General features: G+C 71.9%; 53 protein-coding genes, 1 pseudogene and 1 riboswitch (2 of these 55 running past the window's edge). Of the genes and pseudogenes, 28 read left to right on the plus strand and 26 right to left on the minus strand.

Translation table 11 applies throughout. The annotated features are described in order from the left end of the window. The 4 genes in view from ACZ7L7_RS10080 to ACZ7L7_RS10095 are tightly spaced (at most 1 nt apart) and all read left to right on the plus strand, a layout consistent with a single transcriptional unit that may run on beyond the window. Positions 1-1,099, plus strand: the 3' portion of a protein-coding gene (locus ACZ7L7_RS10080; RefSeq protein ID WP_285510527.1) for a GMC family oxidoreductase. Its footprint begins 431 nt before the window's first position; only the last 1,099 of its 1,530 coding nucleotides appear in the window; the start codon falls outside the window, past its left edge; it ends in the stop codon at positions 1,097-1,099. Next, complete coding sequence (locus ACZ7L7_RS10085; RefSeq protein WP_471593362.1) at positions 1,099-2,277, plus strand: quaternary amine ABC transporter ATP-binding protein; 1,179 nt, start codon at positions 1,099-1,101, stop codon at positions 2,275-2,277. Before ACZ7L7_RS10080 ends, ACZ7L7_RS10085 begins: the two co-directional genes overlap by 1 nt. After that, the gene (locus ACZ7L7_RS10090; RefSeq protein ID WP_453601067.1) at positions 2,277-4,211 is read left to right on the plus strand and encodes an ABC transporter permease; all 1,935 of its coding nucleotides are present in this window, start codon (positions 2,277-2,279) and stop codon (positions 4,209-4,211) included. The genes ACZ7L7_RS10085 and ACZ7L7_RS10090 overlap by 1 nt, the downstream gene beginning before the upstream one ends. A gap of 1 nt (position 4,212) precedes the next feature. After that, entirely contained in the window at positions 4,213-5,166 is a 954-nt protein-coding gene (locus ACZ7L7_RS10095; protein ID WP_472075502.1) for an ABC transporter substrate-binding protein, read from the plus strand. 9 nt (positions 5,167-5,175) lie between these two features. Here ACZ7L7_RS10095 and ACZ7L7_RS10100 read toward each other — a convergent pair whose 3' ends face one another. After that, complete coding sequence (locus ACZ7L7_RS10100) at positions 5,176-5,883, minus strand: isocitrate lyase/PEP mutase family protein (protein WP_471428624.1); 708 nt, start codon at positions 5,881-5,883, stop codon at positions 5,176-5,178. After that, positions 5,880-6,380 (minus strand): carboxymuconolactone decarboxylase family protein, encoded by a 501-nt coding sequence (locus ACZ7L7_RS10105; protein WP_472075608.1) that lies wholly within the window; start codon positions 6,378-6,380, stop codon positions 5,880-5,882. Before ACZ7L7_RS10105 ends, ACZ7L7_RS10100 begins: the two co-directional genes overlap by 4 nt. A 53-nt stretch (positions 6,381-6,433) precedes the next feature. On the opposite strand from ACZ7L7_RS10105, the gene pdxR reads away from it, so the two are divergent. The 3 genes from pdxR to ACZ7L7_RS10120 are packed head-to-tail and all read left to right on the plus strand — an operon-like array spanning position 6,434 to position 9,445. Further along, positions 6,434-7,831 carry a MocR-like pyridoxine biosynthesis transcription factor PdxR gene (gene pdxR, locus ACZ7L7_RS10110; RefSeq protein ID WP_285510522.1) on the plus strand — a complete coding sequence of 466 codons (1,398 nt, stop codon included), beginning with the start codon at positions 6,434-6,436 and terminating at the stop codon, positions 7,829-7,831. Between the two features lie 40 nt (positions 7,832-7,871). After that, positions 7,872-8,228, plus strand: a complete 357-nt coding sequence (locus tag ACZ7L7_RS10115) for a hypothetical protein (protein ID WP_285510521.1) — start codon at positions 7,872-7,874, stop codon at positions 8,226-8,228. A gap of 32 nt (positions 8,229-8,260) precedes the next feature. Beyond that, entirely contained in the window at positions 8,261-9,445 is a 1,185-nt protein-coding gene (locus tag ACZ7L7_RS10120) for a glutathionylspermidine synthase family protein (RefSeq protein WP_453601057.1), read from the plus strand. A gap of 12 nt (positions 9,446-9,457) precedes the next feature. Here the strand turns inward: ACZ7L7_RS10120 and rocD are convergent, their stop codons facing one another. Then, positions 9,458-10,663: an ornithine--oxo-acid transaminase gene (gene rocD, locus ACZ7L7_RS10125; protein ID WP_285510519.1), complete on the minus strand. Its 1,206-nt coding sequence runs from the start codon at positions 10,661-10,663 to the stop codon at positions 9,458-9,460. A 102-nt stretch (positions 10,664-10,765) separates the two neighbouring features. Continuing rightward, positions 10,766-10,855, plus strand: a riboswitch (ZMP/ZTP riboswitch). 34 nt (positions 10,856-10,889) lie between these two features. Here rocD and ACZ7L7_RS10130 point away from each other — a divergent pair. Further along, positions 10,890-12,338, plus strand: a complete 1,449-nt coding sequence (locus tag ACZ7L7_RS10130) for a glycine hydroxymethyltransferase (RefSeq protein WP_285510518.1) — start codon at positions 10,890-10,892, stop codon at positions 12,336-12,338. Positions 12,339-12,373: 35 nt separating this feature from the next. Here the strand turns inward: ACZ7L7_RS10130 and ACZ7L7_RS10135 are convergent, their stop codons facing one another. The 4 genes from ACZ7L7_RS10135 to ACZ7L7_RS10150 all read right to left on the minus strand — a co-directional run bounded on the left by ACZ7L7_RS10135 (position 12,374) and on the right by ACZ7L7_RS10150 (position 15,458). Then, positions 12,374-13,075: a hypothetical protein gene (locus ACZ7L7_RS10135; RefSeq protein ID WP_453601053.1), complete on the minus strand. Its 702-nt coding sequence runs from the start codon at positions 13,073-13,075 to the stop codon at positions 12,374-12,376. Positions 13,076-13,152: 77 nt separating this feature from the next. Further along, positions 13,153-13,827 (minus strand): hypothetical protein, encoded by a 675-nt coding sequence (locus ACZ7L7_RS10140; RefSeq protein WP_472075506.1) that lies wholly within the window; start codon positions 13,825-13,827, stop codon positions 13,153-13,155. Positions 13,828-13,995: 168 nt separating this feature from the next. Then, entirely contained in the window at positions 13,996-14,862 is an 867-nt protein-coding gene (locus ACZ7L7_RS10145) for a hypothetical protein (RefSeq protein WP_285510515.1), read from the minus strand. Beyond that, the gene (locus tag ACZ7L7_RS10150; RefSeq protein WP_453601049.1) at positions 14,859-15,458 is read right to left on the minus strand and encodes an RNA polymerase sigma factor; all 600 of its coding nucleotides are present in this window, start codon (positions 15,456-15,458) and stop codon (positions 14,859-14,861) included. Before ACZ7L7_RS10150 ends, ACZ7L7_RS10145 begins: the two co-directional genes overlap by 4 nt. Before the next feature lie 100 nt (positions 15,459-15,558). Between ACZ7L7_RS10150 and trpS the strand changes: the two genes are divergently transcribed. After that, positions 15,559-16,572: a tryptophan--tRNA ligase gene (gene trpS / locus ACZ7L7_RS10155; RefSeq protein ID WP_285510513.1), complete on the plus strand. Its 1,014-nt coding sequence runs from the start codon at positions 15,559-15,561 to the stop codon at positions 16,570-16,572. A gap of 139 nt (positions 16,573-16,711) precedes the next feature. Continuing rightward, a complete protein-coding gene (locus ACZ7L7_RS10160) occupies positions 16,712-17,290 on the plus strand; it encodes a 2'-5' RNA ligase family protein (protein WP_285510512.1) in 579 nt (192 codons plus the stop codon). Between the two features lie 87 nt (positions 17,291-17,377). Here the strand turns inward: ACZ7L7_RS10160 and ACZ7L7_RS10165 are convergent, their stop codons facing one another. Both ACZ7L7_RS10165 and ACZ7L7_RS10170 read right to left on the minus strand, forming a co-directional pair. Next, positions 17,378-18,133 carry a decaprenylphospho-beta-D-erythro-pentofuranosid-2-ulose 2-reductase gene (locus ACZ7L7_RS10165; protein WP_285510511.1) on the minus strand — a complete coding sequence of 252 codons (756 nt, stop codon included), beginning with the start codon at positions 18,131-18,133 and terminating at the stop codon, positions 17,378-17,380. Positions 18,134-18,159: 26 nt separating this feature from the next. Further along, positions 18,160-19,515, minus strand: coding sequence for an FAD-binding oxidoreductase (locus ACZ7L7_RS10170; protein ID WP_285510510.1), 1,356 nt, complete (start codon positions 19,513-19,515; stop codon positions 18,160-18,162). Positions 19,516-19,648: 133 nt separating this feature from the next. Between ACZ7L7_RS10170 and ACZ7L7_RS10175 the strand changes: the two genes are divergently transcribed. The 4 genes from ACZ7L7_RS10175 to ACZ7L7_RS10190 are packed head-to-tail and all read left to right on the plus strand — an operon-like array spanning position 19,649 to position 22,539. Continuing rightward, complete coding sequence (locus ACZ7L7_RS10175) at positions 19,649-20,191, plus strand: phosphatase PAP2 family protein (RefSeq protein WP_285510509.1); 543 nt, start codon at positions 19,649-19,651, stop codon at positions 20,189-20,191. Continuing rightward, positions 20,184-21,173 (plus strand): decaprenyl-phosphate phosphoribosyltransferase, encoded by a 990-nt coding sequence (locus ACZ7L7_RS10180; RefSeq protein WP_472075510.1) that lies wholly within the window; start codon positions 20,184-20,186, stop codon positions 21,171-21,173. Before ACZ7L7_RS10175 ends, ACZ7L7_RS10180 begins: the two co-directional genes overlap by 8 nt. Beyond that, on the plus strand, positions 21,167-21,637 hold the full coding sequence (locus ACZ7L7_RS10185; RefSeq protein WP_453601040.1) for a GtrA family protein: 471 nt from the start codon (positions 21,167-21,169) through the stop codon (positions 21,635-21,637). Before ACZ7L7_RS10180 ends, ACZ7L7_RS10185 begins: the two co-directional genes overlap by 7 nt. Then, positions 21,625-22,539, plus strand: coding sequence for a YihY/virulence factor BrkB family protein (locus ACZ7L7_RS10190; protein WP_285510506.1), 915 nt, complete (start codon positions 21,625-21,627; stop codon positions 22,537-22,539). The genes ACZ7L7_RS10185 and ACZ7L7_RS10190 overlap by 13 nt, the downstream gene beginning before the upstream one ends. Here the strand turns inward: ACZ7L7_RS10190 and ACZ7L7_RS10195 are convergent. Beyond that, positions 22,493-23,782 carry a D-alanyl-D-alanine carboxypeptidase family protein gene (locus tag ACZ7L7_RS10195; RefSeq protein WP_352230186.1) on the minus strand — a complete coding sequence of 430 codons (1,290 nt, stop codon included), beginning with the start codon at positions 23,780-23,782 and terminating at the stop codon, positions 22,493-22,495. The genes ACZ7L7_RS10190 and ACZ7L7_RS10195 overlap by 47 nt on opposite strands. 91 nt (positions 23,783-23,873) lie before the next feature. Between ACZ7L7_RS10195 and ACZ7L7_RS10200 the strand changes: the two genes are divergently transcribed. Both ACZ7L7_RS10200 and ACZ7L7_RS10205 read left to right on the plus strand, forming a co-directional pair. After that, positions 23,874-24,116: an SCO4848 family membrane protein gene (locus tag ACZ7L7_RS10200; protein WP_285510504.1), complete on the plus strand. Its 243-nt coding sequence runs from the start codon at positions 23,874-23,876 to the stop codon at positions 24,114-24,116. Between the two features lie 96 nt (positions 24,117-24,212). Next, positions 24,213-25,451 (plus strand): metallophosphoesterase, encoded by a 1,239-nt coding sequence (locus ACZ7L7_RS10205; protein ID WP_453601035.1) that lies wholly within the window; start codon positions 24,213-24,215, stop codon positions 25,449-25,451. A gap of 582 nt (positions 25,452-26,033) precedes the next feature. Here the strand turns inward: ACZ7L7_RS10205 and ACZ7L7_RS10210 are convergent. Together ACZ7L7_RS10210 and ACZ7L7_RS10215 are read right to left on the minus strand one after the other, a co-directional pair. After that, on the minus strand, positions 26,034-27,485 hold the full coding sequence (locus tag ACZ7L7_RS10210) for a sensor histidine kinase (RefSeq protein ID WP_285510502.1): 1,452 nt from the start codon (positions 27,483-27,485) through the stop codon (positions 26,034-26,036). Then, positions 27,482-28,171, minus strand: a complete 690-nt coding sequence (locus ACZ7L7_RS10215; protein WP_285510501.1) for a response regulator transcription factor — start codon at positions 28,169-28,171, stop codon at positions 27,482-27,484. Before ACZ7L7_RS10215 ends, ACZ7L7_RS10210 begins: the two co-directional genes overlap by 4 nt. Before the next feature lie 167 nt (positions 28,172-28,338). On the opposite strand from ACZ7L7_RS10215, the gene ACZ7L7_RS10220 reads away from it, so the two are divergent. After that, a complete protein-coding gene (locus tag ACZ7L7_RS10220; protein ID WP_472075610.1) occupies positions 28,339-30,723 on the plus strand; it encodes an MMPL family transporter in 2,385 nt (794 codons plus the stop codon). Between the two features lie 104 nt (positions 30,724-30,827). Here the strand turns inward: ACZ7L7_RS10220 and ACZ7L7_RS10225 are convergent, their stop codons facing one another. The 10 genes and pseudogenes from ACZ7L7_RS10225 to ACZ7L7_RS10270 form a co-directional block, all read right to left on the minus strand. Then, the gene (locus ACZ7L7_RS10225) at positions 30,828-31,550 is read right to left on the minus strand and encodes a TetR/AcrR family transcriptional regulator (protein ID WP_472075513.1); all 723 of its coding nucleotides are present in this window, start codon (positions 31,548-31,550) and stop codon (positions 30,828-30,830) included. A gap of 201 nt (positions 31,551-31,751) precedes the next feature. After that, complete coding sequence (locus tag ACZ7L7_RS10230) at positions 31,752-33,020, minus strand: RNA-guided endonuclease InsQ/TnpB family protein (protein ID WP_285510499.1); 1,269 nt, start codon at positions 33,018-33,020, stop codon at positions 31,752-31,754. 115 nt (positions 33,021-33,135) lie between these two features. Then, positions 33,136-33,296: pseudogene (locus tag ACZ7L7_RS10235) on the minus strand (VOC family protein); the annotation flags it as partial. A 166-nt stretch (positions 33,297-33,462) separates the two neighbouring features. Then, a complete protein-coding gene (locus ACZ7L7_RS10240; protein WP_285510744.1) occupies positions 33,463-33,591 on the minus strand; it encodes a hypothetical protein in 129 nt (42 codons plus the stop codon). 94 nt (positions 33,592-33,685) lie between these two features. Beyond that, on the minus strand, positions 33,686-34,291 hold the full coding sequence (locus ACZ7L7_RS10245) for a Uma2 family endonuclease (protein ID WP_472075515.1): 606 nt from the start codon (positions 34,289-34,291) through the stop codon (positions 33,686-33,688). A gap of 156 nt (positions 34,292-34,447) precedes the next feature. After that, a complete protein-coding gene (locus tag ACZ7L7_RS10250; RefSeq protein WP_453601025.1) occupies positions 34,448-35,209 on the minus strand; it encodes a succinate dehydrogenase iron-sulfur subunit in 762 nt (253 codons plus the stop codon). Continuing rightward, complete coding sequence (gene sdhA, locus ACZ7L7_RS10255; protein ID WP_285510496.1) at positions 35,209-36,963, minus strand: succinate dehydrogenase flavoprotein subunit; 1,755 nt, start codon at positions 36,961-36,963, stop codon at positions 35,209-35,211. The genes ACZ7L7_RS10250 and sdhA overlap by 1 nt, the downstream gene beginning before the upstream one ends. 19 nt (positions 36,964-36,982) lie before the next feature. Next, on the minus strand, positions 36,983-37,465 hold the full coding sequence (locus ACZ7L7_RS10260) for a succinate dehydrogenase hydrophobic membrane anchor subunit (protein ID WP_093721535.1): 483 nt from the start codon (positions 37,463-37,465) through the stop codon (positions 36,983-36,985). A 5-nt stretch (positions 37,466-37,470) separates the two neighbouring features. After that, on the minus strand, positions 37,471-37,851 hold the full coding sequence (sdhC, locus tag ACZ7L7_RS10265; protein ID WP_093721536.1) for a succinate dehydrogenase, cytochrome b556 subunit: 381 nt from the start codon (positions 37,849-37,851) through the stop codon (positions 37,471-37,473). 198 nt (positions 37,852-38,049) lie between these two features. Beyond that, the gene (locus tag ACZ7L7_RS10270; RefSeq protein ID WP_285510495.1) at positions 38,050-38,559 is read right to left on the minus strand and encodes a 2-oxo-4-hydroxy-4-carboxy-5-ureidoimidazoline decarboxylase; all 510 of its coding nucleotides are present in this window, start codon (positions 38,557-38,559) and stop codon (positions 38,050-38,052) included. A gap of 154 nt (positions 38,560-38,713) precedes the next feature. On the opposite strand from ACZ7L7_RS10270, the gene ACZ7L7_RS10275 reads away from it, so the two are divergent. The 3 genes from ACZ7L7_RS10275 (at position 38,714) to ACZ7L7_RS10285 (ending at position 41,601) form a co-directional block, all read left to right on the plus strand. Then, positions 38,714-40,372, plus strand: a complete 1,659-nt coding sequence (locus ACZ7L7_RS10275; RefSeq protein WP_472075518.1) for a family 20 glycosylhydrolase — start codon at positions 38,714-38,716, stop codon at positions 40,370-40,372. Positions 40,373-40,467: 95 nt separating this feature from the next. Next, positions 40,468-40,968 (plus strand): hypothetical protein, encoded by a 501-nt coding sequence (locus ACZ7L7_RS10280; protein ID WP_285510493.1) that lies wholly within the window; start codon positions 40,468-40,470, stop codon positions 40,966-40,968. Between the two features lie 75 nt (positions 40,969-41,043). Continuing rightward, positions 41,044-41,601, plus strand: a complete 558-nt coding sequence (locus ACZ7L7_RS10285) for a hypothetical protein (protein ID WP_285510492.1) — start codon at positions 41,044-41,046, stop codon at positions 41,599-41,601. 12 nt (positions 41,602-41,613) lie between these two features. On the opposite strand, the gene ACZ7L7_RS10290 is transcribed toward ACZ7L7_RS10285, so the two are convergent. Continuing rightward, positions 41,614-42,150, minus strand: coding sequence for a DUF1877 family protein (locus tag ACZ7L7_RS10290; protein ID WP_453601018.1), 537 nt, complete (start codon positions 42,148-42,150; stop codon positions 41,614-41,616). A 156-nt stretch (positions 42,151-42,306) separates the two neighbouring features. Between ACZ7L7_RS10290 and ACZ7L7_RS10295 the strand changes: the two genes are divergently transcribed. Continuing rightward, the gene (locus ACZ7L7_RS10295) at positions 42,307-42,696 is read left to right on the plus strand and encodes a hypothetical protein (protein WP_285510490.1); all 390 of its coding nucleotides are present in this window, start codon (positions 42,307-42,309) and stop codon (positions 42,694-42,696) included. A 57-nt stretch (positions 42,697-42,753) separates the two neighbouring features. Here the strand turns inward: ACZ7L7_RS10295 and ACZ7L7_RS10300 are convergent, their stop codons facing one another. After that, positions 42,754-45,426 carry an FG-GAP-like repeat-containing protein gene (locus ACZ7L7_RS10300; protein WP_471592721.1) on the minus strand — a complete coding sequence of 891 codons (2,673 nt, stop codon included), beginning with the start codon at positions 45,424-45,426 and terminating at the stop codon, positions 42,754-42,756. Positions 45,427-45,659: 233 nt separating this feature from the next. On the opposite strand from ACZ7L7_RS10300, the gene ACZ7L7_RS10305 reads away from it, so the two are divergent. The 5 genes from ACZ7L7_RS10305 to ACZ7L7_RS10325 all read left to right on the plus strand — a co-directional run bounded on the left by ACZ7L7_RS10305 (position 45,660) and on the right by ACZ7L7_RS10325 (position 49,754). Beyond that, a complete protein-coding gene (locus ACZ7L7_RS10305) occupies positions 45,660-46,112 on the plus strand; it encodes a hypothetical protein (protein ID WP_285510488.1) in 453 nt (150 codons plus the stop codon). A 133-nt stretch (positions 46,113-46,245) separates the two neighbouring features. After that, complete coding sequence (locus ACZ7L7_RS10310; protein WP_285510487.1) at positions 46,246-46,863, plus strand: RNA polymerase sigma factor; 618 nt, start codon at positions 46,246-46,248, stop codon at positions 46,861-46,863. Between the two features lie 172 nt (positions 46,864-47,035). Then, positions 47,036-47,767 carry a hypothetical protein gene (locus tag ACZ7L7_RS10315; RefSeq protein ID WP_285510486.1) on the plus strand — a complete coding sequence of 244 codons (732 nt, stop codon included), beginning with the start codon at positions 47,036-47,038 and terminating at the stop codon, positions 47,765-47,767. Positions 47,768-48,069: 302 nt separating this feature from the next. Then, complete coding sequence (locus tag ACZ7L7_RS10320) at positions 48,070-48,744, plus strand: RNA polymerase sigma factor (protein ID WP_093724993.1); 675 nt, start codon at positions 48,070-48,072, stop codon at positions 48,742-48,744. Next, a complete protein-coding gene (locus ACZ7L7_RS10325; RefSeq protein WP_472075522.1) occupies positions 48,744-49,754 on the plus strand; it encodes a hypothetical protein in 1,011 nt (336 codons plus the stop codon). The genes ACZ7L7_RS10320 and ACZ7L7_RS10325 overlap by 1 nt, the downstream gene beginning before the upstream one ends. 245 nt (positions 49,755-49,999) lie before the next feature. On the opposite strand, the gene ACZ7L7_RS10330 is transcribed toward ACZ7L7_RS10325, so the two are convergent. Continuing rightward, positions 50,000-50,830, minus strand: a complete 831-nt coding sequence (locus ACZ7L7_RS10330; protein ID WP_285510484.1) for a L,D-transpeptidase family protein — start codon at positions 50,828-50,830, stop codon at positions 50,000-50,002. Between the two features lie 235 nt (positions 50,831-51,065). Between ACZ7L7_RS10330 and ACZ7L7_RS10335 the strand changes: the two genes are divergently transcribed. Next, the gene (locus ACZ7L7_RS10335) at positions 51,066-52,646 is read left to right on the plus strand and encodes an acyl-CoA mutase large subunit family protein (RefSeq protein ID WP_285510483.1); all 1,581 of its coding nucleotides are present in this window, start codon (positions 51,066-51,068) and stop codon (positions 52,644-52,646) included. Positions 52,647-52,714: 68 nt separating this feature from the next. Continuing rightward, entirely contained in the window at positions 52,715-53,362 is a 648-nt protein-coding gene (gene leuE / locus ACZ7L7_RS10340; protein WP_093724987.1) for a leucine efflux protein LeuE, read from the plus strand. A 12-nt stretch (positions 53,363-53,374) separates the two neighbouring features. Here the strand turns inward: leuE and ACZ7L7_RS10345 are convergent, their stop codons facing one another. Continuing rightward, on the minus strand, positions 53,375-54,630 hold the 3' portion of the coding sequence (locus ACZ7L7_RS10345; RefSeq protein ID WP_472075524.1) for an FAD-dependent oxidoreductase. 139 nt of this gene lie beyond the right edge of the window; the window shows 1,256 of its 1,395 coding nt (coding positions 140-1,395); the start codon falls outside the window, past its right edge; its stop codon occupies positions 53,375-53,377.

Genomic DNA, 54,630 nt, shown 5'->3' on the forward strand with positions numbered 1-54,630 from the left:
CGCCCGCGACTTCGTCGACGCCGCCCAGGCGGCACTCGGCGTCCCGCGCGTGGAGGGCTTCAACAAGAAGCCGTTCACCGAGGGCGTGGGCTTCTTCGACCTCGCCTACCACCCGGAGAACAACAAGCGCTCCTCCGCCTCGGTGGCCTACCTCCACCCGGTGATGGACGAACGCGCCAACCTCACGCTCCTGCTGGAGACCTGGGCGTACAAGCTGGAGCTGAACGGCACCCGCGCCGAAGGCGTGCACGTCCGCGCCAAGGACGGTACGGAGTTCCTGGTCCGCGCCCGCAACGAGGTCCTGCTGTGCGCGGGCGCCGTCGACTCCCCGCGCCTGCTGCTGCACTCCGGTATCGGGCCCCGCGCGGACCTGGAGGCGCTCGGCATACCCGTCGCCCTCGACCTGCCGGGCGTCGGCGAGAACCTGCTCGACCACCCCGAGTCGGTGATCGTCTGGGAGACCCACGGCCCCATCCCGGAGAACTCCGCGATGGACTCCGACGCGGGCCTGTTCGTGCGCCGCGACCCCGAACAGCCGGGCCCCGACCTGATGTTCCACTTCTACCAGATCCCCTTCACCGACAACCCGGAGCGACTGGGCTACCGGCGGCCCGAGTTCGGCGTCTCCATGACCCCGAACATCCCCAAGCCCAGGTCCCGCGGACGGCTCTACCTGACCAGCCCGGACCCCTCGGTCAAACCCGCCCTGGACTTCCGGTACTTCACCGACGAGGACGACTACGACGCCCGCACCCTGGTCGACGGCATCCGCGTCGCCCGCGAGATCGCGCGGACCGAGCCGCTCGCGAGCTGGCTGAAGCGGGAGGTGTGCCCGGGCCCCGAGGTCCTCGGCGACGCCGAACTGAGCGAGTACGCCCGCAAGGTCGCCCACACCGTCTACCACCCGGCCGGCACCTGCCGCATGGGCGCCGTCGATGACGAACTGGCGGTCGTCGACCCCCAGTTGCGCATCCGGGGCCTGGAGGGCATCCGGATCGCCGACGCCTCCGTCTTCCCGACCATGACGGCCGTGAACCCGATGATCGGTGTGCTCATGGTCGGGGAGCGCGCCGTCGACCTGATCGGCGGTGACGCGTGATGAGTACCCCCGTCTTCGCGGTGGACGGCCTGTGGAAGGTCTTCGGCCCCAAGGCCTCCCACGTCCCCGCGAACCCCGAACTCGCCGCCCTCGACCCCGCCGAGCTGCGCGCCCGCACCGGCTGCACGGCCGCCGTCCGGGACGTCTCCTTCGACGTCCGCAAGGGCGAGGTCTTCGTCGTGATGGGCCTGTCCGGCTCGGGCAAGTCCACCCTGGTGCGCTGTCTGACCCGGCTGATCGAGCCCACGGCCGGCACCATCGCCATCGACGGCGAGGACGTGCGCGCCATGGACAAGTCCCGGCTGCGCGAACTGCGCCGTCACCGCGCGGCGATGGTCTTCCAGCACTTCGGCCTCCTGCCGCACCGCACGGTCCTCGACAATGTCGCCTACGGCCTGGAGATCCAGGGCATCGGCAAGGCCGAGCGGCGCGCGCGGGCCGCCGAGGTCGTCGCCAAGGTCGGCCTGGAGGGCATGGAGCAGCGCAGGCCGAGCCAGCTCTCGGGCGGCCAGCGCCAGCGCGTGGGCCTCGCGCGGGCGCTCGCCGTCGACCCCGAGGTGCTGCTCTTCGACGAGCCCTTCAGCGCCCTGGACCCGCTGATCCGGCGGGACATGCAGGAGGAAGTGGTCCGGCTGCACCGGGAGGAGGGCCGCACCATGGTCTTCATCACCCACGACCTGTCCGAGGCCCTCAAACTCGGCGACCGCATCGCCCTCATGCGCGACGGACGGGTGGTCCAGCTCGGCACCCCCGAGGAGATCGTCGGCTCCCCGGCCGACGACTACGTCCGCGAATTCGTCCGCGACGTCCCCCGCGACCAGGTCCTCACCGTCCACACCGCCATGCGCCCCGCCACGGCCGACGAGGCGGGCAGCGGCCCCGCGATCCCCCCGACGGCGACGATCTCCGAGGCCGTCGAGGCCGTGGCCCGAGCGGGGGCTGCGGCCCGGGTCGTGGAGGAGGGGCGGTGCGTGGGGGTGGTGGACGCGGAGGCGTTGCTGAACGTGATAGCCGGGGTGGGTCCTTCTTCTGACGCAGCTGCGGGCAGTAGTGCCTCCCCCAGTGCCTCAAGGGCCTGGGGGGACCCCCAGGCGGCACGGGTGGGCGCAGCGGCACCCGCCGAGCGCGGACCAGCGACCCCACCCCCGACCGCCGGCCCCAGCGAGGAGCTGGTGTGATGGCCACCGTCACCACAACCGCCCCTCGCACGGCGATACCCGGGGTGCTGCGCGGCGCCCCCGCCCGCAAACTCCTCGCCCTGACCCTCCTCGCCGCGCTCCTCGTCCCCCTCGCCCACACCCGCTGGGCCAGCGGCACCTGGCCGACCGCCCTCACCTTCGACCTCACCACCCCCCTCACCGACGCCAGCACCTGGATCATCGACAACCGGGACAGCCACCCCCTGTTCCTGTACGTCCTCGGCCACGTCAGCAACGCCGTCGTGCTCGCCGTACGCGCCGTCTATCTGCTCCTCCTCGCCGCGGGCTGGGCCGGCACCACCGCCTTCGCCGCCCTGATCGCCTGGCGCGTGGCCGGAGCCCGGCTCGCCCTCGGCACCGCCGCCGCGTTCCTCGCCTGCGGCGCGCTCGGCATGTGGGTGCCGACGATGCAGACCCTCGCCCTGATGGTGGTCGCCGTCCTCGCGTCGGTCGCCGTCGGCGCGCTCCTGGGCCTCGCCGCGGGCCTGTCGGACCGGCTGGACCGCGCCCTGCGCCCGGTCCTGGACACCATGCAGGTCCTGCCTGCCTTCGCCTACCTCCTCCCGGTCGTCCTGGTCTTCGGCATCGGCGTCCCCGCCGCCGTCCTGGCCACCGTCGTCTACGCCGCCCCGCCCATGGCCCGGCTCACCGCCCTGGGCCTGCGCGGCGCCGACAAGGAGGTACTGGAAGCGGTGGACTCCCTCGGCGCCACCGCCCGCCAGCGGCTGCTCACCGCCCGCATCCCGCTGGCCCGCAAGGAACTCCTGCTCGGCGTCAACCAGACGATCATGATGGCGCTGTCCATGGCCGTCATCGCCTCCGTCATCGGCGCCGGAGGACTCGGCGACCGCGTCTACCAGGCGCTGGCCTCCGTCGACGTCGGCGCCGCCCTGGCGGCCGGTATCCCGATCGTGCTGCTCGCGGTGGTCCTGGACCGCGTCACCGCCGCCGTGGGCGCCGCGACCGACGGCACCGCGCACCGCGGCCCCGCGCTGTGGGCGTACGCCTTGGTCAGCGCCCTCGCGGTCGCGGTCGCCGGACGCCTCATGAACCGGCTCGACTGGCCAGACGTCTGGGTGCTGGGGATCGCCGAGCCGGTCAACCGGGCCGTCGACTGGATGACCGCCCACCTCTACTCCGGCGTCCCCGTCATCGGCGGCACGGCCGCATGGGCGGGCCACTTCACCACCTGGGTCCTGGACCCCGTCCGCGACGGCCTGCTGTGGCTGCCCTGGTGGGCCGTGCTGCTCGTGGTCGCCGCCCTGTCCTGGCTGATCGGCACCTGGCGCACCGCGCTCACCGCGACCGGCGCCATGGCCGCGATCGGCGTGCTCGGCGTGTGGGAGCCGTCCCTGGACACCCTGTCCCAGGTCCTCGCGGCCGTCGCCGTCACCCTGTTCCTGGGCTTCGCGACCGGCATCGCCGCCGCCCGCAGCGACCGCGTCGAACGCCTGCTGCGCCCGGTGCTGGACGTCTTCCAGACGATGCCGCAGTTCGTCTACCTGATCCCGGTCGTCGCCCTGTTCGGCGTCGGCCGCGCCCCCGCGGTCGCCGCCGCCGTCGTCTACGCCCTGCCCGCGGTCGTCCGTATCACCGCGCAGGGCCTGCGCCAGGTCGACCCCGCCGCCCTGGAGTCGGCCCGCTCCCTCGGCGCCACCCCGTTCCAGCAGCTGTGGCAGGTCCAGCTCCCGCTCGCCCGCCGCTCCCTGCTGCTCGCCGTCAACCAGGGCGTCGTCCTGGTCCTCGCCGTCGTCATCATCGGCGGCCTGGTCGGCGGCGGAGCCCTCGGTTACGACGTCGTGTTCGGCCTCGCCCAGGGCGATCTGGCGACGGGCCTGGTGGCCGGTGCCGCCATCGTCTGTCTGGGCCTGATGCTCGACCGGGTCACGCAGCCGACGAGGAAGGGAGCCTGACATGCGGATTCGCATCGCCACTGGCGCCGCGCTCGGCGCACTGCTGCTGCTCACCGGCTGCGGCGCCGCCGACATGACCACACAGGCGTCGCCCTTCGCCAACGCCCGGGGCGCCCGCACGGTCACCCTGTCCGTCCAGTCCTGGGTCGGCGCCCAGGCCAACGTGGCCGTCGCCCAGTACCTGCTGGAGCACGAACTCGGCTACCGGGTCGACACCGTCCAGGTCGACGAGGTCCCCGCCTGGGACGCGCTCAGCCAGGGCCGCGTCGACGCCATCCTGGAGGACTGGGGCCACCCCGACCAGGAACAGCGCTACGTCCGGGACAAGAAGACGATCGTCAACGGCGGCGACCTCGGCGTCACCGGCCACATCGGCTGGTACGTCCCGACGTACTTCGCCGAACAGCACCCCGACGTCACCGACTGGAAGAACCTCAACAAGTACGCCGGGCAGCTTCGCACCCCCGAGAGCGGCAGCAAGGGCCAACTGCTGGACGGCTCGCCCTCCTACGTCACCAACGACAAGGCGCTGGTGAACAACCTGAACCTCGACTACAAGGTCGTCTTCGCCGGTTCCGAGGCCGCCCAGATCACCCAGATCAAGCAGTTCGCCAAGGAGGAGAAGCCCTTCCTGACCTACTGGTACGCCCCCCAGTGGCTGTTCGAGAAGGTCCCCATGACCGAGGTGAAGCTCCCCGCCTACAAGGAGGGCTGCGACGCGGACCCGGCGAAGGTCGCCTGCGCCTATCCGCGCACCCCGCTGCAGAAGTACCTCAACGCCAGCTTCGCCCAGGACGGCGGCGACGCGTCCGCCTTCCTGAAGAGGTTCCGCTGGACCACCGAGGACCAGAACGAGGTCTCCCTCATGATCGCCGACCAGAAGCTGAGCCCCGAGGAGGCGGCGAAGAAGTGGGTGGACAGCCACGAGTCCACCTGGCGTACGTGGCTGCCCTGACCCAACCTGCTACCCCAGCAGCCCGGCGATCCCCTCCGCCGCCCGCCGCTGAAGGTAGGGCCCGAAGGTGATCCGCGTGGCCCCCCGCTCGCCCAGTTCGGCGGGCGAGGGGCCCTCGCCGATCCGGGCGATCGCGTTGATCGGTCCCTCGATCTCCGCCCGCAGCAGCGGCAGTACATCGACGGGCGCGGCGATCGGATACACGCACTGCGCACCCGCCGCGCTGTACAACACCGCCCGCTCAATGGCCTGTTCGGGATCCGCGACACCCCGGACGAAGGTGTCGACGCGCGCGTTGACGAACAGTTCGTCCCCGGCGGCCGCGCACACCTCGGCGAGCCAGTCGGCGTGCCGCCGCGGGTCCTTGAGCACCCCGTTCTCGGAGTCCTCCAGGTTGCAGCCGACGACCCCGGCCTCCAGCAGCCGCTCCACCAGCTCCCTCGGCGCGAGCCCGTAGCCGCCCTCGACATCCGCCGACACCGGCACGTCCACGGCCCGTGCGATGCGCGCCACGGCCGCGAACATCTCCTTTGCCGGAGTGTGCCCGTCCTCGTACCCCAGCGAGGCCGCCACCCCGGCACTGGGCGTGGCCAGCGCCGGATACCCGGCCGCCTCCAGCGCCCGCGCGCTCGCCGCGTCCCAGGGGCCGGGCAGGATCAGCGGGTCCCCCTCCGGGCGCCGGTGCAGTGCCCGGAACACCTCCACGCGGTCGGTCATCGCCGGCCCGGCACGTAGTGGCCCGGAACCATCCGGCAGCTGACCCCGAAACGGTTCCACGCGTTGATCACCGTGATCGAGGCGAGCAGCTGGGCCAGCTCGGCCTCCTCGAAGTGGGCGGCCGCCCTCGCCCACACCTCGTCCGGCACGAACCCGTCCGTGAGCACGGTGACCGCCTCGGTCAGGGCGAGGGCCGCCAGCTCCTTCTCGGTGTAGAAGTGCGCCGACTCCTCCCAGGCGGAGAGCTGGACGATCCGCTCCACGCTCTCCCCGGCGGCGAGCGCGTCCTTGGTGTGCATGTCCAGGCAGAACGCGCAGTGGTTGATCTGGGAGACGCGGATCTTCACCAGCTCCAGCAGCTTCGGGTCCATACCCCGCCGGGCGGCCGCGTCCAGCCGGACCATGGCCTTGTAGACCTCCGGCACATGCTCGGACCAGTTCATTCGAGGGGCATGCTCGGGCGCGTACTCGACAGGGGCGGTGTGATCGGTGGTCATCGTCATGCCCTCGACCCTACGAACCGAAAAGCCCAGAGGTATGGTCCATTTCCATGGCAGACACATGGGCCACTTCGGGAGCCCTGGGTATCGACCTCCATCTCGAACCGGCCACCGGACCGGGACTGCGCCGGGGCCTCACCGACGCGCTGCGCGAGGCCGTCCGCACCGGCCGGCTCACCCCCGGCACCCGGCTGCCGTCCTCCCGTTCCCTCGCCGCCGACCTCGGCATCGCCCGCAACACCGTCGCCGACGCCTACGCCGACCTCGTCGCCGAGGGCTGGCTCACCGCCCGCCAGGGCTCGGGCACCCGGGTCGCCGAGGACCGCTCCACACCCCCCACCGCCGCCGTCCCCGCCCGCCGCGCGCGCCACCGCCCCGCTCACGACCTGACCGCGGGCACCCCCGACCTCGCAGCCTTCCCCCGCGCCGAATGGCTCAAGGCGGCCCGCCGCGCCCTGACCGCGGCCCCCCACGACGTCCTCGGCTACGGCGACCCACGCGGCCGCATCGAACTGCGCACCGCCCTCGCGGGCTACCTCTCCCGCGCCCGAGGAGTGCTCGCCGACCCCGAACGCATCGTCATCTGCGCCGGCTTCGCCCACGGCCTGCGCCTGCTGGGCACCGTCCTGCAGGCCCGCGGCGCCCGCACGATCGCCGTCGAGTCCTACGGCCTCCCCGAACACCGCAAGGTCCTCACCCGAACCGGCCTGACGACGACCCCGCTGTCCTTCGACGAACTGGGCACCGACCCGTCCGAGTTGCGGGACGCGGCCGCCGTACTGCTCACGCCCGCCCACCAGTTCCCCATGGGCACCGCCCTGCACCGCGCCCGGCGCACAGCCGTCGTGGACTGGGCCCGCCGCACCGGCGGTCTGATCCTGGAGGACGACTACGACGGCGAGTTCCGCTACGACCGCCAGCCCGTCGGCGCCCTCCAGGGCCTGGACCCCGACCATGTCGTCTACCTCGGCACCGCCAGCAAGGCCCTCGCCCCCGGCCTGCGCCTGGCCTGGCTGGTCCTGCCACCCGCCCTGGTGGAGCCGGTGGCGGCGGCCAAGGGCGACGTGGACACCTGCGGGGTGCTCGACCAGCTGACCCTGGCCGAGTTCCTTGACCGCGGCGCCTACGACCGCCACGTCCGCGCCTCCCGGCTGCGCTACCGGCGCCGCCGCGACGCCCTGGTCACCGCCCTCGCCGAACGCGCCCCGGACGTCCGGGTCACCGGCATCGCCGCCGGACTCCACGCCGTCCTGGGCCTGCCGCCCGGCACCGAGGCGACCGTCGTCCAGGCCGCCCACTGGCAGGGCCTGTCCCTGCACGGCTTGGCCCACTTCCGCCACGAACACGCCTGCGCCGAGCCCCTCGACGCCCTGGTCGTCGGCTATGCCACACCCCCGGACCACGCATGGGCGGGGGCCCTGGAGGCCCTGTGCCGGGTGCTGCCGTAAGGTGATCGACCAGCCGACGTACCCGGGGGAGAGACAGGACATGGCTGAGACGAAACGCCGACTGCGGTCCAGCACCGTCGTGCTCGGCGGCATGGGAGTCGTCGCGGCCGCCCTGACCTCCTGCGGCTCCGAGCCCGACCGCCGCTGTGTCGACCGCGACAGCTACACCTGGGACGGCTACAAGGTCATCGCCGACAAGAACTGCAAGTCCGGCTCCTCGGGCTCCTCCTACGGCTCCAGCGGCAAGAAGCGCAACGGCAGGGGCGGCACCGACGCCGCCTGGTACTACGACGCCGAGGTCGACAACGGCTACGCCGAGTACGGCACCTTCAGCCGCACCGAGGCCGTCGACCGCGGCGGCTTCGGCTGCTCCGGCTCCGGCAGCGGCGGCGGCTGAGCCGGACACCCGACGGACCCCGGACGCCCGACATGGAACGCCGTACCATCACCCCCCGCCCCGACTGGCAGCGCACTGTCGAGGAACAGGGGCTGATCTACCCGCTCACCCGCTACCCCGACAACTCCCTGCGCCCGTACTGGGACGAGAGCGCCTACTACGTCTTCTCCCTGGAGGAGGTCGAGGCGCTGGAGGAGGTCGTCGAGGAACTGCACCGCATGTGCCTGCGGGCCGCGGACCACATCGTCGGCGCCAACCGCTTCGCCGACCTCGGCATCACCGACCCGCGTCTGGTCGCCGCGATCACCGAGGCCTGGCAGCGCCGCGCCGAACTCCCCTCCGTCTACGGCCGTTTCGACCTGCGCTACGACGGACGCGGCCCCGCGAAGCTGCTGGAGTACAACGCCGACACCCCCACCTCCCTGGTCGAGGCCGCCTCTCCGCAGTGGTTCTGGATGGAGGAGCGCTTCCCGGGCGCCGACCAGTGGAACTCCCTCCACGAACGCCTCGTCGACGCCTGGAAGAAGCAGTCAGCCCTGCTCCCGCCCGGCAGTCCCCTGTACTTCGCGCACTCCTCCGCCGACGAACTCGGTGAGGACCTGATGACGGTCGCCTACCTCAAGGAGACCGCCGACCAGGCCGGCCTGGACACCGACTGGATCTCCATGGAGGAGATCGGCTGGGACCGCCTCTCGGGCCGCTTCGTCGACAACCGGCTGCGCTTCATCCGTAGTTGCTTCAAGCTCTACCCCTGGGAGTGGCTCACCACCGACCGCTTCGCCGACCACGTCCTGGACACCCTCGACAACGGCGGCGGCACCGGATCCACCCTCTGGATCGAACCGGCCTGGAAGATGCTCCTGTCCAACAAGGCCCTCCTGGCCGTCCTCTGGGAGCTGTACCCCGGCCACCCGAACCTGCTCCCCGCCCACCTCGACGGCCCCCGCGCCCTGGCCCGTACCACCGGCTACGTCGCCAAGCCGCTCCTCGGCCGCGAGGGCGCGGGCATCACCGTCCACGAACCCGGCGCCGACCCGGTCGTCCGCGACGAGCCCTGCTGCTACCAGGAGCTGGCGCCGCTGCCCGAGTTCGACGGCAACCGCGTCGTCCTCGGCGCCTGGGTCGTCGAGGACGAGTCGGCGGGCCTCGGCATCCGCGAGTCGGCGGGTCTGGTCACCGACGAGTACGCCCGCTTCCTCCCGCACGTGATCCTTTGAGCCGTGGGGGCCTCAGCCCTCCAGCACGGACGCGAGCTGCGCCAGCCCCCAGTCGAGGTCCTCCTCGGAGATCACCAGCGGCGGCGCGATCCGGATCGTCGCCCCGTGCGTGTCCTTCACCAGCACACCCCGGTCCATCAGCCGCTCCGACACCTCACGCCCGGTGCCGTGCTTCGGGGCGATGTCCACGCCCGCCCACAGCCCGCGCCCGCGCACCGCGGTGACCCGCTCGCCGTCCGCCAGCGCCGCCAGCTCACGGTGCAGACGCTCACCCAGCCGCGCGGACCGCTCCTGGAACTCGCCTGTGCGCAGCATCGCGATCACCTCCAGCGCCACCGCGCAGGCCAGCGGATTCCCGCCGAACGTCGAGCCGTGCTCCCCGGGCCGGAACACCCCCAGCACCTCCGCCGACGACACCACCGCCGACACGGGCACCACCCCGCCCCCGAGTGCCTTGCCCAGCACATACATGTCCGGCACGACACCCTCGTGCTCACAGGCGAACGTCCGCCCTGTCCGCCCGAGCCCGGACTGGACCTCGTCGGCCACGAACAGCACGTTCCGCTCCCGCGCCAGCTCCCGCACCGCCGACAGATACCCCTGAGGCGGCACCAGCACCCCCGCCTCGCCCTGGATCGGCTCCAGCAGCACCGCCACCGTGTTCTCGCTCAGCGCCGACCGCATCGCCGTCAGATCCCCGTACGGCACGATCTCGAACCCCGGCGTGTAGGGCCCGAAGTCCGCCCGGGCCTCCGGGTCCGTGGAGAAACTGATCAGGGTCGTCGTCCGGCCGTGGAAGTTGTTGCCCGCCACCACGATCTTCGCCATCTCCGCGGGCACGCCCTTGACCCGGTACCCCCACTTCCGGGCCGTCTTCACCGCGGTCTCCACCGCCTCCGCGCCGGTGTTCATCGGCAGCACCATCTCCATGCCGCACAACTGCGCGAGCTGCTCGCAGAACGCGGCGTACCGGTCGTGGTGGAACGCCCGCGAGGTCAGCGTCACCCGCTCCAGCTGCGCCTTCGCCGCCTCGATGATCCGCCGGTTGCGGTGCCCGAAGTTCAGCGCCGAGTAGCCGGCCAGCAGATCCAGATAGCGCCGGCCCTCCACATCCGTCATCCACGCCCCGTCGGCCGAGGCGACGACGACCGGCAGCGGCGCGTAATTGCGCGCGCCGTGCGCCTCGGCGGCGGCGATGAGGGTTTCCGTAGTGCTCACGGGACCTCCAGAAGACACCGGAAGACAAGCGGGACCCCCTTCCTATCCTTGCTCGGATGGTGGACGCGGGACCTTCACCCGACGGCGCGCCCGGTAGGCTGATCAGCGGGCCGTGACTGGCGCGCTGGGATGGGACCGACCATCGGGGAGCGGCCCGGTCGTGACTGTGTGCCGTGCGCCTGGGCCGAACCGTGAACGCTGAACGCCACGCCGTCCGGAGGCCGACATGCCCGAGCAGCCCCTTTCCCCCGAATCCACCGCCGTCCGCGCCGCGCTCGATGTGATCCGCGCCGTGGAGCCCCGCGTCGCCGACGCCATCGGGCAGGAGGTCCAGGACCAGCGCGAGATGCTCAAGCTGATCGCCTCCGAGAACTACGCCTCCCCGGCGACCCTGCTGGCGATGGGCAACTGGTTCAGCGACAAGTACGCCGAGGGCACCATCGGCCGCCGCTTCTACGCCGGTTGCCGCAATGTCGACACCGTCGAGTCGCTCGCCGCCGAGCACGCCAAGGAGCTCTTCGGCGCCCGCCACGCCTACGTCCAGCCGCACTCCGGCATCGACGCCAACCTCGTCGCCTTCTGGTCGGTGCTCGCCGCCCGTGTCGAGGCCCCCGCCCTGGAGAAGGCCGGTGTCCGCCAGGTCAACGACCTCTCCGACGCCGACTGGGCCGAACTGCGCCAGGCCTTCGGCAACCAGCGCATGCTCGGTATGTCCCTGGACGCCGGCGGCCACCTCACCCACGGCTTCCGCCCGAACATCTCCGGCAAGATGTTCGACCAGCGCTCCTACGGCACCGACTCCGCCACCGGCCTGCTGGACTACGACGCCCTGCGCGCCTCCGCCCGTGAGTTCAAGCCGCTGATCATCGTCGCGGGCTACTCCGCCTACCCCCGTCTGGTGAACTTCCGGATCATGCGGGAGATCGCCGACGAGGTCGGCGCGACCCTCATGGTCGACATGGCCCACTTCGCCGGCCTCGTCGCGGGCAAGGTCCTCACCGGCGACTTCGACCCGGTCCCGCACGCCCAGATCGTCACCACCACCACCCACAAGTCGCTGCGTGGCCCGCGCGGCGGCATGGTCCTGTGCGACGACTCCCTCAAGGACCAGGTCGACCGCGGCTGCCCCATGGTCCTCGGCGGCCCCCTCCCGCACGTCATGGCCGCCAAGGCCGTCGCCCTGGCCGAGGCCCGCCGGCCCTCCTTCCAGGACTACGCCCAGCGCATCGTCGACAACTCCCGCGCGCTCGCCGAGGGCCTGATGCGCCGCGGCGCCACCCTGGTGACGGGCGGCACCGACAACCACCTGAACCTGATCGACGTGGCCACCTCCTACGGACTGACCGGCCGCCAGGCCGAGGCGGCGCTGCTGGAGTCCGGCATCGTCACCAACCGCAACGCCATCCCCGCCGACCCCAACGGCGCCTGGTACACCTCCGGCATCCGCATCGGCACCCCCGCCCTGACCACCCGCGGTCTGGGCACCGCCGAGATGGACGAGGTCGCCGGTCTCATCGACCGGGTCCTGACCACCGCGCAGCCCGGCACCACCAAGTCCGGCGCCCCCTCCAAGGCCGCCCATGTCCTCGACGCGAAGATCGCGGACGAGATCTCCCGCCGGGCGACCGACCTGGTGGCCGGGTTCCCGCTCTACCCCGAGATCGACCTCGGCTGAAAACGCCCTGTTGAGTTGTCAAGGAACGATGACTCTCACAGATCGATGAGCTGCTGACGCGGTCCCTCACGCGGCGGTCCGGCCTCCCGCCGGGCCGCCGCGCGGCGTATCGCCAGCGTGCCCCCGGCACCGGACGCGAGGCCCACGGCCAGGCCCCCGGCCGCCCACCATCGGGTATCCGGCGCCGGTCCCGGGTCGTCGGCCTCGGGTGCCATGCCGCGGACCGGTTCGCCCAGCAGCCCGGCCCGGTCCATGCGCTCGTAGAGCGAGCGCGATGCCCGGTGCCAGCGGATGTCGTCGTCCTCGACCTCCGGTGCCGGGTCCGAGCGCACCCAGGGCGTGCCGTCCTCGGCGACGACCAGCTCGTCCTGCCGCTCGATCGCCACGTCCCCGCCCGGGATGCTGCCGGTCATGGGCCAGCCGCCCACGCCCGTCAGCCCCCACACCACACTGATCCGCACCGGGGGGTGCTTGCCCTCGCGCCAGGCGTCGGGCACCGGCTCCGTCCCGTTGAACGAGGGCTTCATCAGCTCCCACAGCTGGGCGAACCGCTCCTCGCCGGACGGCACCGCCGTCGGCTGCCCCGCCCCGCCAGCTACCACGATCGCGATGTCCGGCGGCCGGGTCGCGCCGTCGTCCGCCACGGCCGCCCGCACCCCGCCGCACAGCGCCAGCGCCGCCGCCACCGGCCCCAGCAGCGCGAGCCGCGCCACCGTCAGCCTCCCCGAGCCGCTCATCCGTCCTGGTCCTCTTCCCTGTTCCCGTCGATCCCGTTGATCCCGTCGCTCCGGCCGATCCGGTCCGCCCGCGGCGCTCACGCGTCCAGCAGCTCCTGCCGCGGTCCCTGTTCACCCGGCCCGCCCTTCCGGCCGCCCAGCCCCAGCCGACCCGCCAGGGGCCGTGCCGTCAGCGCCAGTGCCGCCCCGGCCGCGCCGCCGGGCAGGGCCCACCACCAGTCGGTGTCCTCGCCCGCCCGCGCGGACTCCAGGGGCCGGGGTGACGGCGTGGTCGGCGCCGAGGGCTCGGCCACGGGGCCGTCCTCCTGGGTCGACCGGTACATCTCCCGGAGCGAGAAGGCCGACAGATCCTCGCCGCCCGCGGGCTCGCCCATCACACCCACGTCGACGAGCAGCTCCCGGAGCCGCTCGGGCTCGGAGGCGCGGTGCCAGCTGCCCTTCGTCTGATCGGTGAGCTCCATCGACCGGTACACCCAGACGTCCTCGCCCCGGGTCACCGGGTAGATCCGGTCGATCCGCCAGGGCTCGGTGTCGTGTATGAGCCAGGTGACGGTGATGCCCCGGTCCGCCACCGCCCCGTCGGGCGGGGCGCCGAGCGCGCCCGCCTCCAGCAGGGAGTCCAGCTCGGTGTACTCCCGGTCCGAGTAGTACAGCCCCGCCGTCTCCCCGGTCGCCGGAGAGGAGAGGAACGCACTCGTCGGCCCTCCGGCCGACGCGGGTGCCGCGCCCCACACCCACATCCCCAGCGTCACCGTCAACGCCCCGGTCAGCGCCGCCAGTCGACGCCCAACGCCCGTCCCACCGCGTACTCGCCCGCGCATCCGAACCCCCGAACAGTCGATCGCCGAGCGGCCCGTCCGCGGGCCGCGTGTCACTTCTGGTACACCGCTCGACCCGCCGGGGTTCCCACCCGCGACCGACTATTCGGAGGACTTCTTCAGCGACTTCGCGATCTCCACCGCCCGCTCCTTCGACGGCACGCCCTCCAGGCGCAGCGTGAGCGTCTCGCCGTCCGGTGTGCCCGCCCCGTGCGTCCACAGCAGCGTCGGTCCGGCCGTGCGCTCCTTCCGGGTGTGCGGGGAGCCGTCCTCGCCCACCAGCCAGAAACTCAGCAGATGGGGCCGCGCGAACCACAGCGCGGGGTCCGGCGCCGAGGTGTCGCCCAGGGCGATGAACTCCGGCTGCTCCCGCACGGTCTTGACGAAGCCGATGTCCAGACGCTCCGGGAACTCGTCCAACCGGACCGTCCCGCCGCCCTCCTGCCAGCACAGGCTCACCAGGAACCGCCCGTCCGGCTCCTCGGTCACCGTCACCGCGTCCGGCCTGCCCAGCGCCGGCGGCACGGCGGGCGCGAACCCGGCCTGCCGCTCGGCCCGCGCCAACGACACCGACTCCGAGCGCTCGCAACGGATCACCTCGGCGCTCGCCGTCGGACGCGCCGAAGGGTCGTAGCGGACCCCGACGCCGCCGAAGTCGAACCAGTCCAGGACCGTCGCCCGCACCGGGGGAGTGAGCACGAGCACGGCGAGCAGGCCGCAGAACGTCACCGTCAGCGAACGCCACCGCACCCGGGTCCACCGGCGCGCCGACCGCAGCCGTTCCCCGGGCCGGGCGGGCTCGGCCACCGGCACCGGCAGACTCTCGGCGAGTATCTGCCCCAGCACCCGCTCGACCATCGTCTCGGGACCGTCCGCCCCGGGCCGGTCCAGGGACCTGCCGAGCGAACGCAGCTCCTCGGGCAGCCCCGGGCCGCCGTCACCGTCGTACGGCTCGCGCCTGTCGCTCATGCTCCTTCACCCCCTTCCCCGGGCTCGAAGTCCGGCAGCAGTCTGCCCAGCTTGCGCAGTGCGCGATTGAGACGGGACTTCACCGTCCCGCGGGGCCAGCCCAGGGCCTGGGCCGTCTCCGGCTCGTCCATCTCCAGCAGATAGCGGTAGGTGACGACCAGGCGGTGCTCCTCGCTCAGCTGCTCCAGCGCCGCCAGCAGGGCCGCGCGGCGCTCCGTCCGCAGCGTCGCCACCGCCGGGTCCGCCGACTCCGGTATCAGCGGCTCGGCCTCCGCCAGGGCCGCCTCACGGCCGGCGAGCGTGCGCTGCCGGGCCGCCGTACGCACTGTGTTCCTCGTCTCATTGGCGACGATCGACAGCAGCCACGGCCGGAACGCCGAGCCGTCCTTGAACCGGCCCAGCGCGCAGTACGCCTTGACGAATGCCTGCTGCACCACGTCCTCCGCGTCCGCACCGGCGCCGAGTGCGGCTGCCGCCCGCAGCGCGATGCCCGTGTGGGCACGCACCAGCTCCGCGTACGCCTCCGGCTCTCCGGCGCGTACCCGGGCGATCACCGCGGCCTCATCGACGATGCGGCCCCCCTCCCGCGTTCTCACACCCTTGTTACACCGCAGGAGACGGATCGGTTCCCACCTGTGTCAGATCAGATTTCGACAGGTTCCGGATCGGGTCCTGGAACCTGAGAGAATGGTCCGCATGGCCTCTGATCGACCCCGCGTGCTCTCCGGAATCCAGCCCACCGCAGGCTCGTTCCACCTCGGCAACTACCTCGGCGCCGTCCGCCAGTGGGTGGCCCTGCAGGAGACCCACGACGCGTTCTACATGGTCGTCGACCTGCACGCGATCACCGTCCCGCAGGACCCCGCGGACCTGCGCGCCAACACCCGGCTCGCCGCCGCCCAGCTCCTCGCGGCCGGACTCGACCCGGACCGCTGCACGCTCTTCGTCCAGAGCCATGTCCCCGAGCACGCCCAGCTCGCCTGGGTCATGAACTGCCTCACCGGGTTCGGCGAGGCCAGCCGCATGACCCAGTTCAAGGACAAGTCCGCCAAGCAGGGCGCGGACCGGGCCTCCGTCGGCCTGTTCACGTACCCGATCCTGCAGGTCGCCGACATCCTGCTCTACCAGGCCAACGAGGTCCCCGTCGGCGAGGACCAGCGCCAGCACATCGAGCTGACCCGCGACCTCGCCACGCGCTTCAACGGCCGCTTCGGGGAGACCTTCACCCTGCCCAAGCCGTACATCCTGAAGGAGACGGCGAAGATCTACGACCTTCAGGACCCGTCGATCAAGATGAGCAAGTCGGCGTCCACGCCGAAGGGCCTGATCAACCTCCTCGACGAGCCGAAGACCACCGGCAAGAAGGTCAAGAGCGCGGTCACCGACACCGACACCGTCATCCGCTACGACGCCGAGAACAAGCCCGGCATCAGCAACCTGCTCACGATCTACTCGACCCTCACGGGCACAGGAATCGCGGAACTGGAGCAGAAGTACGACGGCAAGGGCTACGGTGCGCTGAAGACCGACCTCGCCGAGGTCATGGTCGAGTTCGTGACGCCCTTCCGGGAGCGGACCCAGCAGTACCTGGACGACCCGGAGACGCTCGACTCGATCCTGGCCAAGGGTGCGGAGAAGGCGCGGGCCGTCGCCGCGGAGACGCTGGCGCTGGCCTACGACAAGGTCGGCTTCCTGCCCGCCAAACACTGAGGCAGTCCACACCGCACATACGTACTACTGGGCAGAGCGCTGCACATCACACGGCCGCGCCTGCCCACGGCACAGCCGTGGCCGTACAGTCGATAGCCGACGGCTGACAGAACCGACCGTCACGACGACAGGAGACGACGTGGGGACCGTAACGATCGGCGTGTCGATCGCGGTCCCGGAGCCTCACGGCAGCCTGCTCCAGGAGCGGCGCGCGGGCTTCGGCGACGCCGCGGCTCACGGTATCCCCACGCATGTCACGCTGCTGCCGCCGACCGAGATCGACGGCGCGCTGCTGCCGGCGGTCGAGGCGCACCTCATGGACGTCGCGGCGTCGGGGCGGCCGTTCCCGATGCGGCTGTCCGGCACAGGGACCTTCCGGCCCCTGTCGCCCGTCGTGTTCGTCCAGGTCGTCGAGGGTGCCGCGGCCTGCTCCTGGCTGCAGAAGCGGGTCCGGGACGCGTCCGGGCCCGTGGCGCGCGAGCTCCAGTTCCCGTACCACCCGCACGTCACCGTCGCGCACGGCATCGACGAGGCGGCCATGGACCGCGCCTACGAGGAACTCGCCGACTACGAGGCCGAGTGGTCCTGCACCGGGTTCGCGCTCTACGAGCAGGGCGCGGACGGCGTGTGGCGCAAGCTGCGGGAGTTCGCCTTCGGCGGTGCCGTGGTGCCGCCGCAGGCCTCGCCGGTGGAGCGCGGGTCCATTCCCGCGAGTTAGCTCCGTCGGCTGACCGGATTCACGTCGGCCTTTGTCCGTGGCTGCGTGGGGGCCGGTCGCGGCCCTTGAGGACGTGCCACCGCGCCCCTACATCGGCAGGCGTCGGAACAGCGGCCTCGGCATGTGGCGGAGGGCCGACATCACCACGCGCAGGGTGCCGGGGACCCACACCGTTTCCGAGCGGCGGCGCAGGCCCAGTTCGATGGCCGTGGCCACCGCTTCCGGAGTGGTGGCCAGGGGCGCCTCCGCCATTCCGGCCGTCATGCGGGAACGGACGAAGCCGGGGCGTACGACCATGACGTGCGCGCCGGTGCCGTGGAGGGCGTCGCCCAGGCCCTGCGCGAAGGTGTCGAGGCCCGCCTTGCTGGAGCCGTAGATGAAGTTGGCGCGGCGGGCCCGCTCCCCGGCCACGGACGACAGCACGACCAGGGAGCCGTGGCCCTGTGCCTGGAGGGCCCGGGCGCAGATCAGGCCCGCCGAGACCGCGCCGGTGTAGTTGGTCTGCGCGACGCGCACGGCGGCCAGCGGCTCGCGCTCGTCCTGGGCCTGGTCGCCGAGGATGCCGAAGGCCATCAGCACGAGGTCGATGTCGCCCTCGGCGAAGACCTTGCCGAGCACCCACTCGTGGGACTCGGTGTCCAGCGCGTCGAAGGCGACGGTGTGCACCTGGGCGCCCAGGGCGCGCAACTGCTCGGCCGCGTCCTCCAGGGCGGGCGTCGGGCGGCCCGCGAGCCACACGGTACGGGTGCGGCGGGCGATCATGCGGCGGGCGGTGGCGAGCGCGATCTCGGACGTTCCACCGAGGACGAGCAGGGACTGGGGGAGGCCGAAGGCGTCCTTCATTGCGGCTCCTTGCGGGGACGGCGGCCCTAGAGGCCGAGACGGCGTGACAGGTCCGAGGTGAACACCCCGCGCGGGTCGGCCTCGGCGCGCAGCGCCCGGAAGTCGGCCACGCGCGGGTACATCGCGGCGAGCAGTTCGGGCCGCAGACGGGAGTCCTTGGCGAGATAGACCCGCCCGCCGGCCGCGGCCACCTCCTCGTCCAGTTCGTCGAGGAAGGCGCCGAGGCCGGGGAGGCGCGCGGGGATGTCCAGCGCCAGCGTCCAGCCCGGTACGGGGAAGGACAGCCAGCCGGGGTCGGCGTCCCCGAAGCGCTTGAGGACGGCCAGGAAGGACGGGCAGCGGCGCTCCGAGATGCGCCGCACGATCCGGCGCAGGGCCTCCTCCTGGCCGTGTCCGACGACGAACTGGTACTGCACGAAGCCGCCGCGGCCGTAGACGCGGTTCCAGTGCGGGACGCCGTCGAGGGGGTGGAAGAAGGCGGAGATCGGCTGGAGCTCGCCGGCACGAGCGTGTGGGGCCTTGCGGTACCAGAACTCGTTGAACAGGCCGACCGTGCGGCGGGTGAGCAGGCCCTCGGGGAACAGGGCGGGCGGGGAGGGCAGCCGGGCGGGGCGGAAGGCGAGCGGGTCCCGGTACGCGCGCGTGCCCGTCGGCAGGGCGTCCAGGGGGGCGTGGTCGCCACGGGTGAGGACGGCGCGGCCGGTGGCGGCGCCGCGGGCCAGCAGGTCGATCCAGGCGACCGAGTAGCGGTAGTGGTGGTCGGTGGCGGTGAGCCGGTCCATGAGGTCGTCGAGGTCGGCGGCGCGCTCGGTGTCCACCGACATCAGGGCGGTCTCGACCGGCAGGAGCTGGAGCGTGGCGGTGAGGATCAGTCCCGTCAGGCCCATGCCGCCCGCGGTCGCGTCGAACAGCGGCGTGCCGCGGCTGACCGTGCGGATCTCGCCGTCGGCGGTGAGCAGTTCGAAGGACAGGACGTGCCGCGAGAACGAGCCGGAGACATGGTGGTTCTTGCCGTGGATGTCCGCGCCGATCGCCCCGCCCACGGTGACCTGGCGGGTGCCCGGGGTCACCGGCACGAACCAGCCGAGAGGCAGTAGGACCTGCATCAGGCGGTGCAGGGAGACGCCCGCGTCGCACAGGACGGTGCCGCCGTCGGCGTCGATGGCGTGCACGCGGTCCAGGGCCGTCATGTCGATCACGGCGCCGCCCGCGTTCTGCGCGGCGTCCCCGTACGCCCGCCCCAGGCCGCGCGGGATGCCGCCCCGGGTCCCGCAGCCACGGACGGCCGCCGCGGCCTCCTCGAACGTCCGGGGGCGGATCACACGGGCGTTGGTGGGGGCGGTACGGCCCCATCCTGTGACGGGAACGGTGTCGGCAGACATGTCGGCGACCGTATCGCCGTACTGTTGATGAGTTGTCGTGAAACATCCCTTTCCTCCCCGAAATGGGTGATTAATGGGATGTCGCTCAATATTGCCGGTGTTCCGGCCGGGTGGGCGTGAACAGTGAGTCCACATGGACCACCTGGACGACCGAATCCTCTCGGCGCTGCGCGCGTACGGCGGCGACCCGCGCGTGGCCGGTGCCGCCCGTGCCCTGTCCTGGGCCGGCGAGCACGGCGCCCTGTGGCTCGCGGCGGGCTTCGCGGGAGCCGCCGTGGACGGCGCCCGGCGCGGCGCCTGGTTGCGCGGAACGGCGCTCACCGCGGGCGCGCACCTCGTCAGCATGGGTGTGAAGAGGGTGGTGCGCCGCCCGCGCCCCGCGCACGTCGTACCCCTGGTGCGCACCGCGGGCCGCCACTCCTTCCCCAGCTCCCACGCGACCTCCGCGACCGCCGCCGCGGTCGCCTTCGGCATGCTGGGGGCGCGCGCCGGAGGCCGTGCGCCAGGCGCAGCAGCCGTGCCCCGCCTCGCCCTCCCTCCCCTCGCCGCCGCCATGTGCCTCTCCCGGCTGGTGGTCGGCGTGCACTACCCCTCCGACGTGGCGGCGGGCGCCGTGCTGGGGGCGCTCACGGCGCGGGTCGGGGCGCGTTGGATGCGAGGGGGCGTGCATGACTGAGGCCGCGCCTCTCGCGGGCACGACCGCCCTTACCACCGGAGAACCCGCGCTCCACGGACAGCGCACGCCCCCGCGCGCCGACGGCACCCCGCCCCCCTCCCGCGGTCTCCTGCGCGGCCTGCTGCGCACCGCACGCCCCAAGCAGTGGGTCAAGAACGTCCTGGTCGTCGCCGCCCCGGCCGCCGCCGGAGAGCTGTTCACCACCCGCGCGCTCACCCAACTCGCGCTGGTGTTCGTCCTCTTCACCGCGTGCGCCGCCGCCGTCTATCTGATCAACGACGCCCGTGACGCCGAGGCCGACCGCGCGCACCCCACCAAACGGCACCGCCCGGTCGCCGCCGGACAGGTGCCCGTACCGGTCGCCTACGCCGTCGGCGGCGCCCTCGCCGTGCTCGCCCCGGCCGCCGCGGCATGGCTGAGCACCCCCCTCGTCGCCGCCCTGCTCGCGGCCTACCTGGGCATGCAACTGGCGTACTGCGTCAGCCTCAAGCACGTCCTCGTCGTCGACCTGGTGGTCGTCACGACCGGGTTCCTGATGCGGGCCATGGTCGGCGGGCTCGCCCTCGGCATCCCGCTCTCGCGCTGGTTCCTGATCACGACCGGCTTCGGGGCGCTGTTCATGGTGGCGGCCAAGCGCTACTCGGAGGCCGTGCAGATGGCCGGGAAAGCGGGCGCCACGCGCGCGTTGCTCACCGAGTACACCACCGGCTACCTGCGTTTCGTCTGGCAGCTCGCGGCCGGGGTCGCCGTCCTCGGGTACTGCCTGTGGGCCCTGGAGGAGGGCGGCGTGCCACACACCAGCGTGCTGCCCTGGCGGCAGCTGTCGGTCGTCGCCTTCATCCTCGCCGTCCTGCGCTACGCCGTCTTCGCCGACCGCGGCACCGCGGGCGAGCCCGAGGAGGTCGTCCTGCGCGACCGCGCCCTCGCGCTGATCGCGCTGGTCTGGATGGCCATGTACGCGCTGGCGGTGGCGAATTGGTGAGCACGCCCCCGGCGCCCAGCCCGACCCGCGCGCCCCCCGCCGTTCCCCACCGCCGTGAACTCCTCGGCTTCGCCGCCGCCGGACTGCTCGCCTACGCCGTCGACACCGCCCTGTTCGTCGCCCTGCGCGGACCCGGCGGCCTGAACCCGCTCACCGCCAAGGCGATCGCCTTCGTCGCGGGCTGCTCGGTCGCCTACGCGGGCAACGCGCTCGGCACCTACCGGCACACCCGCCCCCGGGGCCTGCGCCCCTACGCCGTCTTCTTCGCGGTCAACATCGCCGGAGCCGCCGTGCAACTGCTCTGTCTCGCCGTCAGCCACTACGGCCTCGGCCTCACCTCCCGGCGCGCCGACATCGTCTCGGGCGCCGGAGTGGGGATGGCCCTGGCGACTGTTCTGCGGTTCTGGGGAACCCGGACATGGGTCTTCCGCCACGAGGGGAGAGTCGGATCATGGACTGGCTGAAAAAGCTCCCCGTCGTGGGACCGCTCGCCGCCCGATTGATGACCACGCACGCGTGGCGGTCGTACGAGCGCATGGACCGCGTGAAGTGGACGATGCTGGCCGCCGCGATGACCTTCACCAGCTTCGTGGCGCTGTTCCCGATGCTGGCCGTGGCCGCCGCCGTCGCCGCCGCGACCCTCAGCCGGGACCAGCAGGACAAGCTGGAGGACAAGATCGCCGACCAGGTGCCCGGGATCGCCGACAAGCTCAACATCGACGGACTGGTGGCCAACGCCGGCACCATCGGCCTGATCGCGGGCGTCCTGCTGCTGTTCACCGGCATCGGCTGGGTCGGCTCCATGCGCGACAGCCTGCGCGCGGTGTGGGAACTGGAGGACCCGGAGGAGAACCCCCTCCTGCGCAAGGTCAAGGACGCGGGCGTCCTCGTCGGCCTGGGCGGCGCCGTGCTGCTCACTCTCGGCGTGTCCACCGTGGCCTCCGCGCTGGTCGGCTGGATCACCCGCGAACTCGGCCTCGACGAAGGCGGCTGGGGCGGCGTCCTGCTCAGGGTCGCCGCCTTCTCGGTCGCCGTCTTCGCCGACTTCCTGCTGCTGCTCTACGTCCTCACCCTGCTGCCCCGCGTGGAGCCGCCGCGCCGCCGCCTGCTGGTCGCCGCGCTGATCGGCGCGATCGGCTTCGAACTGCTGAAACTGCTGCTCAGCGGCTATATGCAGGGCGTGGCCACGAAGAGCATGTACGGCGCCTTCGGGGTGCCGGTCGCCCTGCTGCTGTGGATCAACTTCACCGCGAAACTCGTGGTGTTCTGCGCCGCCTGGACGGCCACGCCCGGCAAGGGGGACGAGCAGGACGCGGACGTCAGCGCCGACGGCGTACCAGATCCGGCAGCGGCCAGCGGCGGTTGACCAGGTAGGCGCCCGCCGCGAGCAGCACCAGCAGCCCGCCCGTCACCGCGAACGCGATCCCGATGCCGCTGGAGCCGCTCTCGGACGCGGCGCCCACGCCCGGCTTGTCGGAGGCCTCGGAGCCACCGGCCTCGCCCGAGCCCTTGCCCGACCCCGAAGCGGCACCGGAGGGGTTGGCACCCGGCTGCGCGCTCGCCTGCGACACGCTCTTCGGCGGCACCAGCTCACCCACCGGCTCGACCTTGCCGGACGCCTTGAAGCCCCAGTCGAGGAGCTTGGCGGTCTCCTTGTAGACCTCGTTGCTGACCTTCTTCTGCGGGTTCATGACCGTCACCAGAAGCACCCGGCCGTCCCGCTCGGCGACGCCGGTGAAGGTGGTACCGGCCTTGCTGGTGAAGCCGTTCTTCACGCCCGCGATGCCCTCGTAGACCGGAACGTCGACGTCACCGCGCAGCAGCCGGTTGGTGTTCTGGATCTCGTAGGACTTACGGACCTTCTTGCCCTTCTTGTTCTTCTTCGTCTCGCCCGGGAACTTCGCGCTGACCGTCGAGCAGTACTCGCGGAAGTCCTTCTTCTGCAGGCCGGAGCGGGCGAACAGGGTGAGGTCGTAGGCGGAGGAGACCTGCTTGGGGGCGTCGAAGCCGTCGGGGGAGACCACGTTGGTGTCGAGCGCCTGCAGCTCCTCGGCGTGCTCGTTCATCTCCGCCACGGTCTTGTCGAGGCCGCCGTTCATCTTCGACAGCACGTGCACGGCGTCGTTGCCGGAGGCCAGGAAGACACCGAGCCACAGGTCGTGGACGGTGTAGGTCTCGCCCTCCTTCACCCCGACCATGCTGGAGCCGGCACCCACGTCGGCCAGGTCGGAGGGGACCACCTTGTGCTCGGTGGAGGAGGGGAACTTCGGCAGCAGGGTGTCGGCGAACAGCATCTTCAGCGTGCTCGCGGGGGCCAGCCGCCAGTGCGCGTTGTGCGCCGCGAGTACGTCGCCGGACTCGGCGTCGGCGACGATCCAGGACCGCGCGGACAGGTCCTTGGGCAGGACCGGCACCCCGCTCGCCAGATTGACCTGGGTGCCCGGCTGCCCGAGCCGCTCGCCGCCCACCGTCGACATGTTCGCCGGGGGAGTGGCGGACGGCGACGGGCTGGGGGCCGCGTAGGAGACGGGCGCGGTCAGCGCGAGGGACGACAGAACGGCGGAAGTGACCAGCAGCGAGCGCCTGGTGGTCTTCTGGGGTGCGGACACGGACGAGAACGTACAGGGCACGGCAGGGGACGTCGTGCCCCGGCCCCCACCCCGGCCGCGGAACCGGACACGCGCCGGTGATACTGAACGTATGAAGCTCAGCCGCCCCGTCTCCTGGTTCCTGCTCGCCTTCGGGGTGTGGAGCTGGGTCATCTGGATCACTTTCGTCAAGAACCTCGTCAAGGACGGCAGCGGGCTCGCGTTCGACGACGCGGGCGACCCGACGGGCTACTTCTGGGTGCACCTGCTGCTCGCGGTGGTCTCCTTCGTATTGGGGACGGTCGTCGGGGGCATCGGGTTGCGTGGACTGCGCGCATTGCGCCAGACCTCATAGGCGCGCTCGTAAACAGCACTCATAGGCAGCGCCCGTAAGCAGCCCTCATAGGCAGCCGGACCCCAAGGACCCCGAGAACAGAGGGAAACGACTCACGTGGTCATCGTCTTCGCAGTGCTCGCGCTGGCGGTCCTGGTGACCGGCAACTGGTACGTGTGGCGCCGTCTGTTCCGCGACACCACCAGGGGGCCGGGCTGGGGGCGCCGCGCGGGCGCCGCGCTGGTGGCCGGCGGCTGGCTGATGGCGTTCGGCGCGCTGGTGGCCGAGCGCACCGGCGCGCCCTTCTGGCTCCAGCGGACGCTGGCCTGGCCCGGGTTCCTGTGGCTGGCGCTGTCGATCTACCTGCTGCTGGGGCTGCTGGTGGGCGAGGCGGTACGGCCCTTGCTGCGCCGCTGGCCGGCACGGCGGCGGCCCGCCGAGGTGGCGGTGCGGCAGGCGGAGCCGGTGCAGGTGGGCGCGGCCGGGACGAGCGAACCCGAGTCCGAGGCCGCCGCTCCGGAGCCCGCGGCTCCCGCTCCCTCCCGCCGCCTCTTCGTCTCCCGGGTGGTCGGCGGCGCCGCGGCGGCGGCGGCCGTGGCGACCGTCGGCGTGGGCACGTACGGGGTGCTGAACGGGCCGAGTGTGAAGCGGGTCACCGTGCCGCTGGCCAAGCTGCCGCGCCGGGCGCACGGTTACCGGATCGCCGTGGTCAGCGACATCCACCTCGGCCCGGTCCTCGGCCGGGGCTTCGCGCAGAAGGTCGTCGACACGGTCAACTCCACCCAGCCCGACCTCGTCGCGATCGTCGGCGACCTGGTCGACGGCAGCGTGAAGGACCTCGGCCCGGCGGCGGCGCCGCTGACCGGGCTGAACGCGCCCGCGTACTTCGTCACCGGCAACCACGAGTACTTCTCCGGCGCCGAGCAGTGGGTCGAGGAGGTGCGCAGGCTCGGGCTGCTGCCGCTGGAGAACGCCCGCGTCGAGCTGCCCTGGTTCGACCTCGCCGGGGTCAACGACATCGCGGGCGAGGACGAGGGGCAGGGCCCCGACTTCGCCAGGGCGCTCGGCGACCGCGACCCGGCACGTACGTGCGTGCTCCTCGCCCATCAGCCGGTGCAGATCCACGACGCCGTCGAGCACGGCGTGGACCTCCAGCTCTCCGGCCACACGCATGGCGGCCAGCTCTGGCCCGGCAACCTCATCGCCTCCGCCGCCAACCCCACCCTCGCGGGCCTGGAACGCTACGGCGACACCCAGCTCTACGTCACCCGCGGCGCCGGTGCCTGGGGCCCACCCACGCGCGTCGGCGCCCCGTCGGACATCACGGTGATCGAACTGGCCTCCCGCCAGGCCTGACGGGGGCTGCCGAGCCGGGGCACGAGGACCGGGACGCCGGGACCGGGACTCCAGGATCGAGGCGGCCGGGCCGGGGCTGCCGTCCGGGGGCTCCGGGACCGCGACGCCTGGGGCGGGGCCGCCGGGCTGGGTTTCACCACTGTGACGCCGGGACCGCGACGCCCGGGGCGGGGCTGCCAGGCTGGGGCTCCCGGGCCGTGGCGTCCGAATGGCTGCTGCCAGGCTGGGGCTCCCGGGCCGTGGCGTCCGAATGGCTGCTGCCAGGCTGGGGCTCCCGGGCCGTGGCGTCCGAATCGCTGCTGCCAGGCTGGGGCTCCCGGGCCGTGGCGTCCGAATCGCTGCTGCCAGGCCGGGACTCCCGGGCCGTGGCGTCCGGATCGGCGCTGTCGGGCTGGGCTTCACCACTGTGACGCCGGGTTCGGGGCGGCTGGGCCGGGGCTCCGGGACCGTGGCGCCCGAATCGCTACTGCCAGGCCCGGGCTCCCGGACCGTGGCGCCCGGAGCCGGGCTGCCGGGCCAAGGCCCCGCCGCCGTGACGCCCGTACCGAGGTCCTCGTACCGAGGTCCTCACCCCGAGACCCCCTACGCCGGAAGCGTCACCGTCACCCGTAGCCCTTCCCCCGGTTCCGTGTCCACCCGGACCTTCCCCCCGTGCGCCTGCACCACTCCCTGCACGATGGCCATGCCCAGGCCGCTGCCCGCGCCGCCGCCCGCGCGGAAGAAGCGGTCGAAGATGCGGGCGGCGTCGTCCGGGGGCAGGCCGGGGCCCTCGTCGGCGACGCGGAGGCGGACGGCGCCGTCGCCGCGGGTCACCGACAGGTGGACCGGCGTGTCCGCCGGCGTGTGGGTGCGGACGTTGGCGACGAGGTTGCCCAGCACCTGCCGCAGGCCGGACTCGTCGGCGCGGACCAGGACGGCGCCGTCGGCGGAGACCGTGACCGGGCGGTCCGGCTGCTGCACGCGCAGGTCCTCCGCCGCGTCCCGGACCAGGCGGCTGACGTCGACGTTGCGGAAGCGGAGTTCGGGCTGCTGGTCGAGGCGGGCCAGGCAGAGCAGTTCGTCGACCAGGCGGCCCATCCGGTCGGCCTCGGTCATCACCCGCTCCCAGGCCCGCTTGCGCTGGTCGGGGTCGCTGAGCATGCCCTTGTCGTAGAGCTGGAGGTAGCCGCGTATCGCCGCGAGCGGGGTGCGCAGCTCGTGGGAGGCGTCCGCGACGAAGCGGCGCAGCTGGGCCGCGCTGCGCTCGCGGGTGCGGTAGGCCAGCTCCACCTGGTGGAGCATGGAGTTGAGGGCGACCCGGAGCTGCTCGACCTCCAGGGTGGTCTCCCGGCTGGAGGGCACTCTGCGGGTCAGGTCGCCCTCGGCGATGGCGGAGGAGGTCTCCACCATGTCCTCCAGCGGGCGCATCCGGCGGCTGACGCTGATCAGTGTCAGACAGGCCAGCAGCGCCAGCAGCACGGTCCCGAAGGCGAGGTCCAGCTTCACGGCCTTGGCCATGCCCTCGTGCAGGGCGTCGGTGGAGGTGGCGATCAGCACGAGCGTGCCGTCCGAGAGCCGGGCGCCGATCATGCGGTACGGCTTGCCGTCGACGTCGACATCGCGCGGTGTCTCCGACGCGGCGAGGTCCGCCGGGTCCCCGGCCGCCGCGGCGACCGCGTGCTGCCGCTTGGTCGGCTTCAGCGGGCCGAGGGGGATCGGGCGTCCCTCGTTGTCGACGGCGACGAACACCGAGTCGGTGGAGGCGGGCAGGGACTCGTCGCCCAGGCCCGCGAACTGGTCCATGGCGATGCCGAGTTTGCCGAGGGACTCGATCTGGCCCAGGCTGAACCCGGCGTTCTGGAGCGTGGTGCGGGTCGTGGTCAGCTCGGAGTCGATCTTGTCCAGGAGGTAGTGGCGGGCCGCCATCAGACTGATCGCGGTGGCCGCGACGATGCCGAGCGCCAGCAGGGCGACATTGGCCAGCGTCAGCTTCGCGCGCAGGGAGTGCCGCCCGCGGTGCCCGCGCGGGAGCCCGAGAACGGACCGCAGCCTCATGCCAGCCCGTAGCCCACACCGCGCCGGGTGGTGATCAACGGCGGCCCCAGGGTGTCCAGTTTGCGGCGCAGGTAGCTGATGTAGGTCTCCACGACGGTCGACTCGGGCGGGGTGTGCTCGTACTGCCAGACGTGCCGCAGCAGTTGCTCCTTGGGCACGATCCGGCCGCCGTTGCGGACCAGGAACCGCAGCAGGGCGTACTCGGTGGGGGTCAGTTCCACCGTGCGGCCCGCGCGGCGCACGCAGTACGTCGACTCGTCCAGCTCCAGGTCGCCGTAGCGCAGCGGCGGGCGCTGGGGGAGGACGTCGGCGGGGCGGGTGCGGCGCAGTACGGCGGTGATCCGGGCGATCACCACGTCGATGTCGAACGGCTTGGTGATGTAGTCGTCGCCGAAGCCGAGGGCGCCGACGATCTCGGCGGGCGAGTCCCGCGCGGTGAGGAAGACCAGCGCCAGGTCGGGCTGCGCCTCGCGCAGTTGGCGGCCGAGCGCGCGGCCGTCGCCGTCCGGCAGCATCACGTCCAGCAGCGCCACGTCGGGCCGGGTGTGCCCGGTGAGCGCCAGGGCCTCGCGGACGGTGCCCGCGGTCATCACCTCGAACCGGTGGTAGCGCAGGGCGATGGCGAGGACGTCCGCGATGCTCTCCTCGTCCTCCACGACCAGCACCGTGCCCGCAGCCGTAGTCATGTCCCCAGTATCGGCGCGATCACTGACAGCCGGGCGGCCCCGTGCTTTGGAGTTCCTTTGGAGTCGAGCCCGTCGCATGTCCGTGCGCGAGGGGCCCGGCCGATTCTGTCTGACAGGACCTGGGGGACCGACCGACGACCGATGAAGGAGCGATGGGCGTGGCGGCATTGGCACGGTGGTGCTATCGGCACCGGCTGGTGGTCCTGTTTCTGTGGGTGGGGACGCTGTTCGGTCTGGGCTTCGGCGGCAGCGCCGCGGGCACGGACTACGCGAACGTCTTCTCGCTGCCGGACACGGACTCCAAGAGCGCGTACGACCTGATGGAGAAGGCGTTCCCGGAGCGTGCCGGGGACACCGACACGGTGGTGTGGAAGGTGGACGAGGGTTCCGTGCGGGACGAGTCCGTACGGAGCCGGATCGAACCGGCCCTCGCGGAGATCGGCCGGACGGACGGGGTCGGTGAGGTCACCGATCCGCAGGTGAGCGAGGACGGGCGGATCGCGTACGCCCAGATCACCTTCCAGGAGCAGGCGAACTCCATCCCGAAGGAGGTGATCGAGGACATCATCGACACCGCGCAGGCCGCCGAACGCGACGGCCTCCAGGTGGAGCTGGGCGGCCAGGCCATCGCCCGCGCCCAGGAACCGCCGGCCGGCACCGCCGAGGCGGTCGGCATCCTCGCCGCCGCGATCGTGCTGTTCCTCGCCTTCGGCTCGCTGTTCGCGATGCTGCTGCCGATCGTGGTGGCGATCGCCGGGGTCGGCACCGGCATGCTCTCCACGATGCTGCTCAGCCATGTCACCGACGTGCCCGAGGTCGCCCCGCTGCTCGGCTCGCTGATCGGACTCGGCGTCGGCATCGACTACGCGCTGTTCATCGTCACCCGGCACCGGCGCGGCATCCTGCGCGGGGTGAAGCCGGAGGACGCGGCGGTCACCGCCCTCAACACCTCCGGGCGCGCGGTGCTGTTCGCGGGCGGCACCGTGTGCATCGCGCTGGCCGGCATGCTCGTGATGAACATGCGGTTCCTGGACGGTGTGGTCATCGCGACCTCGCTGACCGTGGTGCTCAGCGTGCTCGCCGCGATCACCCTGCTGCCCGCCCTGCTGGGCCTGCTCGGCCCGCGGGTGCTCAGCCGCAGGCAGCGCCGCCGGCTCGCCGAGAAGGGCCCGGAGCCGGAGGAGGCGAGCGGTCTCGCGGCGCGCTGGTCGGTGTTCGTGCAGAAGCGGCCGCGGTCCATCGCGGCGGGCGCGCTGGTGGTCATGGCGGTCCTGGCGCTGCCGGTGCTGTCGATCCGGCTCGGCGCCACCGACCAGGGCAACCACCAGGAGTCCACGACCACCCGGCAGGCCTACGACCTGCTCGCCGAGGGCTTCGGCCCCGGCTTCAACGGACCGCTCCAGGTCGTCGTCGACGGCCCCGCGCCCGAGTCCCTGGTCACCGAGATCTCCGGCACCGAGGGCGTGGCCCAGGCGGTCGCCGTGCCGCCCGCCAACGGCGTCTCGGTGATCAACGTGGTGCCGACGACCTCCCCGCAGTCCGAGGAGACCGACGCCCTCATCGACCGGCTGCGCGACGAGGTGATCCCGGCCTCCGGCGCCGAGGCCCATGTCGGCGGAGTCACGGCGGTGTTCAAGGACTTCGCGGCCGTGACCGGCGACCGGCTGCCCTACTTCGTCGCGACGATCATCACGCTGGGCTTCCTGCTCCTGCTGGTGGCGTTCCGCTCGCTGGTGGTGCCGCTGACGGCGGCGCTGATGAACCTGATCGCGGCGGCCGCGTCCTTCGGCGTGCTGGTGGCGATCTTCCAGTGGGGCTGGGGCACGGAACTGATCGGCATCGGCAAGGAGGGCCCGATCACCTCGTTCCTGCCGGTGATCATGCTCTCGCTGCTGTTCGGTCTGTCCATGGACTACCAGGTGTTCCTGGTCAGCCGGATGCACGAGGAGTGGGTGCACACCAGGGACAACGCCCGCGCGGTGCGGGTGGGGCTCGCCGAGACCAGCCGGGTCATCAACTGCGCCGCCCTGATCATGATCTGCGTGTTCTCCGCGTTCGTGCTCAGCGGCGACATGGAGGGCGCGATGGCGGGCGTCGGCCTCGCGGCGGCGGTCGCGCTGGACGCGTTCATCCTGCGTACGGCGCTGGTCCCGGCCGCGATGCACCTGCTCGGCAAGGCCAACTGGTGGCTGCCCGCCGGACTGGAGAAGCGGCTGCCGCACCTGGCGGTGGAGCCGAAGGAGCAGGACACGGCGGCGGAGCCGGAGCCCCGGGGCGGCGCCTCCGTGGTCCACGGCTACGTCCGTACGGCGGACGGCGACCCCGTGCCGGACACCGCGGTGACGCTGCTGACCAAGGGCGGCCGCCAGTTGGACCGGGTGACCTCGCTGGCCGACGGCTCCTTCATCGTCTCCGTCCCGGCGCCGGGCACCTATCTGCTGGCGGCCACGGCCCCCGGGTACGGCTCGCGCGCCCGGCAGGTGGTGGTCGGCGGGGAGCCGCTGGTGCACGACGTGGAGCTGGCGGAGGGCGAGATGGACGCGGTCAACTGAGCGCGGCGCCGGGCGCGGTGGTCACGGGCGGGTGTCGACAACGCTCGTGACCACCCGGCCCAGGACTTCCCGCCTTGCGAGTCCCCGACCTACGACTCCTCGCCCTACGACTTCCCGCCGGGGTTCGGCATCGCCTTCGTCATCCCCGGCAGGAAGTCCGTGAACAGCTCGTGCACCTCGCGCACCAGCGGGCGCAGCACCCGGAAGCGGGCCAGCGAGACACCCCGCGCGGTGAGCCGGGCGCCGCGCTCGGCGAGCTTGTAGCTGCGCTCGCGGCCCGGAGTCCGGTCGAAGATCCAGTACAGCACCAGGCCCATCTGCGAGAGCCACATCAACTCGGGCAGGACGTCCCGCAGTTCCTCCGGCACCTTCGTCTTCGTGGCTCCCGCGAGGACCTGCCGGTGGACGCTGATCGCCTCCACGCGCGCGTGCTCCGACTCCGGGGAGAAGGGGCTGAGCGGCGAGTCCGGGTCGGCGGCGTTCTTGAAGAACTGCACGGCGAACTCGTGGTACGGCGTGGCGATGTCCAGCCACGCCTTGAGCACCCCGGCGAGCCGCGCCTCCAGGTCGGTCTCGCGGGCCAGGACCTCCCGGACCGCCACCTGGTGCTCGGCGGCGATCCGGTCGTAGAAGCCCTGGATGAGGTGCTCCTTGCCCTCGAAGTAGTAGTAGGCGTTGCCGACGGAGACCCCGGCCTCCTGGGCGATGGCCCGCATGGTGGTCTTGTCGTAGCCGCGCTCCTGGAACAGCCGCATCGCCGTCTCCAGGATCAGCGCGCGGGTCTGCTCGGACTTGCTGGGCTCAAGGCTGTCGTTCTTCGAGGGCACGGAGCGAGACTAACCAGTGCGGATCAGGACGACTGAGCCGCCTGGTACAGATTCTGCGCGTCGGTGCCGAAGTACGGCCCGTACATTCGGTTCGGGAAGAAGTTGTACGTCAACTACCCGGAACTGAAAGTCCTGGGCTTGCTGCTCGGGTCATCGTTGGCTGCGATGAGGCCGCGGCTGCGTCCAGCCACCTCCGGCGTCTTACGCAAGGAGCGTGAGAGCGGCGCTGGCAGGGGCCTGTGACTCGGCCCCGCGAACCCAAGTCCACCAGCCGCGGGCGGCGATGTTCTGGGACGAGTTCAGGTCCGCGTGCTCAACGAAGCCGCAGGACCTGCACGCGAACACGGCCTGGGCAGGCCGGTTGCGTCGGTCGACGTGGTGGCACCGGGAACATTCCTGGCTGGTGTACGCCGGATCGACGTACACCACCGGGACCCCGGCCCGCTTCGCCTTGTAGGCGACGAACGCACCGAGCTGGTGAAAGGACCAGGAGTGCAGCGCGGTGCGTTGGGGCTTCCTGAGCCGTGCCCGTTCACGAATGCCGCCCAGATCTTCCAGGGCGATCCCGCGTCCGGTGCGTTCAGCCTCCGCCACGATGCCTTTACTGATCTTGTGGTTGATGTCGCGAGCCCGCCGTGCTTCCCGGCCTGCGTACTTCTTCGCCCGCCGCTTGGCGGACTTCGTGCCCTTCCTCTGCAGCTTCGACCGCACCCGTCGGGCATTGTCCCGGGTCCGGTTCAGCCCGCGGCCGCTATGCCGGATGCCGGTGGATGTGGTGGCGATGTTCACGATCCCCAGATCAACTCCGAGGAACCCGTCCGGCAGGGCATTGAGCACGGCTTCTGGGACCTCGCAGGTCGCCAGGAGGTACCAGTGGCCATCGGAGTGGATGAGATCGCTCTCGCCCTGCCGGTAGGCGTCCAGGACATGGAGTTGTTCGGCTTGCCCGGTGTATGCGAGGGATTTCACACGTCCGCCGGTGGTCCAGATCGACACTGTCCGTTCCTGCGCCTGCCAGGACAGACAACGGTCGTCGAACGCCTGGGCCGCATCCGGCCGGAAGGCCACCGGCCTGGACAGCGCCTTTTCGTAGCGCTTCGAGCCGGGCCTGCCCAGGTTCCCGGCCCGAGTGTTCGCCGCGAGGGTGGTGTATGCGTCGGCGACCTTCCGCAACGTGTGCAGGGCAGGCTGCGCGGACAGGCCGCGTTTTTTCAACTCCCCATAGGCCAGCGCCTGCAGGCCCGCCCAGGAGGACCGGACCGGCCGAGGCCTACGCGGCCTGTCGCCCATCGGGCGGGACGTGTCCGACTTCTCCCGTTCCTGTGACCAGGCGTCCAGGGCGGCCTGATCGTGCGCGAAAGCGTGCGCCGCAAGCCAGGTAGCGGCCTCGTTGCAGGCACGCAGAGTTGCCTCAAGTGCCGTCGCCTGCATAGGCGTCGGCAGCAGCTTCACCCGCACGACCAGCTTCACGATCACTCAACGTACACATGTACGACCACCTGCGGCTCGTTCAGTCTTGCTCACCCGAACGGGTGGCCCCCGACACCGTGGAGCCCCTGGATCAACGGCGGGACCGCGAAATTCGGGGCGTCTCGGCGACCTTGAGCAGCGTGATCCCCGACTCGTCCAAGCGGAACGCTGCTGTGAACCCAGCGCGTTCGTAGAACCCGACGGCCTCGCCGAGGTTGCCGACGGTCTGCAGCATGTTGTCGGACCGCGCCGTTCGTACGACTCGTCATCCGACATGCTGTCAGAATGGATGGATGAGCGGCCGGGGCCCGGGATGTCAATGGCGGCTCGTACAGTCGGCGTACAGGACACGTGGCTTTCGTCGACGAGGCGACCGCTAGGCAGTGCGCGACGGGCCTGCGGCTCAACGATGCGGAGGACCGCCTGACGGTCCGGGAGCTGATCAAGCGCCGGATATGCCACGAGGCCGGCAGGGGGCGCGCCCGTTGCGGCTGAGCGTGCGGGCCACCCAGACCGTCAGGGCGATGCTGACGACCAGGTAGATGACGTAGGCGATGACCGTGCGGTCCATGCCGCCCCCCTTGTTGAACGCGTTCAAAACGCTGACAAGGGAGACTCAGCCCTGCCTTTTGAACATGTTCAACGCGTCGGCTGAGTGCCCTGCGTCACGTACGCACGTCGCCGGCCTGGAGGATCTCCGCGACGTCCAGGGTGACTTCGGCGCCGATGGAGTCGGGGAGGGTGACCAGTTGGCCGGGGGAGTGGATGCGATGGGTCGCGTAGTCGTCCCCGGCCGGGTCGGTCAGGACGTGCAGCCGCTGGTGCTTGCGGTCGACGATCACATAGACGGGGACCTTGGCGTCGGCGTAGGAGGTGACCTTGGTCTTGAGATCGGTCTTCCAGTTGCTGGAGGTGACCTCCAGGACGAGACGGAAGCAGACCGGGTCGTAGCAGTTGTTCTCGATGAGGTGGTCGCGGAAGTCCGCGTCCACCAGAGCAAGGTCAGGAATTGCGTAGTCTTCGGCGCCGGTCTCCAGCCAGAGACCGATGCCCTGGATCACCTTCGAATCCACGCCGTGCAGTCCGGCGGTCATGAACGGCACCATGAGGTCGGTCAGGACTACGGCGTGCGGGCCGTCCGGTGGCGGGGTCACGAGGATCTGGCCTCCGATGATCTCGACGCGGTAGCCCGGAAGGCGGTCCATGAGACGGTTGGCCTCCGCGATCAGCGGACGCTCGTCGTGGGGCCGCTCGACGGATGCTGCGGACATCGCGTGCCTCCTAGGGGCGGGTGTCGAGAGCATCATCGTAGGGCGCGTGGCGCCCCCAGGGCCGCTTCGTGGGCGTTCACCCGAAGGTGTGGCATATGCCAGAGAGCCCCGCTTCCAGGGGAAACGGGGCCCTCGCGGTCCGACGAACGGCGTACGTCAGAAGCGGCGGGTGATCAGGGCCTTCTTGACCTCCGCGATCGCCTTGGTGACCTCGATACCGCGCGGGCAGGCGTCCGTGCAGTTGAAGGTCGTGCGGCAGCGCCACACGCCGTCCTTGTCGTTGAGGATCTCCAGGCGCTGCTCGCCGGCCTCGTCACGCGAGTCGAAGATGAAGCGGTGCGCGTTGACGATGGCCGCCGGGCCGAAGTACTGCCCGTCGTTCCAGAACACCGGGCACGAGGACGTGCACGCGGCGCACAGGATGCACTTCGTCGTGTCGTCGAAGCGCTCGCGGTCCTCGGCGGACTGCAGCCGCTCGCGCGTCGGCTCGTTGGTGTCCTTCGTGATGAGGAAGGGCATCACGTCGCGGTACGCCTGGAAGAACGGCTCCATGTCGACCACGAGGTCTTTCAGGACCGTCAGGCCCTTGATGGGCTCGACCGTGATCGGCTTCTCGGGGTTGATGTCCTTGATCAGCGTCTTGCACGCCAGGCGGTTCTTGCCGTTGATCCGCATCGCGTCGGAGCCGCAGATGCCGTGCGCGCAGGAGCGACGGAACGTCAGGGTGCCGTCGAACTCCCACTTGATCTTGTGGAGACCGTCGAGGACGCGCTCCTTGGGGTCGATCTCCAGCTGGAAGTCTTCCCAGGTCGCCTCGGCCGAGACCTCCGGGTTGAACCGGCGGATCCGGAAGGTGACCGTGATGTACGGGGAGGCCGCGGACTCCGCCTCGACCTTGTCCAGAACGGGGGTAGCCATCAGTACTTACGCTCCATCGGCTGGTAGCGGGTCTGGACGACCGGCTTGTAGTCGAGACGCACGGACTCCGTGCCATCGTCGCCCACCTCGCGGTACGCCATGGTGTGGCGCATGAAGTTGACGTCGTCGCGGTTCGGGTAGTCCTCGCGGTAGTGACCGCCGCGGGACTCCTTGCGGGCGAGCGCGGAGACCGCCATGACCTCGGCGAGGTCCAGCAGGTTGCCGAGCTCGATCGCCTCCAGCAGGTCGGTGTTGAACCGCTTGCCCTTGTCCTGGATCGAGACGTTCTTGTAGCGCTCGCGCAGCTCGGCGATCTTCTCGACCGCCGTCTTGATCGTCTGCTCCGTGCGGAACACCATGACGTTGGCGTCCATGGTCTCCTGCAGCTCCTTGCGGAGCGTGGCCACCCGCTCGGTGCCGGTGGACGTGCGCAGCCGCTCCACCTGGTCGATCACGAACTGCGCCGGGTTCTCCGGCAGCTCGACGTAGTCGGCCTTCTGGGAGTACTCGGCGGCGGCGATGCCCGCGCGGCGGCCGAAGACGTTGATGTCCAGCAGCGAGTTGGTGCCCAGGCGGTTGGCGCCGTGCACCGACACACAGGCGACCTCACCGGCGGCGTACAGGCCGGGGACGACGGTGGTGTTGTCCGCCAGCACCTCGCCCTCGACGTTCGTCGGGATGCCGCCCATGGCGTAGTGCGCGGTCGGCTGGATCGGGATCGGGTCCGTGTAGGGCTCGATGCCGAGGTAGGTCCGGGCGAACTCGGTGATGTCCGGGAGCTTGGCGTCCAGCTGCTCCGGCGGCAGGTGGGTGAGGTCCAGGTAGACGTGGTCGCCCTCGGGACCGCAGCCGCGGCCCTCGCGGATCTCCGTGTAGATGGAGCGCGAGACGACGTCACGCGAGGCGAGGTCCTTCATGACGGGCGCGTACTTCTCCATGAAGCGCTCGCCGTCCTTGTTGCGCAGGATGCCGCCCTCACCGCGGGCGCCCTCGGTGAGCAGGATGCCCATGCGCCAGATGCCGGTCGGGTGGAACTGGAAGAACTCCATGTCCTCCAGCGGCAGGCCCCGGCGGTAGACGGCGGCCTGGCCGTCACCGGTCAGGGTGTGCGCGTTGGAGGTCACCTTGAAGAACTTGCCGCAGCCGCCGGAGGCGTAGATGACGGCCTTCGCCTGGAAGACGTGGATCTCACCGGTGGCCAGCTCGTAGGCGACCACACCGGCGGACCTCTTGACCCCGTCCTCCTCGGTGATCAGCTGGTCCAGGACGTAGAACTCGTTGAAGAACTCCACGCCCTCCTTGACGCAGTTCTGGTACAGCGTCTGGAGGATCATGTGGCCGGTGCGGTCCGCGGCGTAGCAGGACCGGCGCACCGGGGCCTCGCCGTGGTTGCGGGAGTGACCGCCGAAGCGGCGCTGGTCGATGGTGCCGTCCGGGGTGCGGTTGAACGGCAGGCCCATCTTCTCCAGGTCGAGGACGGAGTCGATGGCCTCCTTCGCCAGGATCTCGGCGGCGTCCTGGTCGACCAGGTAGTCACCGCCCTTGACGGTGTCGAAGGTGTGCCACTCCCAGTTGTCCTCCTCCACGTTGGCCAGCGCTGCGGCCATGCCGCCCTGCGCGGCGCCCGTGTGGGAGCGGGTGGGGTAGAGCTTGGTCAGCACGGCGGTGCGGCTGCGCTTCGTCGACTCGATGGCGGCGCGCATACCGGCGCCGCCGGCGCCGACGATGACGGTGTCGTACTTGTGGATCTTCATGATTCTCGCAGCCCCGTGCCTAGCGGATGTTCGGGTCGAAGGTGAAGATCACCAGCGTGCCCAGCAGGATGGTGAACACCGTGGCGGTGTAGAGCAGGCCCTTGAGCCACAGCCGGGTGTTCGCGCGCTCCGCGTAGTCGTTGATGACCGTGCGCAGGCCGTTGGCGCCGTGCAGCGTCGCCAGCCACAGCATCAGCAGGTCCCAGACCTGCCAGAACGGGGAGGCCCAGCGGCCCGCGACGAACGCGAAGCCGATCTTGGAGACACCGCCGTCGAGGACGAGCTGGATCAGCAGGTGGCCGACCACCAGGACGACCAGGACGACACCGGACAGGCGCATGAACAGCCAGGCGGCCATCTCGAAGTTGCCCCGGGTGGACTTCGGGGTCTTCTTGGTGCGCTTGCGCGGGGCCTCGATGTAGGGGGCCGGGTTGTCGACGTTGTAGACGGAGCCGCCCTCGACGGGGCCGATTCCGGACGCGGTCTTCTCAGTCGTGGACATGGGCGTCAGCTCCCGAAGAGTTCACGAGCGGCGTGGCCGAGGAGGGGGTAGATCGCCCCCAGCATCAGCACCAGCCACAGACCGACGGCGGCCCAGAGCATCTGCTTCTGGTAGCGCGGGCCCTTGGACCAGAAGTCGACGGCGATGATGCGCAGACCGTTGAGCGCGTGGAAGAGGACGGCGGCGGTCAGGCCGTACTCCATGAGCGCGATGATCGGCGTCTTGTACGTCGCGACGACCTCGTCGTAGGCCTCGGGGGAGACACGTACGAGAGCGGTGTCCAGCACATGAACGAACAGGAAGAAGAAGATGAGGACACCGGTGACTCGATGAGCCACCCAGGACCACATTCCTTCCCGGCCGCGGTACAGCGTTCCAGCCGGCACGGAAGTCCCTCCGGGAGCGGGGATTGGGGCCGCGCCGGCTTGTGTGGTCGGTCGGGCCCGGCCGGGTACGGTCCACCGGCCCCCAGCATCGTAGCGACGGTTGCCCGTACGCCTTACGCCGGGCCTACCTGTGTGATCAAACTGGCACGCGGATGGGTGATCCGGCCGCGTCCGTCACTCCGTGGGGAGGTCCGGCCGCTACTCCGTGAGGAGGTCCAGCAGGCGGCCCTGGGCGAGGCGGCGCAGTTCCTCCCACGCCACGACCCGCTCCTCCTCGGGATCGTTCGCCAATCGTGACCGGATGGCCGCCAGGACATGGTCGACGGCCTCGTTTGGCGGCAGGTCGTCCAGGCATACGACGAAGGCGTGGCCGAATTTCGCCTCGTACGCCGCGTGTGCCGCGCCCAGCGCCAGGTGGGCCACCGAGTAGGCGTCCTCGGGCAGCGGCGGCAGGCTCTCCGCGGCCAGCGCCTCGCCGAGGTCGGCCGGGGTCAGGTCGTACGCCGCCTCGTCGGAGGCCGCCAGCAGGGCGTCCGGCGTCGGATAGGGCCGGTGGGCGGCGACCCGGTGCGCCCAGCGCAGGCTGTGCAGGCAGGTCAGGAGGGTGCGCCGGAGCTCCTCGGCGGGTACCGCGTTGAAGCGCTCCAGAGTGGTGGCGCGCTTCTGGTGGGGTATGGCCACTCGGCCAGGAAGGTGTGTGGGCGTCACGTGCGTTTCGGCAGGGGAAGCTGTGAGAGATGTGGCGCCACGTTATCGAGATAGGACGTGAGGCGTCCGACCGATGCCCGAATTTCAGCCGAACGGGAGAGTTTCGGAACGTCTGGGTGACGCACGTCGACCGCGCGGGTCGTACGTTGGCGGGGTGAGTCAGCACAGGCGCCGGGCGCCGGAGAAGAACAAGGTCCTGCGGCGGTCCCTCCTGGTCGGGGCCCTGGTCGCGGCGCTCGGGGTCGGTGTCGGGCTGTGGGCCTCCGGCGACGACGGGGACGGCGGACCGGCCGGTTCGGTGTCCCGGCAGCCGAGTGGCAGCGCCGAGTCCGGGGCGGGCCGCTCCAGGTCGGCGCCGGACGCGGCGCCGAGCCCCTCGACGTCGTACGCGCTGTCCACCGTGCCCCGCACCATCCCCGCGGTCCGCTCGCACACCCCGGCGCGCGGGCCCGGCTGGAAGCCGCGGCGCGGGCAGCGGGTGGTCGTGGAGGACCCGGAGCTGGCCGACGAGGGCCGGCTGCTCGCCCAGGAGCTGGGGCTGAGCTACGCGGGCGAGAAGAACGACGTGCTGGCCGGGGACGTACGGCTGTCCCTCAACGACGACGAGGGCGCGGACCCGGAGTCGTACACCATGACCGTGCGCGGCGGGCGGGTCACCATCAGCGGGCCCGCCGACGCGGGCGTGTTCTACGGCACCCGCACCCTGAAGCAGGCCGTGCACGCCGGGGGCACCGCGCCGGAGGGCGTCGTGCGCGACGAGCCCGCCAAGCCGGTGCGCGGGTTCATGCTGGACATCGCGCGCAAGCACTTCACCGCCGACTGGATCGAGGACCGGGTCCGGGAGCTCGGCGACCTGAAGTTCAACCAGCTCGGACTGCACTTCTCCGACGACCAGGCCTTCCGCATCGAGTCCGACTCGCACCCCGAGATCGTCTCCGAGCCGCACCTGACCAAGGCGCAGGTCCGCCGGATCGTCAAGCTGGCCGCCGGGCGGCACATCACCGTGGTGCCCGAGATCGACTCGCCCGGCCACCTGGGCGCGGTCCTCAAGGCCCACCCCGATCTGCAACTGCGCAACACCCAGGGCGTGCCCACGCGCGGGGCGATCGACATCTCCAAGGACGAGTCGCACGACATCGTCGACGACCTGCTCAACGAGTACGCCGAACTGTTCCCGGGCGGCCAGTGGCACCTCGGCGGCGACGAGTACCAGGCGCTGACCGTCGCCGACCCGGAGGCGTCCTTCCCGCAGCTCGCGAACGCGGCACGGCAGGAGTTCGGCGCCGGGGCGACCGTCGCGGACCTGGCGACCGCCTGGGTCAACGAGCGCGCCGCCACCATGCGCGTCCACGACAAGACCGTGCGGGCGTGGAACGACGGCTTCTTCCGCGACACCTCCGTCAAGCCCGACAAGGACATCCAGGTCGCCTACTGGACCGGCAAGGAGATCGGCGCCCGCCGGCCGGCCGAGTACCTGGCGGAGGGGCGCAAGGTCATCAACTACAACGACGAGTTCCTCTACTACGTCCTCGGCCAGCCGCAGACCTTCGTCTACCCCACCGGGCAGCGCATCTACGAGCAGTGGACCCCGCGCGTCCTGCGCGGCACCGAGCCCGTCCCGGCCCGCTACGACCCGCAGATCCTCGGCGGCTCCTTCGCCGTCTGGTGCGACCTGGCGAACTCCCAGACCCAGGACCAGGTCGCCGCCGGGGTGCGCATGCCGATCCGGGCGACGGTGGAGAAGCTCTGGAACCCGGGCGAGCCCCAGCAGTCCTGGGCGCAGTTCAAGGCCCTCGCCGACCGCCTCGGCTGAGCCCCGCGTACGGAATTGTCCGGTTCGGCTGCGAACGGCAGTACGGCTGTGGTGTATTCGGCCGGAGCCGAACCGAACAGCGTGGGGGGACGGAGATGGGCTACTGGGGGTACTACGTCGTGGGGCGCGCCGAGCGGCCGCTCGCGGAACTGGCGGCGCTGTCGGGCGCGCCGGGCATGACGCTGCGCCAGGAGACGGCGGGCGGCTGGCAGATCTGGGAGTACCCGGGCGGCGAGGGCGACGTCGGGAACATGCTGGAGCTCGCCCATCAGACCGGCGAGCCCGCACTGTTCGGGTACGTCATGGACAGCGAGTGCGCGGTGATCGAGGCGGCCGGCCCGGAGAGCGGGGCGTGGGCCGCCTGCCTGGGCCGGGAGGCGATGGCCCGTCGGCTGGGCGCGGGGGAGGACGTCTCGCTCGACGACTACTTCCTCCAGCCGCGCGACGCCGCCGAACGGGCCGTCGCCTGGGCCGCGGAGGCCGGGCACACGGTGACCGCCGACGGGCTCCTTGACGTGTTCGACACCGACCCCGACTCTTTGGCCGAAAACCACTTCTTCCGGCTGCTCGACCGGCTCGGCGTGGCGCCCCTGTGACACTCCGGAGCCGTCGCACGCAGTTAGGGGAAGTGCGGGTTCCGTAAGGGAGGACCGCAGGCGAAGGAGGCGTGCATGAGTCTGGTGGAGCTGATCGCTCGGGCGGACGAACGCGGACTGGCCGCCAGCGGGTTGGCTTGTTTGGATCGGTGTGTGCCCCTGCTGGGCGGTGACGACGAGCTGCTGCGGCCGCTGTGGGGCACCCTCGGCATCGGCGGCGACACCGGGCAGTGGGCCGCCCTGCTCGACCAGGTGCGCGGCAAGGTCGGCGGCCCCGAGGACTCCGAGGAGGACGAGGCGGCCGCCCTCGCCCACCGGATGCTCGACGCCGCTCCGAAGGTCCCGGCCGACAGTGCGGTGCGCGCGTGGGCCGAGGCCTGCTCGGTCGCCGCGCTCCAGATCCACCGGCTGCTCGACGCCGCCGACGACGACACCCCCGTCGACGCCCGTCGCGAGGGCGACACCGAGGGCATGCCGCCGCTCGTCGCCGCCGAACTGCGCCGCCAGGTCACGGTGCTGGAGCTGCTCGCCCAGCACGACGCGGGCGGACTGCGCCCGGCACTGGAGGTGTGCACCGAGGGGCGCCGGGTGCTGCGCGCGGTGGTGTCCAGACGGGCGCGGGGGCGGGGCTGACCCTCATGTGCCTCACCCCACCGGCGTGCCCTCTTCCCGCGTCAGCCGACTGTCCGACCCCATCAGCCACTTCACGACCGCGTCGCCGTAGTGGGCGGTCTGCGCGTAGAAGGCCCGCAGATCCCGGTGCGCGGCCGCGAACGCGCCCCGTACGTCCCGCTCCAGCTCCGGCATGCCGTAAGGGCGCATCACCTCCTCGCGGGCCCGCTCCCACAGGTCCGCGAAATCCGTGTCCTCCAGGTACTCGGCGACCCGGTCGGCCTGGGCCGCGGTGAGCAGCAGGAACGGCGGCCGGGACGGATCGGGGTGACCGATCGGGCGGCCACCGAGCACCACCTGGGTGCACGGGCCCTCCTGGGCCCGGTGCGGCGGCACGCCCGCGTACAGCAACTCGTGGTGCAGGTACCCCTTGTCCAGCACCTCCTCGCGGTGCCTGCCGATCCGGTCGCGGACGGTGTCCCAGTCGTCGTCGAACAGACGGCGCAACCAGGACGCGCTGTTGCGCAGCGCCGAGGGCGGCACCGCGCGCAGATGGAAGTACACGCTCATCAGTCAGTGGAGCGCACGGCGGCGCCGAGGTGTCACACCCGGTTCCCGCAAGGTTCCTGTGACGGTCCTGGGGCGGCCGTGGGGCAATCCTGCGGCGGTTGCGCGCAGCCGTCCGATCCGGGTGACGAAACCCGAGGTGGGCGCGCTCTTGTCGGTGTGACGACGACTCAGCAGCAGACCAGGCCCACGGCCGCGACGAAGCCGGTGCGATGGGCGGCGGACGCGGTTTCGACCATGCGCGAGGGGGCGCGACTGCGCCTGGACTACTCGGCGCAGAGCCTGTGGCGGGTGGACCGGATCATCGACGACCTGCGCCGGGAGGGCACCCCGTGGGAGGCCGTGGCCGAGGTGCTGCGCGGGCTCGGGGCGTACGCCGGTGAGGTGATCGCCCGGCAGACCGGCGCCGAGTGGTGGGCCTCCGGCGGGGAGCACTGGCTCCGTACGCCCGACGGCAGGCTGTGGGATCCGATCGAGGAGGCCCGCCGCTGCTTCACCGAGGACGGCTCGCTGCGGCTGCTGTGCCGGGACGCGACACGCGGGATATGAACTGCGGCCGGGGCCCCGCCCGGTGAGCGGGACCCCGGCGGGTCGTGTTCCGGGCCGTTACGGCGCGAGCACCTGCCCGAGCCGCCCCCCGGTCGGCGTGCCGAGCACAGACCTGCTGTAGGCCACCGCGTCGGCGATGCCGAGGCCGCCGCTGCTGCTCGGGACGTGCAGCAGGATGCCGTTGAAGGCGTCCTCGCCCTCGGCGCCCACGGTGAGGTCGGCGCGGCCGTAGCCGGACAGGTCGGTCAGCGACACGGACGTACCGAACTGGTCGCCCTTCTCGGCGGCGCCGGGCACGCCCGCGGTGTCCTGCGAGAGGGCCAGCGCGCCGGAGCCGGTCAGCCCGCTCGGGCCGCCCCTGACCAGGACCGCGGTACCCGCGTTGGCGTAGGGGACGCCGCCGCGGGTGAGGTCCTCGTTGCGGGCGCCGGTCAGGACGTCGGCGTAGCCGTCGGCGTCGAAGTCACCGGCCGAGACGGAGATGCCGAAGGCGTCGCCGGACTCGTTGCCGCCGGGCACGCCCGCGGTGTCCTGGTGAACGACCTTCATGCCGGTGGTGGTGAAGCCGGTCGAGGTGCCGAACAGCATGGTGATCTGTCCGCCGGAGATCGCGCCGGACTCCGCGGCGACCGGCTGGCCGATGACGAGGTCGTCGTAGCCGTTGGCGTCGAAGTCACCGGCCGCGACCGAGCGGCCGCCCTTGACCGACAGCACACCCGCCTTGGTCAGGCCGGACGCCGAGCCCGCGAAGCGGACCACGCGGCCGGTGCCGCCCGAGTCGCGGTAGTTCAGGGCCACGTCAAAGTAGCCGTCCCGGTTGAAGTCGCCGCTCGCCGCGTCCAGGTACGCCACCGCACCGGTGGCCGTGGTCAGGGTGCCGGACGTGGTCGCTCCGTCGGTCAGCCGCACGTGGTAGCTGCCGCCCTTGCCGGAGCCCGCGGCGAAGACGTCCGCCTTGCCGTCGCCGTCGAAGTCGCCGACGGCCACCGCCGAACCGAGCTTGGCACCGGCCCGGGTGACGCCGCTCGTGGTGTACGAGAAACCGGTGTCGAGCCCCGGGCCGTACATCACCGTGACCGAGCCGCGGTCGGCGCTGCCGCTGGTGTCGTCCTCGCCCGGGGCGCCGATCGCGAGGTCGGCGTGGCCGTCGCCGTTGACGTCGCCCCAGGCGGTGGCGGCGCCGAAGGCGTCACCGGACTCCGAACTGCCCGGAACCCCCGGGCTGTTCTGGGTCAGGGCGACCCGGGACGCCGGGACGGGACCGTCGACGCTGCCCGGGACGACGGTGACGCTGTTGGCCTTCGGGGTACCGGCGACCAGGTCGCTGACGCCGTCGCGGTTGAAGTCGGCGGTGGGCAGGGCGTGCGAGATGCCCGGCGTCCCGGCGAGCGTCGCGATGTGGCCCAGCTTCGGGTACAGGTTCGCGCCGGGGCAGAGCGTGGTGTTGGTGTCGCGGTGGCCGAAGACCCGCGGCAGGGTGATCTCCGTGCCCGCGGCCACCTTGTTGCCGCTGTAGCCCTTCGGCGCGCGCGAGGTCAGCGTGACCTTGCCGCCCGGGTCGACGCCGTACATGCCGAACTTCCAGGCGACCAGCCGCGCGATGGCGTCGAGGGCGGCCTTGCTGGGCTTGGCCGACTCGAAGTTGCCGATGTAGGAGATGCCGAGCGTGTCGGTGTTGAAACCGGCGTCGTGCGCGCCGACCACCGGCAGGTCCATGCCGCCGCTGCGGCCCTCGAAGATCTGCCCGCACTTGTCGACGACGAAGTTGTAGCCGACGTCGAAGTAGTCCTGGGCGAAGTGCGCCTGCTGGATGGTGCGCATCCGGGCCGCGGACTCGGCGCAGGAGAGCGTGTTGTCCGTGTCGACGCCGGTGTGGTGGACGACGGCGGCCTTGATCCCGGTGCCGTAGGTCGGCGTGCCGTTGTAGTCGGTGGAGGCGCCCCACTGGGCCTGGGTGATGATCGGCGGCTTGACGACCGTGGAGGGGCGGGGCTCGGGGACGGTCCCGGTGGGCGTCGGGGTCGGGGTCGGCGACCCGGTGTCGGTCGGGGTCGAGGTCGGCGACTCGGACTCGGTGGGCGTGGTGGACACGGTCGCCGTGGGGGACTCCGTCGTCGCGGGGGCGGAGGTCTCCGCAGGGGCGGAGGTCTCCGCGGGCGCCGAGGTCTCCGCCGCGAAGGCGGCCGGCCGCAGCTCGGTCTCCGGGCCGGTGCCCGGGTCCAGCAGCTTGATGTCCATCCCGGCGGGCTGGCCGCCCACCTCGGTGCCGTCGTCGCCCACGACCCGCACCTCGACACCGTCGGACTCGCCGGTCCACACCGACTCCGTGCCGCCGCGCAGGGCGGCCCGCTCGGCCTCCCCGCCCTCGGCCTGGCTCGGCTCCAGGACCAGGTCCCGCCACGGCGACCACCTGCCCGTGTCGATGTCCCGGGTGCGCACCTGAGGGGTGCCCCTGGTCTCCGCCTCGGGGTCGTCCCAGGTCACCACGACGGCGCTGAACTGTTCCGTCGCGCGCTTGTCGAGGCCCTTGCGGCCGCCGCCCTCGCTCCGCAGCTTCAGCGTCCGCACCGACGGCGCGCGCTCGGCGGGCTTGTCGTCGGCGGGCGCGGGCGGGTCGGCCATCGCGTACGTGACGACCCCCGCTCCGCTCAGGACGACCGCTCCGACGGTCAGCCAGGCCCGCCGTTTGAGACTGAGCGGTTTGTACGCATGGGTCCGACGTGGACTCAACTACCCCACCCCTAGGGAGATTGGACACAACAGTCACACCTGTAACAGGCATGCCTTCCCCCCAGCGTTGGGCGGACCGCAAACATCACCCTCGCGAAAGGTTGTACGCGGCTGTGTGATTTCTGTGTGCGGATGAGCACAGCCCGAACCTGTGATGCCCGGGTGGCGAAATCCGCTGGGTCGGATGGGGGAGTCGACCGGGCGCGCTCCCGGATCGAGCGAGGGGCGGGGCGATGGGACACACGGACGTCGGGGTGCCGGGCGCGAGCGGGATGCGCGGTCACGCGGCCGACTTCGTCACCCGGGTCACCGCCCGCGGCCGGCTGCCGCTCGACTACTCCGTGGCCAGCCTGCGGGTCGTCGACTTCCTTCTGGACGGCCTGCGCAAGGGCGGCGCCGACCCGGACCGGGCCGCCGAGACCCTCCTCGGGCTCGGCGCGTACGTCGGTGAGGTGCTGGTGCGCCGGGCGGGCGCGCGCTGGGTGGACTGCGACGAGCGGCAGCGGGACCTCTTCGGGCAGCCGGTGGGGGTACGGATGCCGGACGGCCGGGTGTGGAACCCGCTCGGCAAGGTCCGCAACCGGTTCGAGTCCGGGGCACCCGAGGACTCCCTGCGGACCTTCTACCTGACCCTGCACGGGCGGGCCCGCCCGGCCCCGCACCGCGCCCGGCGGGCCGTCGCCTGAGACGGGTGGGGTGACGGCGTCCTGTGACACTTCTGTGAAGCGTGGCGCTGTTGCCCGTGGAGGCGTGAACACAGGGGCGGGGCGTGCCGAACGGCACGGGTCCGCCGTGAACTCGGCAGGACGAGGACAGTTCTTGGGCCAGGGAGCGGAACCCCGCCGCGGGCACGCGCACGACGCCGAGCTGGGCAGGGCGGTGGCGCGGGCGCAGGAGGGCGACGAGGCGGCCTTCGCGGTCGCCTACCGGATCGTGCAGCCCGGACTCCTCGGCTATCTGCGCGGCATCGTCGGCGACGACGCCGAGGACGTGGCCGCCGACGCCTGGCTGGAGATCGCCCGGGACCTCGGCCGGTTCAGGGGCGACGGGGCGGGCTTCCGGGGCTGGAGCGCGACCATCGCCCGGCACCGGGCGCTGGACCATCTGCGCCGGCAGCGGGTACGGCCCCGGGGGACGGCGACCGAGCAGGACGTACTCGATCTTCCGGGACCGCACAGCACGCACGAGCAGGCACTGGAGTCGATCTCCACCGCGCACGCCCTGGAACTGGTGCGGGGGCTGCCCCGGGACCAGGCGGAGGCGGTGCTGCTGCGGGTGGTCGTCGGACTGGACGGACCGGCCGCGGCACGGGTCCTCGGCAAGCGGCCCGGTGCGGTGCGCACGGCCGCGTACCGGGGTCTGAAGCGGCTGGCGGACCAGTTGGGCGCGGCGAGTGTGACGGATGAGAGCCCGCGCACGCTGGGGGAGTCGAAATGAACGTCGTGGGGCGCGCGGGCGTAGGACAGGACAGCGCGGTCCCTCTCACCGGTCGCGGAGACCGCGTCGACCCCACGGGTCACGCGGCCCGCACGGGCCCCAGAGGCCACGCAGGACCCGGCAGGCCGCTGTGCCCCGGGGCGGACAGGGCGGAACAGGAACGGACACGGACATGGGTGAACAGCTGAGCGACGGCGGCGCGGCCGGCCGTCCGAGCGCGCACCCTGGCGGCTCCGACCTGGAGACCCTGCTGGCCGCCGCCATGCGCCCGGAGGCCCTGGACGCCGAGGCCGAGCGGCGTGCCGTCGCCGCCTTCCGCGAGGCCCGGGACGCGGGCGTGCACCGGGCCCGCACCCGGCGCCGCGACGACTGGCGCCCGCGCACCCGCCGCCACACGGCACGCTCCCTGCGCGCCACGCTCTCCCTGATCCTCGCGAGCCTGGCCCTCGGCGGAGTCGCGGTCGCCGCGATCGGCACGGCGGGCTCCTCCTCGGACGCCTCCGACACCGAGCCCGCACGCACCCGGTCCCACCCGGCCCCGGCCCCGTCGCACTCGGGCCCCGTCACCGGCCGTGGCCCGGGCACTCCGGGCCACGGCCCGGCCGACCGCCCGGACACCGCGAAGGACACCGAGGCCCACTGCCGCGCCTACGCCCGCGTGGCGGGCAACGGCAAGGCGCTCAAGTCGACGGCCTGGACGCGGCTGACGCAGGCGGCGGGGGGCGCGGACAAGGTCGAGGCGTACTGCGCGGAACTGCTCGGCGACGAGGCGGAGGAGCCCGGCGAGGCCGCCAGGGCGGAAGAGGGGCGCGGCGCCGCGGGCCGGGGCAGCGAGAACGGCCAGGGCGCCCAGAACGGCGCGGGCAATGCCGGCGGCGGCCGGACCACCGGCCCGAAGAACTGACGCGAGACACCCTCTGCGCCCTGCCAAAGCAACGGCCGGGGCCGCCACCCCCCACAGGAGAGGCCCCGGCCGTCGCGCGGCACGGGCCGCGCGGCGGCCCGTACTTCCTACAGCGCCGAGAGTGCGTTTTCTGTCACACCCCGCGTTGTCCCGACTGTGTTCCGCCTTGTACGGACATGGACGAGCAGCGGTTTCAGGTCGTAACGTGCCTTTCGCGCCGCACGGAAAGTTGAACGATCACTGAAACCGTCGGCGGGCCCGCCTGACCGGGGCATCCACCTGACCACCAACAGAGGTACCGAGTGCTGGGGGACGACGCGGAGCTGACCGCCGCGCTGCTTGCGGCACAGGACGGGGACGAGACCGCGTTCCGGACTGTGTACCGCACGGTGCACCCTCGCCTGCTCGGATACGTACGGACCCTGGTCGGCGACCTCGACGCCGAGGACGTGACGTCGGAGGCGTGGCTGCAGATCGCCCGGGACCTGGAGCGCTTCAGCGGGGACGCGGACCGCTTCCGCGGCTGGGCCGCCCGAATAGCCCGCAACCGGGCGCTGGACCACATACGCATGCGCGGGCGCCGCCCCGCGACCGTCGGCGACGAGACGGAACTGACCGGACGCGCCGCCGAGTGCGACACCGCCGGTGAGGCCATCGAGGCGCTGGCCACCGACAGCACCCTGTCCCTGATCGCCCGGCTCCCGCAGGACCAGGCCGAGGCCGTCGTGCTGCGCGTGGTCGTCGGCCTCGACGCGAAGACCGCCGCCGACACCCTGGGCAAGCGTCCGGGCGCGGTACGCACCGCGGCGCACCGGGGTCTGAAGCGCCTCGCCGAACTCCTCGGCGACCCGCCCGGCACCGATCCGGAATCCGCCGGGGTCCTCGACGCGATGCCCTCTCCGCGAGAACCGCGCGGGCGTGCGGTGACGTCCGCGAGTGTGACGCATACGCGCGCGCGGACGCAGAAGGATGTGTGATGGCCGATGAGCGCTTCAGATGGCTGGACCCCGAGACGGCGGAACGTCTGCTGAACGGTGAGCCACTGGACGCTGTCGACCCGGTCGACCGGGACGAAGCCGAACGCCTCGCCAAGACGCTGGAGGCGCTGACCGCCGAACCGGCCCCGATCAGCACCGAACTCCCGGGCGAGGCCGCCGCGTTGACGGCGTTCCGCGCGGCCCGCTCCCCTCGTGAGGGTGCCTCCGGCGCCCCCGCGGGCGAGGACGCGGCGGACGTCGGCCTGGTCCGGATCGGCACCCCCGCACGCGAGACCCGGGCCCCCCGCTGGGCGCGCCGGGCCCGTTTCGGGCTCGCCGCCGCGCTCGCCGTCGGCATGCTCGGCGGCGTCGCGGTCGCCGCCGGAACCGGAGCCCTGCCCACGCCGTTCGACAGCGACGAACCGAGCCCGGCCGCCTCGGTCTCGGCCGCCGTGCCCGACCGCCCGCAGACGTCGCCGTCCCCGAAGGACACCCTGGGCGGCGAGCCCCCGTCCGGCAGGGAACTGAGCGGGACGATGCCGCCCCCGGCCACCCCGCACCAGCCGGGCACCCGGCCCGACCCCTCCCCCCGCGACGGCCACAAGGACACCGACGAGGCCTGGTCCCGCGCCGCCGTGGCCGCCGCCTGCCGCGACGTCCGGGCCGGTCGCCACCTCTCCGACGAACGCCGCCAGGCCCTGGAAACCCTCGCGGGCCACCCCGCCCGCGTCACGAAGTACTGCAGGGGCCTGCTCGCGGGATTCGGCGTCGACCACGAACGCACCAAGCCCGACGGCCGGGGCAAGGACCACGACGACGACGGCGACCAGGACGACGACGACCGAGGCCGTGGCCACGGCAAGGGGCACGGCCACGGTCAGGGCAAGGGCGAGGGCCACGGCAGGAACCACGGCCGGGACGACGACCGCCGCGACCGCTCCGCCGACGCCCCGACCGACTCCCCGGCGGCCGCCGCGGCCCTGGCCCGCGCCCACCGCCCGGCCCTCTGACCGACGGCCCCGGCACCGCCCCACGGCCCCCAACAATCCCCCACGACACACCCCCTGACCTGCGCATCAGTAAAGCCGCAAGATTTTTTCGCGCGGGGTGTGACGTTTTCGGCGACGGGGGCGCAGTATCAAGTGAGCCGACTGGTCATCGGCCCTCGCACTGAGCCGGGGTTCCCCCCGTACCTACGGCTCGTGCACCTGGCGCGGGCGGGACACGTTCCCCCGGTCCCGTCCGCGCCCCACAGCTACCAGGAGACGACGACCTTGTCGCCGTTGCGGACCTGGTCGAACAGTTCCGCGATCGCCGCCTCGTCCCGGACGTTCACACAGCCGTGCGAGGCGCCCGCGTATCCCCGGGCCGCGAAGTCGGACGAGTAGTGCACCGCCTGGCCCCCGCTGAAGAACATCGCGTACGGCATCGGCGAGTCGTACAGCGTGGAGTGGTGGTGCCGGGACTTCCAGTACACCTGGAACACGCCCTCGCGGGTCGGCGTGTACTGCGAGCCGAAGCGCACCGCCACCGTGGTCAGGGTCCGCCCGTCGATCATCCAGCGCAGGGTGCGGCTCGTCTTGTCGATGCACAGCACCCGCCCGGTCAGGCACCGCGGATCGGGCTCGGCGGCCGGCTGCCCGCCCATCAGGTACAGGTCCCACTTCCCCGGCTCGGTGGTCATCTTCAGCAGCCGCTTCCAGGTGACCGTGTCCGTCTTGCCGGTGCGCGGCAGTCCCCGCTTGCCCTGGAACCCCTTCACCGCCCGCTCGGTCAGGTCGTCGTACGTCCCCGTGGGCCCGTCGAAGAGCCACGCCACCTGCCGCAGCCGGGCCTGCAGTTCCCGGACGTCCCGGCCGGTGTCGCCGCGCGACCAGAGGACCTTGGGCGGCGCGGGGGAGGAAGGGGAGGCACTCGGCTTGGCGTCGTCCGACGCCTTCCCGCCGGGGGACTCCGGGGACGCCGACGCCGACGGCTCACGGTCCGGCAGTTCGATCCGTACCGGGGACCCGCCGTCCTCGCCCGTCTGCACCGTGCAGCCCGCGAGTACGGCCGCCGACGCCAGTGCCGCGGCCGATCTCCTCATGCTCACCATCCGGCCCCCAAAAGACGTGGATGTCCCTAGAGATGCTCCCCGCGGATGACTGGTTGCGAACGACGGTGCATCGTTGTGACCGGGACCGCATCGCGGCTGTGAGGAAGGTCCCAGCGTGCTGCACTCCTCCGGGCGCGCCGCACGCGGCTACAGTCCGTCGAAGGGTCGGGCTGTACCAGTGAGTAATAGGCAGCGAGCGAAACTGCTCGGCGGGAGGCAACACACCATGGCGCGCGAGTCTGAGTCCGGACTGCCCATCGAGCCGGTCTACGGGCCAAAGGACCTGGCGGGCTGGGACGCGGCCGAGAAGCTGGGCGAACCGGGGAAGTACCCCTTCACCCGCGGTGTCTACCCGACGATGTACACCGGCCGCCCCTGGACCATGCGCCAGTACGCCGGCTTCGGTACCGCCACCGAGTCCAACGCCCGCTACAAGCAGCTCATCGCCAACGGCACCATGGGCCTGTCGGTCGCCTTCGACCTGCCCACCCAGATGGGCCACGACTCCGACGCGCCGATCGCCTCCGGCGAGGTCGGCAAAGTCGGTGTGGCCATCGACTCCATCGACGACATGCGCGTCCTGTTCGGCGGGATCCCGCTGGACAAGGTCTCCACGTCGATGACGATCAACGCCCCCGCCGCCCTGCTGCTGCTCCTGTACCAACTGGTCGCCGAGGAGCAGGGCGTCAGCGCCGACAAGCTGACCGGCACGATCCAGAACGACGTGCTGAAGGAGTACATCGCGCGCGGGACGTACATCTTCCCGCCCAAGCCCTCCCTGCGCCTGATCGCGGACATCTTCAAGTACTGCAAGGCCGAGATCCCGAAGTGGAACACGATCTCGATCTCCGGCTACCACATGGCCGAGGCCGGCGCGTCCCCCGCGCAGGAGATCGCGTTCACCCTCGCCGACGGCATCGAGTACGTCCGTACGGCCGTCGCCGCCGGCATGGACGTCGACGACTTCGCCCCCCGTCTGTCCTTCTTCTTCGTGGCCCGCACGACCATCCTGGAGGAGGTCGCCAAGTTCCGCGCGGCCCGCAGGATCTGGGCGCGGGTGATGAAGGAGGAGTTCGGCGCCAAGAACCCCAAGTCGCTGATGCTGCGCTTCCACACCCAGACCGCCGGTGTGCAGCTGACGGCCCAGCAGCCGGAGGTGAACCTGGTCCGCGTCGCCGTCCAGGGCCTCGCGGCGGTCCTCGGCGGCACCCAGTCCCTGCACACCAACTCCTTCGACGAGGCCATCGCGCTGCCGACGGACAAGTCGGCCCGCCTCGCCCTGCGCACCCAGCAGGTACTCGCCTACGAGACCGATGTGACGGCCACCGTCGACCCGTTCGCGGGCTCCTACGTCATCGAGAAGATGACCGACGACGTCGAGGGGGCCGCGCTGGAGCTGATGCGCAAGGTCGAGGAGCTCGGCGGCGCGGTCACCGCCATCGAGCAGGGCTTCCAGAAGAGCGAGATCGAGCGCAGCGCCTACCGCATCGCCCAGGAGACCGACTCCGGCGAGCGGGTGGTCGTCGGCGTCAACCGCTTCCAGCTGGAGGAGGAGGAGCCGTACGAGCCGCTGCGCGTGGACCCCGCCATCGAGGCCCAGCAGGCGGAGCGGCTCGCCAAGCTCCGCGCCGAGCGGGACCAGCAGGCCGTGGACACCGCCCTGGCCGCCCTGAAGAAGGCCGCCGAGGGCGAGGACAACGTCCTGTACCCGATGAAGGACGCCCTGCGCGCCCGCGCGACGGTCGGCGAGGTCTGCAACGCGCTGCGCGAGGTCTGGGGCACCTACGTGCCCTCCGACGCCTTCTGAGGGGCCGTCCGTCTCGCCCTGCGAAATCCGGTAAGGGAGTGTCACACCCTCGTGCGACACTCCCTTCCATGTTCGGCGTGATCGACCTTCCCACCTATCTCGCGGGCCTGATCCTGATCGTCCTGCTGCCCGGCCCCAACTCGCTGTACGTGCTCTCCGTGGCCGCCCGCAAGGGCGTCCGGTCCGGGTACACCGCCGCGGCCGGCGTGTGGTGCGGGGACACGGTGCTGATGACCCTGTCCGCGGCCGGAGTGGCCTCGCTGCTGCAGACCAACGCCGTGCTGTTCGCCGTCGTGAAGTACGCCGGTGCCGGCTATCTGACCTGGCTGGCCGTCGGCATGCTGCGGGCGGCCTGGGGGATGTGGCGGACCCGGCGGGAGGCCACCGCCGAACAGGCCCCGGCCCCGGCCGCCGACGAGCGGCCCTTCCGGCGCGCTTTCGTCGTCAGCCTGCTCAACCCCAAGGCGATCCTGTTCTTCGTCGCCTTCTTCGTGCAGTTCGTCGATCCCCAGTACGCCTACCCGGCGCTGTCCTTCGTGGTGCTGGGCGCCTTCGCCCAGCTCGCCAGCTTCCTCTACCTCAGCGCCCTGATATTCGGCGGGACGAAGCTGGCCGCCGCCTTCCGCCGCCGCAAGCGCCTGTCGGCGGGCGCCACCTCGGCGGCGGGCACGCTGTTCCTCGGCTTCGCGGTGAAGCTGACGATGGCGAGCGCGTAGGCGACCGGAGACCTACAGACCGAACCGGGCGAGATAGGCGGGCAGCCCCTCGGCCGTCGCGCCCGCCCAGCCGACGTACCCGTCCGGCCGTACGAGGAACAGGCCCTGTCCGTAGTACGGCTGCTCCGGGCCGCAGACCACGTGGACCGCTGCGGGCACCTGCGGCACCTCGGTGCCGACGGCGACCAGCGTCCAGTGCGGACCCTTGAACGCGTCGAACAGTCGTACGCCGCCCAGCCTGCCGTCCGGCGCGCGGTCGCCCGCCCGCAGCGGTTCCGGCTCGGTGCGGGTCTCCTCGGTGAGGGAGGAGTCGGGGTAGCCGAGCCCGAGCTGCCGGGTCTCCTTGCCGCGCCGGACTTCCCCGCGGTGCACGCCGGTGGTCAGCTGGAGCATGTCGGCGGCGATCCGGCGCCGCTCCTCCTCGTAGGTGTCCAGCAGCCCGGGGTCGGCCCCGTCGCGCAGCACCGCCCCCAGCTTCCAGCCCAGGTTGTAGGCGTCCTGCACGCTGGTGTTCAGGCCCTGGCCGCCGGCCGGTGAGTGGATGTGCGCCGCGTCCCCGGCGAGGAAGACCCGGCCGACGCGGAAGCTGTCCGCCAGCGCGGCCCGGGGCCGGAAGTCCGAGGCCCACAGGACCTCGGTGACGTCCTCGGGGGCGAGGTGGGTGCGCTCGGCCACCGTCTTGCGCACGCCGTCCGGGGAGGTGTCCACCTCGGCGCCCTCCGGGAACTGCGCCACCACCTGGAAGTCCTCGGTGCCCGCCAGCGGGCAGATGGTGAAGAAGCCCACGGTCTCGGACGGCGGCCAGATGTGCCAGTTGTCCCGGTCGATGCCGGTGAGCCGCACGTCCGCCACCAGCGTCGGCTGCGGGTCGACCGTCTCGCCGGTCATCCCGACCCCGAGCGCCCGCCGCACCGCCGACCGGCCGCCGTCCGCCGCGACCGCGTACCGGGCCCGGACGGTGCCCCCGTCGGCGAAGGTGACGGTCACCCCGTCGGCGTCCTGCTCCAGCGAGACCGCCTCCCGTCCGAAGGCGACGCTCCCGCCCAGCTCCAGCAGCCGGGCGTAGAGGATCTCCTGCGTCCGCCACTGCGGCACCATGCACGAGTCGTTGTAGGGCTCGTCCTCGGTCGGCTCGGCCGGGTCGAACAGGTGGTGCTCACCCAGCCGGCGGCCGTCCTTCCAGACCATCCCGACCGGGTAGCGCCCGCCCGCCGCCTGGATGGCCTCGACGACTCCGAGGTCGTGGAAGACCTCCATCGTCCGGGGCT

It is taken from the genome of Streptomyces sp. NPDC110618, from assembly GCF_055657065.1.

Excerpts from the sequence above, each read along its gene's own strand:
- ACZ7L7_RS10290 (WP_453601018.1), bottom strand. The coding sequence starts at position 42,150 with ATGAGCGTGTACTTCCATCTGCGCGCGGTGCCGCCCTCGGCGCTGCGC.
- sdhA (WP_285510496.1), bottom strand. The coding sequence starts at position 36,963 with ATGAAGATCCACAAGTACGACACCGTCATCGTCGGCGCCGGCGGCGCC.
- ACZ7L7_RS10145 (WP_285510515.1), bottom strand. The coding sequence starts at position 14,862 with ATGAGCGACAGGCGCGAGCCGTACGACGGTGACGGCGGCCCGGGGCTG.
- ACZ7L7_RS10335 (WP_285510483.1), top strand. The coding sequence starts at position 51,066 with ATGGCGCGCGAGTCTGAGTCCGGACTGCCCATCGAGCCGGTCTACGGG.
- ACZ7L7_RS10260 (WP_093721535.1), bottom strand. The coding sequence starts at position 37,465 with ATGTCCACGACTGAGAAGACCGCGTCCGGAATCGGCCCCGTCGAGGGC.
- ACZ7L7_RS10240 (WP_285510744.1), bottom strand. The coding sequence starts at position 33,591 with ATGGACCGCACGGTCATCGCCTACGTCATCTACCTGGTCGTCAGCATC.
- ACZ7L7_RS10100 (WP_471428624.1), bottom strand. The coding sequence starts at position 5,883 with ATGACCGACCGCGTGGAGGTGTTCCGGGCACTGCACCGGCGCCCGGAG.
- leuE (WP_093724987.1), top strand. The coding sequence starts at position 52,715 with ATGTTCGGCGTGATCGACCTTCCCACCTATCTCGCGGGCCTGATCCTG.
- ACZ7L7_RS10305 (WP_285510488.1), top strand. The coding sequence starts at position 45,660 with ATGGGACACACGGACGTCGGGGTGCCGGGCGCGAGCGGGATGCGCGGT.
- ACZ7L7_RS10280 (WP_285510493.1), top strand. The coding sequence starts at position 40,468 with ATGGGCTACTGGGGGTACTACGTCGTGGGGCGCGCCGAGCGGCCGCTC.
- ACZ7L7_RS10210 (WP_285510502.1), bottom strand. The coding sequence starts at position 27,485 with ATGAGGCTGCGGTCCGTTCTCGGGCTCCCGCGCGGGCACCGCGGGCGG.
- ACZ7L7_RS10120 (WP_453601057.1), top strand. The coding sequence starts at position 8,261 with ATGGAACGCCGTACCATCACCCCCCGCCCCGACTGGCAGCGCACTGTC.
- ACZ7L7_RS10325 (WP_472075522.1), top strand. The coding sequence starts at position 48,744 with ATGGCCGATGAGCGCTTCAGATGGCTGGACCCCGAGACGGCGGAACGT.
- ACZ7L7_RS10245 (WP_472075515.1), bottom strand. The coding sequence starts at position 34,291 with ATGTCCGCAGCATCCGTCGAGCGGCCCCACGACGAGCGTCCGCTGATC.
- ACZ7L7_RS10190 (WP_285510506.1), top strand. The coding sequence starts at position 21,625 with ATGGACTGGCTGAAAAAGCTCCCCGTCGTGGGACCGCTCGCCGCCCGA.
- ACZ7L7_RS10215 (WP_285510501.1), bottom strand. The coding sequence starts at position 28,171 with ATGACTACGGCTGCGGGCACGGTGCTGGTCGTGGAGGACGAGGAGAGC.
- ACZ7L7_RS10115 (WP_285510521.1), top strand. The coding sequence starts at position 7,872 with ATGGCTGAGACGAAACGCCGACTGCGGTCCAGCACCGTCGTGCTCGGC.
- ACZ7L7_RS10250 (WP_453601025.1), bottom strand. The coding sequence starts at position 35,209 with ATGGCTACCCCCGTTCTGGACAAGGTCGAGGCGGAGTCCGCGGCCTCC.
- ACZ7L7_RS10085 (WP_471593362.1), top strand. The coding sequence starts at position 1,099 with ATGAGTACCCCCGTCTTCGCGGTGGACGGCCTGTGGAAGGTCTTCGGC.
- ACZ7L7_RS10105 (WP_472075608.1), bottom strand. The coding sequence starts at position 6,380 with ATGACCACCGATCACACCGCCCCTGTCGAGTACGCGCCCGAGCATGCC.
- ACZ7L7_RS10130 (WP_285510518.1), top strand. The coding sequence starts at position 10,890 with ATGCCCGAGCAGCCCCTTTCCCCCGAATCCACCGCCGTCCGCGCCGCG.
- ACZ7L7_RS10315 (WP_285510486.1), top strand. The coding sequence starts at position 47,036 with ATGGGTGAACAGCTGAGCGACGGCGGCGCGGCCGGCCGTCCGAGCGCG.
- ACZ7L7_RS10330 (WP_285510484.1), bottom strand. The coding sequence starts at position 50,830 with ATGAGGAGATCGGCCGCGGCACTGGCGTCGGCGGCCGTACTCGCGGGC.
- ACZ7L7_RS10135 (WP_453601053.1), bottom strand. The coding sequence starts at position 13,075 with ATGAGCGGCTCGGGGAGGCTGACGGTGGCGCGGCTCGCGCTGCTGGGG.
- ACZ7L7_RS10095 (WP_472075502.1), top strand. The coding sequence starts at position 4,213 with ATGCGGATTCGCATCGCCACTGGCGCCGCGCTCGGCGCACTGCTGCTG.
- ACZ7L7_RS10165 (WP_285510511.1), bottom strand. The coding sequence starts at position 18,133 with ATGAAGGACGCCTTCGGCCTCCCCCAGTCCCTGCTCGTCCTCGGTGGA.
- ACZ7L7_RS10170 (WP_285510510.1), bottom strand. The coding sequence starts at position 19,515 with ATGTCTGCCGACACCGTTCCCGTCACAGGATGGGGCCGTACCGCCCCC.
- trpS (WP_285510513.1), top strand. The coding sequence starts at position 15,559 with ATGGCCTCTGATCGACCCCGCGTGCTCTCCGGAATCCAGCCCACCGCA.
- ACZ7L7_RS10285 (WP_285510492.1), top strand. The coding sequence starts at position 41,044 with ATGAGTCTGGTGGAGCTGATCGCTCGGGCGGACGAACGCGGACTGGCC.
- pdxR (WP_285510522.1), top strand. The coding sequence starts at position 6,434 with ATGGCAGACACATGGGCCACTTCGGGAGCCCTGGGTATCGACCTCCAT.
- ACZ7L7_RS10180 (WP_472075510.1), top strand. The coding sequence starts at position 20,184 with ATGACTGAGGCCGCGCCTCTCGCGGGCACGACCGCCCTTACCACCGGA.
- ACZ7L7_RS10200 (WP_285510504.1), top strand. The coding sequence starts at position 23,874 with ATGAAGCTCAGCCGCCCCGTCTCCTGGTTCCTGCTCGCCTTCGGGGTG.
- ACZ7L7_RS10175 (WP_285510509.1), top strand. The coding sequence starts at position 19,649 with ATGGACCACCTGGACGACCGAATCCTCTCGGCGCTGCGCGCGTACGGC.
- ACZ7L7_RS10090 (WP_453601067.1), top strand. The coding sequence starts at position 2,277 with ATGGCCACCGTCACCACAACCGCCCCTCGCACGGCGATACCCGGGGTG.